Consider the following 56,262-nt stretch of genomic DNA (forward strand, 5'->3'; position numbering starts at 1 on the left):
CGAGGGCATCGAGAAACCGGCGAAAGTCGTGGTGCAGCATGGGTGTCCTCCGCGTAAAAGCCGAGTGATATAGGCCCTTCTGCGAAATAACGAAGCGCACCAACACGGTTTGCGGACACCCCCTAAAAAAATCGGAGACCCGTCCGCGTGGGGGTCAAGTAGAGATTTCGGCGCGCATGATTTTCCCCCCACCCCCCCCTGCCGAAGGCACCCCCCGGTACAGAAAGACGCCCCCCCCCCTTCGCAAAGGGGGCGCCTCGGTGGACTTGGCCTTTTCACGGTCAGTGCCGGGCGAACTTCGACATATCGAAGGGGCAATTGTTGCCAGTCGCCTTTGCGTCGACTACCCGGCCTTGGCTGATCGTTAGGGTTCTGGTGCAAGAGAAGGTGTGTTGCGCGGCGTCGCCGTAGGTTCCGACGGTCTGGAAGGACTTCACCCAATCGTATTGCTTCGCACCTGCCACGGATCGCTCAGCATCCGGGTAGCCCCATTGAGAGATTGCGTCCTCAAGCGTGGCGCCGTTCCAGGTCGCCAGTGCCGCCCCGTTGTCGCCGGCCGCGCAGGCAGATAGCAGGAGGCAGAATACTGCCAGTCGTTTCATCGTCTTTCCTTTCGGGGATGGAGAAAGGCCGGGCGCTGTGGCCCGGCCCGTGTCGCTCAGAGGGTGACAGCATCGGCGCCGAGGGCTTGCCTTGCCACTGTCGCCAGCAGATCGGCGTCCCATCCGTCGAAGGCGCCGTCCAAGTCTGCCATGTGGACCTTGATGTAGAGGTCGCGCACGGATGCGGGGGGCATGTCGAAGATCCGCCGTTGAAGGGCGGTCAGGGCCTCACAGCGCTCATCGAGCAAGGCATCGGGGCAGACTTCCGGCAGGGGTGTTGCCCGCAGCGCCTTCCACTCGTTGAACAGCGCCTCAATGGGCGACACCTGCGCCGCTTCCGAGATTGCGGCAGGGGAGATGCCCGAGACCGCCGCCTAGCCCGCCAGTGGAGCCAATGCGAGCATGTCGCGCCGTGTCGTGCTGAGTTCTTTCGTCATTTCGATTCCTTTTCAATGCGCCAGAAAGCGCGATGGCCGGCAGACCTTCGCCTTGCCGAAGGATGACGAGATGATCGGAAAGTTTTCGCCTTGTGGTGGGCTGGATGGTGGGACAGCGAAAATCGCCAGAGCGTTTTTCTTGTCTTTTCATCAACTTAGGATTGGAGATTTGGTGGAGCCAAGGGGAGTCGAACCCCTGACCTCTTGAATGCCATTCAAGCGCTCTCCCAACTGAGCTATGGCCCCACCGGAGGTCCGGGCGACTGGCGCCCGTGTGAGGGGCGTATAGGCAAGGGCGCGGGGCACTGCAAGCGAAAAATCATGCCGGTGCACCGAAAAGCAAGAGGGCGCCGGCTTTCGCCCGCGCCCCCTTGGTCTGGCGTCCGAAACGTGACGGGCCAGAAGCTCAGGCGTCGTCGTCCCCGCCGCCGACATCCGCGATGTCGTCGAGCGAGACGTTGTCATCATCGTCATCTTCCAGCAGATCGTCGTCCAGATCGACGTCGCCGCTGTCTTCATCCAGATCGTCCGAGTCGAGGACGTCGAGATCGGACTCGGTTTCCTTCATGCTGGTCTTTTCGGCAATCATCGTACGTCCGCGCCCAGAGGCGAGGCTTTCGGCAGTGAAGCTGTGGCCGCACTCCGGGCAGGTCATCGGGTCGCGCTTCAGGTCATAGAAGCGGCTGGCGCAATGCGGGCAAAGGCGCTTGACGCCCCATTCATCCTTCGGCATGGAAAACTCCGTCCAGTGCACTGATCTTCGCGAGTCGCAGCCAACTGCCACAAGTGCGCGAGGGTGTCAAAGGCTTTTGGCCTTGTGGGCGCACCGTCACCTTTCGGGCTTTCACATAGTTTCGGCAAAGCTATTCTGCGGGCAAAGATCTGATCGACATGACACGCCGAATCCTTCCCGGAACGCCTCCCTTGGAAATTACGCTGCGCCGTTCGCAGCGCGCGCGGCGCTATTCGATCCGGGTTTCGCGCGTTGATGGCCGCGTCACGCTTTCGCTGCCGGCACGCGCGCCCGAGGCGGATGCCCTGGCCTTTGCCCAGGAGAAGGCCGACTGGATCCGAGCGGCTCTGCGGTCGGCGTCCCCGCGCGAAAGCGTCGGGCCGGGGAGCGTGATTCCGATCGAGGGGCAGTCCGTCGTCGTCCGACCTGCGGCAGTGCGCGCGCCCAAGCTGGTTGCCGGCGACCTTCTGGTCCCCGAGGCAGCGCGCGCCCAAACGGGGCGGCGGGTCGAGGCATTCCTGAAGCTTCTTGCGCGCGACAGGCTTGCCCTGGCCTGCGACCAGTACGCCAAGCAGCTTGGCAGGGGTTATCGGGGGCTCGCGTTGCGGGACACGCGGTCTCGCTGGGGGTCCTGTTCATCGGCGGGAGGGCTCATGTTTTCATGGCGCCTGATCCTTGCCCCTCCGCAAGTGCTTGATTACGTGGCCGCGCATGAGGTTGCCCACCTGGCCGAGATGAACCATTCACCCGCGTTCTGGCGCGTTGTCGGCTCACTTTGTCCCGACTATGCGCATCATCGGACCTGGCTGCGCAAGAACGGGCAGTCGCTTCACGCCTTTGACTTCTCAGGACAGGATTGACCTGCCCCCGTTGTTTGTGATCACGTCCGGCACATGTTGCTGCAGAACCGTCCCCCCGATCCCGGAGCCGCCACGCATGACCGGATTTACCGGAGCTTGCGCCAGCAGATCATGCATGGCGAACTTCCGCCCGGGCAGGCCCTTACCGTGCGCGGTCTGGCCAAGGCGCATGGCGTTTCCATGACCCCCGCGCGCGAGGCGCTCAGGCGCCTGGCGGCCGAAGGCGCGCTGACACTGTCATCATCGGGCAGGGTGACCACGCCCGATCTGACCAACGAACGACTTGAGGAGTTGGCGACGCTGCGGGCCCTGATCGAAACGGAACTTGCCAGCCGCGCGCTGCCTCGGGCGCATTTCGCGCTGATCGAACGGTTGCAGACGATCAACATGGCCAATGCAGAAGCCGCTGTGAAGCGTGATGCGGTCGGCTACATCCGGACCAACCTGGAATTTCACCGCACGCTGTATCTGCGCGCTCAGGCGCCCGCCATGCTTGCTATCGCCGAAACCGTCTGGCTTCAGCTTGGCCCGACCATGCGCGCAGTCTATTCGCGAATCGTCAGGTCCGAACCGCCGCAGCATCACCGCATGATCATCGCCGCATTGAAGGCGGGTGACGAACCCGCGTTGCGCCTGGCGGTGCGGGCCGACGTGACGCAGGGGTTGCGCCACCTGATAACCTGACCCTTCCCGGCCAGTCACGGGCGACCCGAACTGTTCGGGCCGCCCGCGAATCGGGGATCAGGAGTGAATCGGGCCGTCGCCGCAGGCAAGCGCAGCCTCGCGCACCGCTTCCGAGAATGTCGGGTGGGCATGGCAAGTCAGTGCGATATCCTGGGCCGAGGCGCCGAATTCCATCGCGACGCAGATTTCATGGATCAGATCGCCAGCGGCGGGTCCGATGATGTGGGCGCCCAGCACGCGATCCGTTTCCGCATCGGCAAGGAGTTTGACGAAGCCATCGCCCTGGAACACGGCCTTCGCGCGGCCGTTGCCCATGAAGGAAAACTTGCCGACCTTGTAGCCGCGGCCTTCCTCTTTCAGCTGTTCCTCGGTCTTACCGACGCTGGCCACCTCTGGGGCGGTGTAGATCACGCCCGGGATCACCCCATAGTTCACATGGCCGTGCTTGCCCGCGATGACCTCGGCTACAGCCATGCCTTCGTCCTCGGCCTTGTGCGCAAGCATCGGGCCCGAGATGGCATCACCGATGGCGTAGATGCCGCTGACGCTGGTTTGCCAGTGCGTATCGGTCTTGATCTGTCCGCGCTTCTCGATTTCGACGCCAAGCGCTTCAAGCCCAAGGCCGTCCGTGTAGGGCTTGCGCCCCGTCGCAACCAGAACGCAGTCGGCCTCAAGCGTCGCCTCGCTGTCATCCTTGCGCAGCTTGTAGGTCACGCTGGCTTTGCCCTTCTTCACCTCCGCATTCTGAACGGCGGCGCCCATCACGAAATCAAGCCCCTGGCGCTTCAGCAGACGCTGGAAGGTCTTCTGAACCTCGCCGTCCATGCCGGGTGTGATCGCCTCAAGATACTCGACCACCGTCACCTTCGTGCCCAGCCGCGCATAGACCGATCCCAGTTCCAGCCCGATCACGCCAGCGCCGATCACCACCATGGTTTCCGGCACCTTCGGCAGCGCGAGCGCGCCCGTCGACGTCACGATGACCTTTTCGTCGACCTCGACGCCCGGAAGCGAAGAGGGTTCCGATCCCGAGGCGATGACGATGTTCTTGGCCTTGTGCACCTCGTCGCCGACCTTGACCTGGCCCTGCGCGGGGATTGAGCCCCAGCCCTTCAGCCAGGTGATCTTGTTCTTCTTGAACAGGAATTCGATGCCTTTGGTGTTCTGGCCGATGACGTCGTCCTTGTAGGCCAGCATCTTCGACCAGTCGACTTTCGGTGCGGCCCCAACGAGGCCCATCTTGGCGAAGTTGTGTTCCGCCTCGTGCAGTGAATGGCTCGCGTGCAAAAGTGCCTTGGACGGGATGCAGCCCACGTTCAGGCATGTGCCGCCCAGCGTGTCGCGGCCTTCCACGACCGCGGTCTTCAGACCCAGTTGGGCGCAGCGAATGGCGCAGACATAGCCGCCGGGACCGGCGCCGATGACGATGACGTCGAACTCAGCCATGAGTTCCTCCTTGGTGTTCAATGTGTAGGGCAAGCGCCGGCAATTCCTCCGCGACGCGCGAAACGGACTTGCCGGCGGGTGATAAAATGGCGCGGGTGGCGGGATCGGACGGCTTCATGCCAGCTCCTTCGCTTCGCGGGTCCACAGGGCACGGTTTTCCGGCGTCAGGATTGCCGCACGCCGATCAATAAACCATTCATGGCACCGCTTCTCCAGCGCGGCCGTGTCCGCGTCGGCGCGAAGTTCGGCCAGCCGTGTTGCGGTGTCCGGCCAGTGGCGCAGGATCGCGCGGTCTTCGACCTCGTTCCGGTTGGCAAGCGTGTGCCAGTTGCCGCCCAGCACATACTTGACGCCTGCGGGCTTGGCCTGGCCGCAGCCGCGATCGTTCTTCATCAGGAACAGGTCTTCGGACTTGATCGCGTAGTGGTTGATCCGGGCCGCACGGGCGCTGCAAGCGCGTTCATCGGGGCGAAAGCGCGAAGACCTGGCGTTGTAGAGCGTACGGTTCATCAAGGGCTTGCCGTCCGGCGTGACGACAAGCGGGTCATCGATCAGAGGATCAAGCGGATTGTGGTCGGTCGCGCGGGCGAAGCTGGCCAGGCGGAACAGGCACTTGAACCGGGTGACTCCGGGGATCGGGCCAAATTCGGCGTGTGTGTTGGCCTCAAGGACATTCGTGCCGGGCTGCCAGTCGGTCAGGCCGGCGTCGCCGAACATACGCCAGGGCAGGGCCACCACGTCCGCGCCGCGCGCATTCGGCATCAGGTCTGCGATCTTGCCCTCACCCACCTCGATCAGCAGAAACTCATCGCTGTCGATATGAAGAACCCATGTCACGCTCTGCTGGCGCAGATGCTCCATCGCAAGCGTCATGCCCTGATCCTGCGGTGGCGTTCCCGCGGGCACGGTCTGGCGGATGTGGGTAAGCAATCCCCGCGCCTGGAGCCGGTCCAGCAACAGGTCCGACCCGTCAGTGCAATCGTTGGTGACGACGACGATGTGATCGAGCCCCAGAGCCCGATGGTAGGCCAGCCACTCAAGCAGAAACAGTCCTTCGTTGCGCATGCAGGAAACGAGCGCGACCGTGTCGGACCGGTGGTGGGCGTCGTGGGACATTCGGGGTCAGACTGCCATCAGCACGATGATGTAAAGCACTATGGTTGCGGCGAAGCCGGCAAGCCAGATCGCCGTGCGGACCCCGGTTAGGCCAAGCGCATAGGCCGGGACGTAAAGGATGCGGGCGATCAGGAATATCTGGGCCGCGATGAGGGTCGAGGAGGAAAACGCGCCCACTTGGCCAAGGCTCAAGATCGCCGGCGCGAACAGCACCATGGCCGTTGTCGAGTTCGTCAGCGCCCGGTCAAGTCGCGCCGTGATGCCCTTGAGTTCGCGCTTTTCATCGCGCGCCGACATCAGGTAGCCGATGCCAAGCTGGCTGGTCGCGCCGGAAACCTTCAGAAACACGAGAAGGCAAACAAGAAGAGCGTAAAGGGCGAGGATGTTCAGTTCGCTGGACATGGCAGGGTCCTTTCAGGGGCGGTTGGTGCTACTGCACCACACGATAGCTCTTTCTGAGCCATGAGAAACACCCAACGCCTACCAGAACAACACATGCCCACGAAACCAGCCTACCTGAGGAGAGGAACAGGAAGCTCGTATCGCCAGCACGAGTGACGGCAGCGGTGGCTAGGACCCCGCGCAGCGTCGGCAGAAAGTCGACGATGGCCCAAAGGCTTGCAACGATCCCCAATGTCCAGATACCGGGGTGCCATTGCTTCTTCATGACAACCAGGCCGATGCAAAGAACGACGATCCAAGGCGCGAGGGTGCCTGCTGCATAGATCAAGAGCGTGTTTCCCGAACCTTCCTCAAGCGAAGGCAAAGACCAAATGGCTGCAGCACTTATCCATAGAACCATCAGCAGACGTTCTGCCAACAGGCCCCAAAGGCCGATTTTCGTCAACGTCATCAGATATCCATCAGCAGCCGCCGCGGGTCCTCCAGCGCCTCTTTCACCCGCACCAGGAACGTCACCGCGCCCTTGCCGTCGACGATCCGGTGGTCATAGGACAGCGCCAGGTACATCATCGGGCGGATCACGATCTGGCCGCCGACGACGACGGGGCGATCCTGGATCTTGTGCATGCCAAGAATGCCGGACTGCGGCGGGTTGAGGATCGGCGAGGACATCAGCGATCCATAGACGCCGCCGTTCGAAATGGTGAAGCTGCCGCCCTGCATCTCGGCCATCGACAGCTTGCCGTCGCGGGCGCGGAGGCCCAGTTCGCCGATCTTCTTCTCGATCGCAGCAAAGCTCATCTGATCGGCGTCGCGCACCACCGGGACGACAAGGCCGGTCGGCGTGCCGACCGCAACGCCCATATGGACGTAGTTCTTGTAGACGATGTCGCCGCCGTCGATTTCGGCGTTGACCTCGGGCACTTCCTTCAGCGCGTGGCAGCAGGCCTTTACGAAGAAGGACATGAAGCCCATCTTGACGCCGTGCTTCTTCTCGAACTGGTCCTTGTAGGCGTTGCGAAGCTCCATGATCGCGGACATGTCGACCTCATTGTAGGTCGTGAGCATCGCGGCGGTGTTCTGGGCGTCCTTCAGGCGGCGTGCGATAGTGGCGCGAAGGCGCGTCATCTTGACCCGTTCCTCGCGAGACGCATCTTCCGCCGGAACCGGCGCGCGGGGCGCCGCAGCGGGCGCGGGCACGGCAGAGGCGACGGCTGGGGCAGCTTCGGCCCTTCCAGCGACGGCGCGGGCCACGTCCTCCTTCATGATCCGGCCATCCTTGCCGGTGCCGGTCACGTCCGAGGGGGCAAGGCCAGCCTCGGCCATAGCCTTCTTCGCGGCGGGCGCATCCTCGACGTCGGCGCGACCGGCGGTCGCCGCAGAGGCGGCGGGCTTGGCGGCTTGCTCGGTGGCCGGGGCAGGGGCTGCGGAGCTCGCGCCTTCGCCAACCACGGCAAGGCGGGCCTTGGCATCAACCGTCGTGCCTTCGGGCGCGAGGATCTCGGTCAGGACGCCCGCGACGGGCGAGGGGACCTCGACCGAAACCTTGTCGGTCTCCAACTCGCAGAGCATCTCGTCCACCGCCACGGAATCGCCCACCTTCTTGAACCAGGTGGAAACGGTCGCCTCGGTCACGCTTTCGCCCAGCGTCGGCACCATCACGTCGGTCATATTGCCCTCTTCGGCTTTCGGCGCGGCCTTGGGCGCCGGTTGTTGGTTTGTTGCGGTCGGGGCAGCGTCGGCACCCGCGGTGATCTGTGCAAGCAGGGCGTTGACGCCCACCGTCGTGCCCTCGGGCGCGACGATTTCCTCCAGGCGGCCTGCGGCAGGGGCGGGAACCTCCACCGTGACCTTGTCGGTTTCAAGTTCGCAAAGCATCTCGTCGACGGCGACCTGGTCGCCCGGCTTCTTGAACCAGGTGGCAACCGTCGCTTCGGACACGCTTTCGCCCAAAGTGGGTACGCGTACTTCTATTGCCATGCTCAGGCCCCCATCGTCAGCGCTTCGTCGACAAGCGCGTCTTGTTCTGCCTTGTGGCGCGAAGCGAGGCCCGTCGCCGGCGAGGCAGAGGCCGTGCGGCCGACGTAACGGGCACGCTTGTGCTTGGCGCCGATCCGGTCAAGCACCCATTCAAGGTTTGGTTCCACGAAGGTCCAGCCGCCCTGGTTCTTGGGCTCTTCCTGACACCAGATGACCTCCGCCCCCTTGAAGCGCGTGAGTTCCTGCGTCAGCGACTGCGCCGGGAACGGATAGAACTGTTCCAGACGCATCAGATAGACGTCGTCAATGCCGCGCTTGTCGCGCTCTGCCAGCAGGTCGAAGTAGACCTTGCCCGAACAGATCACGACGCGGCGGATCTTCTTGTCGGCCACCAGCTTCGTCTCGGAATGGCCTTTCTGCGCGTCGTCCCAAAGGACACGGTGGAAGGTCGAACCGGTAACGAAATCCTCGGCGTCAGACACGCAGAGCGGATGGCGCAGAAGCGACTTGGGCGTCATCAGGATCAGCGGCTTGCGGAAGGTCCGGTGAATCTGGCGGCGCAGGATGTGGAAGTAGTTCGCCGGCGTCGAGCAGTTGGCGACGATCCAGTTGTCCTGCGCGCACTGCTGAAGGAAGCGTTCAACGCGGCCCGACGAATGTTCGGGACCCTGCCCCTCGAAACCGTGCGGCAGAAGGCAGACAAGGCCCGACATGCGCAGCCACTTGGATTCGCCCGACGAGATGAACTGGTCGAACATGATCTGCGCGCCGTTGGCGAAGTCACCGAACTGCGCTTCCCACATCACCAGCGCGTTCGGTTCGGCCAGCGAATAGCCGTACTCGAACCCGAGCACCGCGTATTCCGACAGCATCGAGTCGATGACTTCGTAGCGCGCCTGGCCCGACCTGATGTGGTTGAGCGGATAGTGCCGCTCTTCCGTCGTCTGGTCGACGAAGGCGGAATGCCGCTGGCTGAACGTCCCGCGGGTGCAGTCCTGTCCGGCAAGTCGGACCGGGTAGCCTTCGGTCATCAAGGAACCAAACGCGATGGCTTCGGCAGTTGCCCAGTCAAAGCCCTGTCCGGTCTTGAACATGTGCGCCTTGGCTTCAAGCTGGCGGGCGACCGTCTTGTGGATGTCGAAACCCTCGGGCACGCGCGTCAGCGCCGTCCCGATCTCGGCTAGCGTCTTCTTGGTGATCGCGGTCTTGCCGGGGCTGTACTCGGCCCCCTCGCGGTCAAGATGCGACCAGCGCCCGTCCAGCCAGTCAGCCTTGTTCGGCTTGAACGTCTTGCCGGTTTCGAATTCCTCGTTCAGCTGAGCCTGGAACGCGGCCTTCATGTCCTCGATCTCACCCTCGGGGATCAGGCCGTCCTTGACCAGGCGCTCGGTGTAGATCTGCAGCGTGGTTTTGTGGGTCTTGATCGTCTTGTACATCGCCGGGTTGGTGAACATCGGCTCGTCGCCTTCGTTGTGACCGAAGCGGCGATAGCAGAACATGTCGATGACCACGTCCTTGCCGAACTTCTGGCGGAACTCGATCGCGACCTTTGCTGCGTGGACAACGGCCTCCGGGTCGTCGCCGTTCACGTGGAAGATCGGCGCTTCCACCATGAGAGCGATATCGGTCGGGTAGGGCGACGAACGCGAGAAATGCGGCGCTGTGGTGAAGCCGATCTGGTTGTTTACGACGATGTGCATCGTGCCGCCGGTGCGATGTCCGCGCAGGCCGGACAGGCCGAAGCATTCCGCGACCACGCCCTGACCCGCGAAGGCCGCGTCGCCGTGCAGCAGGATCGGCAGAACCGCGCGCCGCTCGGTGTCGTTCAACTGGTCCTGCTTGGCGCGGACCTTGCCGAGCACCACGGGGTTCACGGCCTCCAGGTGGCTGGGGTTCGCGGTCAGCGACAGGTGCACCGTGTTGCCGTCAAAGGTCCGGTCCGACGATGCGCCAAGGTGGTATTTCACGTCGCCCGAACCATCGACGTCCTCGGGCTTGAAACTGCCGCCCTGGAACTCGTTGAAGATCGCGCGGTAGGGCTTGGCCATCACGTTGGCCAGAACCGACAGGCGGCCGCGGTGCGGCATGCCGATCACGATTTCCTTGAGGCCAAGGCTGCCGCCCCGCTTGATGATCTGCTCCATCGCGGGGATAAGCGCCTCGCCACCGTCAAGGCCGAAGCGCTTGGTGCCCATGTACTTGACGTGCAGGAACTTTTCGAAGCCCTCGGCCTCGACAAGCTTGTTCAGGATCGCGCGGCGCCCTTCACGTGTGAAGGTGATCTCCTTGCCGTAGCCCTCGATCCGCTCCTTCAGCCAAGCTGCCTGTTCCGGGTCGGAGATGTGCATGTACTGCAGCGCGAAGGTTCCGCAGTATGTGCGCTTCACGATGTCCAGGATCTGGCGCATCGACGCGTGTTCCAGGCCCAGGACCTTGTCGATGAAGATCGGCCGGTCCATGTCGGCCTCGGTGAAGCCGTAGGACTTGGGGTCAAGCTCCGGGTGCGGGGTTTCGGCGCGCATGCCCAGCGGGTCGAGATCGGCAACCAGGTGGCCTCGGATCCGGTAGGCGCGGATGATCATCAGCGCGCGGATGGAATCCAGGACGGCGCGCTTGATCTGGTCATCCGACAGCGCGACGCCGGCTTCCGCCGCCTTGGCGCGGATCTTGTCGCCGGCGCCCTTCATTTCCTTCGCCGCGATCGGCCATTCGCCGGTCAGTGCGGCGGTCAGGTCGTCGGCAGGCTGCGGCGGCCAGTCCGGCCTGTCCCACGACGCGCCGCGGGCTTCCTTCCGGACGTCGTTTTCCGCATCGCCGAGCGAGCGGAAGAACGCCGCCCAGGTCGAATCGACGGATCCCGGGTCATTGGCGAAGCGGGCGTAAAGCTGTTCGACGTATTCGGCATTCGCGCCTTGCAGGAAGGACGATGCGTGGAACTGGTCGTTCTGGGGATGATCGGTCATGTTGTTGCCTTTCAGGCGAAGATCGGCACTAGGGCGTTCAAGCAGTAGATTTCGAATGCCGGAATTATCACTGACTTCGCTCCTGGTTCACGATGGCCTCCAGCATTGCCTGGTCCGCAGCGGGCCACTCCAGGAGACGCTTTTGTAAGCCCTTTTGTGCCAAACGGAGGTGATTACGAGCAACTGCGGCACTGAGTAACTCGTACATATATCTGTCGCTTGACCGGCGTCGTCGGAAAGACCTGTAGAAATCCGAGCGATTGAGTTCACCCTTTAGTGCGCTGACCGCCGTCGGTCGCAGAAGTTGCATGGAAGCGAACATGGACATGAACGGGTGTGTGAGCCAAGGGCACCCGAGCAGTACGGCATTCTCGCCTTCCATTCGCAGTGCGTGGAGTTTGTCCTGCAACACCATCGGATCATAAAACACATAGACCTTCTGGGCGTTTGCGGCGCCTTGCTTCCCGTCTATGTAGGGGCCGCTCCAATCTCCCAGGCTGCGACCGGGCTCGAACCTGCGCTCAAACGGAACCACATCCGGCGAAAGTGAAGTTTGAGGGTTGAATGTGACCACTATGGGGTCTGGGAAAAGGCTGGCGAAGGTCAGTGCGCCGTAGCCCCCCATCGAGTTTCCGTAGAGGCTGAAATGATCATACTGATCAAGCAACGGGCCGCTGCAAAGGTCTTCCAGGGCAGCGAAAAGAGCGGGGCAGCGATACCAGTTCTGCTTGGTGGACATCACTCCCAGAAGCCCCCAGCCCTGCGAACGTATCAAGGCATCGCCCCACGGACGTCTGGGATTGCTGCCGTTGATCGAGGCTCGATTGTCAAACGCTACGACCAGTCTTTCTTTGCCGGGAACATGAACGATGACGTGCGAGGGCAGCACGATGTACTGCCCCCCGGCTTCCAAGACCTCCCTTCGTATATCGTCGAAACGAAGGAACATATCCGCGTTTGTCTGGTGCATGTCAGCGCTTGTCGACTGTGTTAACCATCAATGGCCTTAAGCACCGCTTCGCCCAGCGTGGCCGGGCTGTCGGCGACGATGATTCCGGCGGAGCGCATCGCTTCGATCTTCGATTCCGCGTCGCCCTTGCCGCCGGCGACGATCGCGCCGGCGTGGCCCATGCGGCGGCCCTTGGGCGCGGTGCGACCGGCGATGAAGCCCGCGACGGGCTTCTTGCGACCTCGCTTCGCCTCATCCTTCAGGAACTGCGCGGCCTCTTCCTCGGCGCTGCCGCCGATCTCGCCGATCATGATGATCGACTGGGTTTCGTCATCGGCAAGGAACCATTCCAGCACGTCGATATGCTCCGTGCCCTTGATCGGGTCGCCGCCGATGCCGACGCAGGTCGACTGGCCGAGGCCTACGTCGGTCGTCTGCTTGACGGCCTCGTAGGTCAGCGTGCCCGAACGCGACACGACGCCGACCGAACCGCGCTGGTGAATGTGGCCGGGCATGATGCCGATCTTGCAGGCGCCGGGCGTGATGACGCCGGGGCAGTTCGGGCCGATCAGGCGGGATTTCGACCCTTGCAGCGCGCGCTTCACCTTCATCATGTCAAGGACGGGGATGCCCTCGGTGATGCAGACGATCAGCTCCATCTCGGCGTCGATCGCCTCAAGGATCGAATCCGCCGCGAAGGGGGGCGGGACGTAGATCGCGGTGGCGTTGGCCTCGGTCGCGGCCTTGGCTTCGTGGACAGAGTTGAAGACCGGCAGGCCCAGGTGTTCGGTCCCGCCCTTGCCCGGCGTCACGCCGCCGACCATCTTGGTCCCGTAGGCGATGGCCTGTTCAGAGTGGAAGGTGCCCTGCGAGCCGGTGAAGCCCTGGCAGATGACCTTGGTGTTTTCGTTGACGAGTACGGCCATTGTATTACCCCTTCACCGCTTTCACGATCTTCTGCGCCGCGTCCGACAGGTTGTCGGCAGCGATCACGTTCAGGCCGCTTTCGTTGATGATCTTCTTGCCCAGGTCGACGTTCGTGCCCTCAAGCCGCACCACCAGCGGCACCTGCAGGCCGACTTCCTTCACGGCCGCGATCACGCCCTCGGCGATGATGTCGCAGCGCATGATGCCGCCGAAGATGTTGACCAGGATGCCTTTGACGTTCGGGTCAGAGGTGATGATCTTGAACGCCTCGGTCACCTTTTCCTTGGTCGCGCCGCCGCCCACGTCCAGGAAGTTGGCGGGCTCGGCGCCGTAAAGCTTGATGATGTCCATCGTCGCCATGGCAAGGCCCGCGCCGTTGACCATGCAGCCGATCTCGCCATCCAGCGCGATATAGTTCAGGTCGAACTTCGACGCGGCAAGTTCCTTCGGGTCCTCCTCGGTCTCGTCGCGCAGTGCGGCGATGTCGGGATGGCGGTAGATGGCGTTGCCGTCGAAGCCCATCTTGGCGTCCAGGCACTTGAGGTTGCCCTCGGTCGTGATGACCAGCGGGTTGATCTCAAGCATCTCCATGTCCTTGTCGACGAAGAGCTTGTAGAGCGTCTTGATCAGCGCGACGCACTGCTTGACCTGCGCGCCCTGAAGGCCAAGCGCGAAGGCGACGCGGCGGCCGTGGAAATCCGACAGGCCCGAGGCGGGATCGACCGAGAACGACAGGATCTTTTCCGGGGTCTTCGCGGCGACTTCCTCGATGTCCATGCCGCCCTCGGTCGAGCAGACGAAGGAAATGCGGCTGGTTTGGCGGTCGACGAGCAGCGCAAGGTAGAATTCCTTCGCGATGTCCGAACCGTCCTCGATGTAGATGCGGTTGACCTGCTTGCCGGAGGGTCCGGTCTGGTGGGTGACAAGCGTGCGGCCCAGCATCTTGCGGGCCTCGGTCGCGGCTTCCTCGACCGAGCGGGCAAGGCGGACGCCGCCCTTTTCGCCAGCCTCGGCTTCCTTGAAGTGGCCCTTGCCGCGGCCACCGGCGTGGATCTGCGCCTTCACGACCCAAAGCGGGCCGTCAAGTTCGCCCGCGGCCGTCTTTGCCTCTTCTGCGCGAAGGACGGCGCGGCCGTCGGACACCGGGGCGCCGTAGCTGCGAAGAAGGGCTTTGGCCTGGTATTCATGGATGTTCATGAGACTGTCCCGTGCTGGTGCGGTTTCGCAGGCTCATGACATAGGCGCGCGGTCCTTCAAAACGATAAATGCTTGGAAAGCGTCAAACTGGCGAAATAGGTGAAATTTGTGATCACACGTTGAAAGCGCGTGATCACAAATCACCATCGCCCTTGTTTGCCGAGGATTCACGGGATTCGCGGCGGTGCACGGCGACCCCGAACTGCGGGCGTTCGCGTTCCAGGGCGGAGGGTCAGCGCTGTGACCGGGTGGTGGCGCGGCGCTTGAAAAAGAAAACGCGCCACGAACGGTGGCGCGTTTCCAAAGGTGACGTATCGTCCCCTGCCGAAAAGCCTCAGGCGAGCGACGGGTCGATCGACTTGCACGCGTCCACGAGACCGTTCACCGCGGCGACGGACTTGTCGAACATCGCCTGTTCGTCCTTGTTCAGCTTGATGTCGACGACGCGTTCGATGCCGCCGGCGCCGATGATCGTGGGCACGCCGACATACATGCCCTTGAGCCCGAGAGCGCCGTCGACGTAGGCCGCGCAGGGCAGAAGGCGCTTCTGGTCCTTCAGGTAGGCCTCTGCCATCTCGATCGCCGAGGTGGCTGGCGCGTAGAAGGCCGAACCGGTCTTCAGCAGGCCGACGATCTCGGCCCCGCCGTCGCGGGTGCGCTGGACGATCGCGTCCATGCGTTCCTGCGTGGTCCAGCCCATGTCGATCAGGTCGGGCAGCGGGATGCCACCGACCGTCGAATAACGGACAAGCGGGACCATCGTGTCGCCATGCCCGCCCAGCACGAAGGCGGTGACGTCGCGCATCGAGACGTTGAACTCGAGGCTCAGGAAGTGGCGGAAGCGGGCCGAATCAAGCACACCGGCCATGCCGACGACCTTGTTGTGCGGCAGGCCCGAAAATTCGCGCAGAGCCCAGACCATCGCGTCAAGCGGGTTGGTGATGCAGATCACGAAGGCGTTCGGCGCATGGGCCTTGATGCCCTCGCCAACCGATTTCATGACCTTCAGGTTGATGCCCAGAAGGTCATCGCGGCTCATGCCCGGCTTGCGCGGTACGCCCGCGGTCACGATGCAAACGTCCGCACCGGCGATATCTTCGTAGGAATTCGTGCCCTTGAAGGAGCCGTCGAACCCCTCCGACGGCCCGCTTTCAGCGATGTCGAGCGCCTTGCCCTGAGGCGTGCCCTCGGCGATGTCGAAAAGGACAACGTCCCCAAGTTCCTTGATCGCGGCAAGATGGGCGAGTGTCCCGCCGATCTGTCCCGCGCCGATGAGCGCGATCTTCGGTCTGGCCATGATTGGTCTCCGGCTCCAGTGGAATGACGCGGCCTTGGGTAGCGGCAAGTTGCCCTTCGCGCAAGCCCGCTGCGGCGCGGCATGAATCTTCGGCTTTCTCGGGAGCGGCACGATTGGTAGGAAAACGGCATGGCCGCAGGAGAGAGGCGTGGAGGGAATCGGGTTCTGGGTTCTGGCGATCGCCGCATCCTGTTTCGTCGGCTTGTCCAAGGGCGGGTTGCCAGCGATCGGAATGCTGGGGGTGCCGGTCATGGCGCTGGCGATCTCTCCGATCACGGCGGCCGGCTTGCTGCTGCCGGTCTATGTCGTGTCCGACATGTTCGGCCTCTGGGCCTATAGAAGGAACGTCGACCGCAGGGTTCTGGCGATTCTGGCTCCATCGGCGACCCTTGGCATAGCCTTGGGCTGGGCTACTGCGGCTATTGTGCCGGAACGAGCCGTAACGGGGCTGGTCGGGGGGATCGGCGCCGCGTTCGCGCTGAACCTCATCCTGCGCGGGACGCCGGTCGGTGCCGCGCGTCCGGCGCGGGTGGCACCGGGGCTGTTCTGGGGAACGCTGACCGGTTTCACCAGTTTCGTCAGCCATGGCGGGGCGCCGCCCTACCAGGTCTACGTCCTGCCCCTGAAGCTTGAGAAGATGGTATTCGCGGGCACCTCAACGGTTCTGTTCGCCTACGTCAACGCAGCCAAGCTGATTCCCTACTGGGCGCTCGGGCAGCTCTCGCTGACCAACCTCAAGGTCGCTGCCTTCCTGATGCTGCCCGCGTCGCTGGCTGTGCTTGCAGGCGTCCGCCTGGTGCGGGTGCTTCCTGCGGACCTGTTCTTTCGCTTCGTGATCTGGGCGCTTCTGCTCATATCCACGAAACTCCTATGGGACGCCGTCGCCTGAAAAGCCCGGCTTCAAGGTCGCAATCCCGCGGTCCGGCCCCTGATCTTCCGAAAAATTTCTGCAATGCGGCATTTCTGGGGTTGAAGAATGTGCCGAAATCGGCATCCCTGACGCAAGATTCTTGCGAGGTGCTGCAATGGCTCGTACGAGCGATCCGCGTGGGCGTCCGATGCGCTCGGTGCTTTACATCCCCGGTTCAAGGGAGCGCGCCTTGCAAAAGTCGCGCGAACTGCCGGCCGACGCAATCATCTTCGACCTCGAAGATGCGGTCGCGGCTGACGAAAAGGACAATGCGAGGGACCTGCTGGCGCGCGTCCTGGCCGAGGGCGGTTTCGGCGCGCGCCTGCGGATCGTACGCATCAATGGCCTCGATACCCGCTGGGGCCGCGAAGACGCTGCCGCGTTCGCCAAGGCTGCGGCCGATGCGGTGCTGGTTCCCAAGGTGGGATCGCCCGCCGATCTGGACGCGGTCGCCGAACTCGTGCCGAACCTGCCGCTGTGGGCCATGATGGAGACACCGCAGGGCATCCTGAATGCGGCCGCCATCGCCGCGCATCCACGCCTGGAAGGCATGGTGATGGGCACGAACGATCTGGCCAAGGAGCTTTCGGCCCGCGTTCGCCCAGGGCGGGCAGAGCTTCTGACAGGATTGCAGATGTGCCTTCTGGCGGCCCGCGCGAACGGACTTGCGATCATCGACGGGGTGTTCAACGCATTCAAGGATGCCGAAGGCTTGGCGGCCGAGTGTGAACAGGGCCGGGACATGGGCTTTGACGGCAAGACGCTGATCCACCCGGCCCAGATAGACATCGCCAACAACGCTTTCGCGCCATCCAACGCCGAGATCGAGTTGGCTCGCCGCCAGATCGCGGCCTTCCAGGAGGCGTCAAGCGCCGGCCAGGGGGTCGCCGTGGTCGATGGCCGCATCGTCGAGAACCTGCACGTCGCCTCGGCGCGGGAGCTTCTGGCGCGTGCCGAGGCGATTGCGGCGGCGGAATAGACACAGGCATGCTTGGTCCAGCAGGAGGTTCGACGTGAATATTCTGATCCTCGGTCTCGTTCTCTGGATCCTGCCCCATCTTTTCAAGCGCATCGCGCCCGGCCTCCGTGCGAGGATGGGAAACGCGCCGGGCAAGATGCTGGTCACTGTCCTGTCGCTGGCCGCGATCGCGCTGATGGTCATTGGCTATCGCCGGGCTGAGTTCGTCCCCCTGTACATGCCCGCTGCCGGTATGGGGCACCTGAACAACCTGCTGATGCTGGTCGCCATCTTCCTGATGGGGGTCGGCCATTCGCGCGGCGTTCTTCGGGCTCGGATCCGCCACCCGATGCTGACTGGCGTTTTGATCTGGGCGGTCGCGCACCTCCTGGTCAACGGGGATATGGCTTCGGTCGTCCTGTTTGGCGGGTTGGGCGGCTGGGCGATCGCGGCAATGCTGCTGATCAACGCGCGGCAGACCTGGCAGCGCCCCGAGCCGGGCACGATCCGCGGCGACGCCATCAACCTTGCGGTTACGCTGGTCCTCTGCGCGATCATCGCGGGCATTCACATCTGGCTTGGGGTCAATCCCTTCGCGGGAACCTATGGCTGAGCATAGACAAGGGGACAGGGCGATGAAGACCAATCCGGGCCGGTTTTTCGAGGACTACACGCTGGGTGAGGTGATTTCGCATGCCGTTCCGCGCACCCTGTCGGGCGGTGAAAGGGCGGCCTACCACGCGCTTTATCCGGCTCGCCACGCGCTGCATTCGTCGGACGAATTCGCACGCGCCTGCGGATTGCCTGCAGCGCCCTTTGACGATCTGGTCGCCTTTCACACGGTTTTCGGCAAGACGGTTCCCGACATCTCGTTGAACGCGGTGGCCAATCTTGGCTACGCCGAAGGGCGCTGGCTGAAGCCGGTCTGGCCGGGTGACACGATCAGGTCCGAAAGCACCGTGATCGGTCTGAAGCAGAATTCCAACGGCCGGTCCGGTGTCGTCTACGTGCGCACGCGGGGCCTGAACCAGAGCGGGGAGCCCGTGCTGGAGTACGTTCGGTGGGTCATGGTACGCAAGCGCGACCTTGACGTCCCTGCGCCAGCGCCGGTTGTTCCGGAACTGAAAGATTTCGTACCCGCATCCTCGATTTCGGTGCCCGAAGGGTTGGATTTCTCCAATTACGATTTCACGCTTGCCGGGGAACCCCATCGCTGGGGCGACTACGCCGTGGGTGAGAGGATTGACCATGTCGATGGCGTGACGGTCGAAGAGGCAGAGCACATGCTGGCAACGCGCCTGTGGCAAAACACGGCCAAGGTGCACTTTGACCGGACGCAGCGCGAGGATGGCAAGCGTCTCATCTACGGCGGCCATGTGATCTCGCTCGCGCGGGCGCTCAGCTTCAACGGGCTCGCGAACGCGCAGATGATCGTCGCGCTGAACGCGGGCGCGCATGCCAATCCCTGTTTTGCGGGTGACACGGTCCGCGCCTGGTCGGAGGTGCTGGACAAGGCCGAAACCGGCGCGCCGGGTGTCGGTGCGCTCCGGCTCAGGCTGGTGGCGGTCAAGGACGGCGCTGCGCCCTTCACGCTGAAGGACGAGGCGGGAAAATACAGCCCCGAGGTTCTGCTGGACCTCGACTACTGGGCCCTGATGCCACTCTGAGGTGACGGCGCGCACCATGGCAGGGCAAGCCTGCCCCTGCCGCCGTGCCGGTGCGAGACTCGGTCGCCCCCGCGCCCGGCGCATGATCGGCCGGTGTGGTGGCAATGATGTGATCACACATTTTAATTGCGTGATCACAAAACGAAAAAACTGCGAGCGTTGGCGCTAAAGATTGGCATTTTCGGCGAAGTCCGGCGTGACTTGACGGATTTTTGCGGTATTCATGACGCAGCATTCGCGCGACGCAATCCGAAAGGACCGACCATGGCAGACGTGAACCGGGGCAATCGGCCGCTTTCCCCGCACCTTCAGATCTATCGCTGGCAGGTGCCGATGCTGACTTCGATCCTGACGCGGGTCACGGGCAATGCGCTGATCGTTGCCACCGCGCTGATCGTTTGGTGGCTTCTGGCCGCAGCCACGAGCGCGGAATACTTCGCAATTGCTGACGGGGTCGTGCGCTCTTGGTTCGGGAAGCTGATCTTCCTGGGGTCGATCTGGGCGATCTGGTACCATTTCCTGGCCGGGCTTCGTCACCTTTACTACGACAGCGGGCGCGGGCTCGACATTCCCACGGCGGAAAAGCTGGGCTGGGCCTGCATCATCGGTTCGGTCGTGCTGACCGTGATCACAGTCATCATTCTCTGAGGGGGCGGCGATGAGATATCTGACCGACCGCAAGCGCGCTGCGGGCCTTGGCTCCGCGAAAAGCGGCACGGAACACTTCTGGCACATGCAGGTCTCGTCCGTTGGGCTCGCGATCCTGGTGCCGCTGTTCATCTTCACCTTCGGCTGCATCCTGGGCGCGCCCTATGAAGAGGTCGTGGCCTACTACGGCCGCCCATTCCCGGCGATCGTCGCGGGGCTGACCCTGGTCGTCGGGCTGACCCACTTCAAGAATGGCGCGCAGGTCATGATCGAGGATTACGCCCACGGGTTCGCGCGCAAGGCGCTGGTCGCCGGTACGATCTGCCTTTCCTATGCGCTGATGGCCACCGGCCTTTTCGCGCTGATCCGGCTCGCGCTCTGAGGAATGACCATGACTGCTTATCCTTATGAAGTTCACGAATACGATGTCGTCGTCGTGGGGGCCGGCGGTGCGGGGCTGCGCGCGACGCTGGGCATGGCGGAACAGGGGCTCCGCACAGCCTGCGTGACCAAGGTCTTCCCCACGCGCTCGCACACGGTTGCGGCACAGGGCGGCATTGCCGCGAGCCTTGGCAATATGGGGCCGGACAGCTGGCAATGGCACATGTACGACACCGTCAAGGGGTCGGACTGGCTGGGTGACACGGACGCGATGGAATACCTCGCGCGTGAAGCTCCGAAGGCGGTTTATGAGTTGGAGCACTACGGCGTTCCGTTCAGCCGGACCGAACAGGGCAAGATCTATCAGCGTCCCTTCGGTGGCCACACCACCGAGTTCGGCGAAGGGCCCCCGGTGCAGCGCACCTGCGCGGCGGCCGACCGTACCGGCCACGCGATCCTGCACACGCTTTACGGCCAGTCGCTGAAGCAGAAGGCAGAGTTCTTCATCGAATACTTCGCCCTCGATCTGATCATCACCGACGGTGCCTGTACCGGCGTGGTGTGCTGGAAGCTCGATGACGGCACCATGCATGTCTTCAACGCCAAGATGGTCGTCCTGGCGACGGGTGGCTACGGCCGCGCGTATTTCTCGGCAACTTCGGCGCACACCTGCACCGGCGATGGCGGCGGCATGGTGGCGCGCGCGGGTCTGCCGCTTCAGGACATGGAGTTCGTGCAGTTCCACCCGACCGGCATCTATGGATCCGGCTGCCTGATCACCGAGGGTGCCCGGGGCGAGGGCGGGTATCTGACCAACTCGGAAGGCGAGCGGTTCATGGAACGCTATGCGCCGACCTACAAGGACCTTGCGTCGCGTGACGTGGTGTCGCGCTGCATGACGATCGAGATCCGCGAAGGCCGCGGCGTGGGCGAGGCCAAGGATCACATCCACCTGCACCTGAACCACCTGCCGCCCGAAACCCTGCACGAACGTCTGCCGGGGATCAGCGAGTCGGCCAAGATCTTTGCCGGCGTCGACGTCACCAAGGAGCCAATCCCGGTGCTCCCGACCGTCCACTACAATATGGGCGGCATCCCCACGAACTACTGGGGTGAGGTGCTGAACCCCACGGCGGACAATCCCGACAACGTCTTCCCCGGCCTCATGGCCGTGGGCGAGGCGGGCTGCGCTTCCGTCCACGGGGCGAACCGTCTGGGGTCGAACAGCCTGATCGATCTGGTCGTGTTCGGCCGCGCGGCGGCGATTCGCGCGGGCCAGATCGTGAACCCCGACGCCGCCAACGCCCCGGTGAACAAGGCCGAAGTGGATCGGGCGCTTTCGCGCTTTGATGGGCTGCGTCATGCCAAAGGTGGCGTGCCGACCGCCGAATTGCGCCTTGAGATGCAGAAGACGATGCAGGCCGACGCGGCCGTCTTCCGCACCGACAAGACCCTGGCCGAGGGCGTGGAAAAGATGGGCAAGGTCGCGGCCAAGCTGGACGACCTGAACGTCACCGACCGCAGCCTGATCTGGAACTCCGACCTGATGGAGACGCTTGAGCTGACCAACCTGATGCCGAACGCTCTGGCCACGATCGTGGCGGCGGAGGCGCGGAAGGAAAGCCGGGGCGCCCATGCGCACGAAGATTACCCGAACCGTGACGACGCGAACTGGCGCAAGCATTCGCTGGCGCGGGTCGATGGCGCTCAGGTCACGCTGGACTATCGCGCGGTGCACCTTGACCCCCTGACGACCGAGGACGAGGGGGGAATTGACCTGAAGAAGATCGCGCCGAAGGCGAGGGTGTATTGATGGCCGGACGGGCCATAGCAGCCGCTGCGCTGGCCTTGGCGCTGGTGGCCTGCGCCGAGGCGCCGATGCCTGGCGGGCCGATCGCGCTGTGCAGCGCGCAATCGGGTCTGACGCTGCGCGCGGCCAAAGCCCAGATGGCCGGCATGGACGGCCCCGTCGCCGCAACGGCCGAAGAGTCCCGCCAGATCAACGCCTGCCTGGTTGGCGCGGGCGCGCCCGCATTGCAGCGCGAGGTGACGGTATCCGTTCCGACACCCGAGCGTGAAGGCGCTTCGGTCCTGAGCGAGGGCGCGGGATACTACGGATCAAGCCTGGTCGAGGTGACGATCGCACCTGCCGACGCGGCACCGGCGTCCTACGTCAAGCCTGCTGCCGGGAAGCTGCCCTTGCCGGAAAGCTACCCGCTCTTGCCCGGCGACGCCGAATTGTGGGCGACATTGACGCGCGAGCAGCAGGAACGTGCGCTGCTGTTCCTTCAGGACGGGTCCACGATCCGCGCCAGCCTGAGGTCGGACTGATGAGGATCGCGCCGTTTCTTCTTGCGACGCCCATAGTGCTTGCGGCTTGTGGCCCGATGTCGGTCGAACGGGCGGAAGATGCCTGTTTCGAACGCGCCAGGCTGGCTGCGGGGCCGCGCGGGTTCGTCGCCGTCGGCGCGGGTTCGGGCGGGGCCGGTACGAAAGCCAGGTTGTCCATTTCCTCGGACTACGTGCTCGGCCGCGACCCGTCTGCGCTTTACGACGCATGTGTCTACCAGAAATCCGGCCAGCCACCGCGCCAGCCGCTTTACACCCGCCGAGATTGGAAGGGATAAGTCATGGTCCAGTTCACGCTACCGAAGAATTCGACGATCCGGGTCGGCAAGACCTGGCCGAAGCCCGAGGGCAAGAACATCCGCAAATTCCAGATCTACCGCTGGGACCCGGACACCGGCGAGAACCCGCGGGTGGACACCTATTTTCTTGATATGGACAAATGCGGCCCGATGGTTCTGGACGCGCTGATCAAGATCAAGAACGAGATCGATCCGACGCTGACCTTCCGCCGCTCCTGCCGCGAGGGCATCTGCGGATCCTGCGCGATGAACATCGACGGGCGCAACACGCTGGCCTGCATCTTCGGGCTGGATGAAGTGAAGGGAGACGTGAAGATCTATCCGCTGCCGCACATGCCGGTGGTGAAGGACCTGATCCCGGACCTGACGCATTTCTACGCCCAGCACGCTTCGATCATGCCTTGGCTTGAAACAAAGACGAACCGCCCCGCGAAGGAATGGCGCCAGTCGATAGAGGATCGCAAGAAACTGGACGGGCTCTATGAATGCGTCATGTGTGCGTCGTGTTCGACTGCGTGTCCAAGCTACTGGTGGAACGGCGACCGCTATCTTGGGCCGGCCGCATTGCTGCACGCCTATCGGTGGATCATCGATTCCCGCGACGAGGCGACAGGCGAGCGGCTGGATCAGCTTGAGGATCCCTTCAAGCTTTACCGCTGCCACACGATCATGAACTGCGCCAAGACCTGCCCCAAGGGGCTGAACCCCGCAAAGGCGATTGCCGAGATCAAGAAAATGATGGTCGAGCGGGTGGTGTGAGCGGCGGAGGATCGCCTCTGGCCTTGAACGGCCGCTAGGCCGTTTCCCGACGCCATGCTAGCCTGTCCCTGCGCAATCAGGGAGAGGCAGAAATGTCCGGGAGCATCACGCTTCTCGTCGGCACGACGAAGGGGCTTTTCCTCGTCGAGGGGGGCAACGACCGCACCGGCTGGTCGGTCTCAGGTCCCCATTGCGACGGCTGGCCGATCAACCACGCCGTGGGCGATGCCGACACCGGCACGATCTGGGCGGGCGGTGGCGGGGACTGGCACGGCGCAGGCGTCTGGCGGTCGGAGGATGGCGGGCAAAGCTGGGAGCTCAGCAAGCTGACCGCAGGCCAGATGGACGAATGGGCGGCCAACGACGCCGACTTCGCGGCGATGATCGGCTGGACCGACGCCGAACCGCCTTTTGCCAAGGACTTTGCGCAGGTCTGGTCCTTGGGGCGGGGGCACGGTACGCTTTATGCCGGAACCAAGCCCGCCAGCTTGATCGCAAGCACGGACGGCGGACAAAGCTGGGCGAAGGTCGAGGGGTTGTCGAACCACCCCTCGGCCGGAAGCTGGCAGCCGGGGGCGGCCGGGCTTGTCCTTCACACGATCGTCTTCGACCCCGACAAGGCCAGCAAGATCTGGATTGCAATATCGGCTGCGGGGGTGTTCGCGACCGAGGATGGCGGCGCGACTTGGGAACGTCGCAACCGGCTGTCGAACGCCGAGGCCTGCCTTCACCACGATCACCCCGCAGCCCCGCGGGACGGGGAGACCGGGCACTGCGTCCACAACATGATGCGCGCGCCCGGGGATGGCGATGTTCTCTATCAACAGAATCATCACGGGGTCTGGCGCAGTGCCGATGGCGGGCGCAGCTGGGACGATATCACCCCCGGCTTGCCCTCGACCTTCGGATTCCCGATCCGTGTCCATCCGCGCGACCCGGATACGATCTGGACGCTGCCTTTGAACGGCGACATGGCTGGGCGCTTCCCGCCCGATGCATCCTGTGCCGTCTGGCGGTCGCGCGATGCCGGAAAGACCTGGCAGGCGATGCGCGTTGGCCTGCCTCAGAAGGGTTGCTTCTTTACCGTGTTGAGGCAGGCGATGGCGGGGGATACGCGCGATCCGGCTGGCATCTACTTCGGCACGAACAGCGGATCTGTCTTCGCCAGCTTTGACGAAGGCGACAGCTGGGCCGAGATCGCCCGGCATCTTCCCACCATTCTGTCGGTTGAGACATTGGAACATGCGTGATCCAGATGTCCATCCGCATCCCGAGGATCCAAGGCAGACCGCGTAGTGTCGATTGCAGGTTCGATCCGCGATAGCTGGAGGCGCAGCAAACCGCACTTCAAGCGGCTGCTGGTCCGGGCGAACCGGCTGATTCCGCCTGGACTCCGGCTCCTTCTTGGGGTTGTCCTGATCATTGGCGGCATCTTCGGATTTCTGCCGATCCTGGGCTTCTGGATGATCCCGCTCGGTGCAGGGCTTGTATGGCTGGACATACGGGCGCTACGGCGGATTGGGCGATCCAAGGGGCGCGACAATCGGCGCTAGGTCGATTGCCGGCCAAGCGTCGTGATTCCGGACGCTGGCCGCCCGCGTCCGGGGCCTCAGGCGAAGGCGGCTTCTAGCGCGATTTCGATCATGTCCCCGAAGCTCCGCTCGCGATCCGCGGCCGGAAGCGCCTCGTGCGTGATCAGGTGGTCCGAAATCGTCAGAACCGCCAACGCCCGCGCGCCGAGGCGTGCGGCCACGGTATATAGCTCTGCCGCTTCCATCTCGACACAGAGTGTGCCGTGACGCGCCAGCATCTCGTTCAGGTCAGGCCGCTCGTCATAGAAGACATCAGCGGAATAGATCCCGCCCACGTGCGTCGGCGCACCCTTTGCCCGCGCGGCAGCCACCGCCTTTTCCAGCAGTCCGTAATCCGCGCAGGGTGCGAACTGCATCTCTCTGAAATAGCCGCGAGAGGGCGTTGAAAGGGTCGAGGCGGTCATCGCAATCACGATGTCGCGGATCCGCACACGTTCAAGCATAGCGCCAGCAGATCCGATGCGGATCAGGGTCCTTGCGCCGTATTCTCGGATCAGCTCGTTTGCGTAGATCGAAAGCGATGGCATCCCCATGCCCGATCCATGGATCGTCACGCGGTTGCCCTTCCATGTGCCGGTGTAACCCAGCATGCCGCGAACCTCGTTCACGCAGATCGGGTTTTCCAGGAAAGTCTCTGCCGCCCATTTGGCGCGACGGGGATCGCCAGGCATCAGGACCGTTTCCGCGATGTCGCCGGGCTTCGCGCCGATATGAGGGGTCATGGCTCGCCTTCCGCTTGAGTATCAAGCCATCCTAGCGCCGGGTGCTTGTGCGACAAGACCGATCTTGCCCGCGAAGGCGCCGGATCTATTCGGCGGCCTCGGCTTTCGGTTCTGCCAGCAGCACGATATCGCCCATGATCCGGTTCAGCTCGAAATCCTTCGGCGTGTAGACCCGTGCGACGCCCATCCTGCGCATGGCCTCGGCGTCGTCGTCGGGGATGATGCCGCCGACGACGACCGGAACATGGGACAGCCCTGCGGCCTGCATTCGCTCCATCACCTCGGCAACCAGAGGAAGGTGGCTGCCCGACAGGATCGAAAGGCCAACGACATGCGCGGATTCGCTTTCGGCCGCCGCCACGATTTGCGCGGGCGTCAGTCGGATGCCCTCATAATGGATGTCCATGCCGCAGTCGCGCGCGCGCGCAGCGATCTGTTCGGCCCCGTTCGAGTGGCCGTCAAGACCGGGTTTGCCGACGACGAACTTCAACCTGCGGCCAAGCCGTGTCGACACCGCATCGACGGCGGCGCGCAGGTCGTCAAGGCCCTCAGTCCTGTTCGATGGCGATTTCGACACGCCTGTCGGGCCGCGGTATTCGCCGTACACTGCGCGCATCACGCCTGCCCATTCACCGGTCGTGACGCCCGCTTTCGCACAGGCAACCGAGGCCGGCATGATGTTCTGTCCGTTTTCCGCTGCAAGGCGCAGCGCGGCCAAGGCCGCTTCGACGGCCCTTTGGTCGCGGGCCGCGCGCCAGGCGTCAAGCCGTGCAACCTGATCGGCCTCGACGGCGGGATCGACGGTCAGGATCGATCCGTCGCCCGCGGTCAGGGGGGACGCCTCGCCTGCTTGCCAACGGTTCACACCCACTACGACGGTTTCCCCCGCCTCGATCCGGTTCAGCCGGTCGGCGTTCGCCTCGACCAGGCGCCCCTTCATGTACTCGATCGCGGCGATCGCGCCGCCCATGCCGTCCAGGACCTTCAGCTCGTCGCGCGCGCCGGCTTTCAGCGCCTCGACCTTGGCGGCAATCACGGGGCTGCCTTCGAAAAGGTCGCCATATTCAAGAAGGTCGGTTTCATAGGCCAGGATCTGCTGCATCCTCAGCGACCATTGCTGGTCCCAGGGACGGGGAAGCCCGAGGGCCTCGTTCCATGCCGGAAGCTGAACCGCGCGGGCGCGCGCATTCTTCGACAGCGTCACGGCCAATGTCTCAAGCAGGATGCGGTAGACGTTGTTTTCGGGCTGCTGTTCGGTCAGGCCGAGCGAGTTCACCTGCACCCCGTAGCGGAATCGGCGGTATTTTTCTTCCTCGATGCCATAGCGGTCGCGACAGATTTCATCCCAAAGCTCGGTGAAGGCGCGCATCTTGCAAAGCTCGGTCACGAACCGGATGCCCGCGTTCACGAAGAAAGAGATGCGCCCGACCATCGCGGGGAAGGCGGCCGGATCGACCTTGCCCTTCAGGTCGTCCAGAACCGCGATCCCTGTCGCCAGCGCGAAGGCAAGCTCCTGCTCGGGCGTGGCGCCTGCTTCCTGCAGGTGGTACGAACAGACGTTCATTGGGTTCCATTTGGGCAGGTTCTCTGCCGTGTAGGCCGCCACATCGGTGATCATCCGAAGCGAGGGCTTGGGCGGGCAAATATACGTTCCGCGACTTAGATATTCCTTGATGATGTCGTTCTGCACCGTTCCTTGCAGATTTCGAACATCGGCACCCTGTTCCTCGGCGACCGCGACATACAATGCCAGCAGCCAGGGCGCGGTCGCGTTGATGGTCATGGAGGTGTTCATCTCTTCGAGCGGGATCGCGTCGAAAAGGGCCCGCATGTCGCCCAGATGGCAAACCGGTACGCCGACCTTGCCAACCTCGCCGCGCGCAAGGTCATGATCGCTGTCATACCCGGTCTGGGTTGGCAGGTCGAAGGCGACCGAAAGACCCGTCTGGCCCTTGGCAAGGTTCGCACGATAAAGTGCGTTCGACTTCGCGGCCGTCGAATGGCCCGCATAGGTGCGGAAAAGCCAGGGCTTGTCGCGGGTCGCCTGGGTCATGGCGGTCTCCTTGATCTTGTGCGTAAGATTATTTCGCAAATGCAGAGATAGGCGACACTTCGTGACCTTGTCAATTCGCTGCGTTGCGGCATCTGGGGATTTACGTCGACGACGCGACCTGTCACGGTCCCGGTCATGCTTCAGCCGGTGACGCTGCCTCTTTGGCTATTCGCGATGATCCTCGTCTTCGCCGGGGTCACTTTCGCGTCGCACTTTCTGTTTCCGTCCGTCCGATGGTTCCTGCGCCGCAGGGTCGAGCGGGCGGTTGCGCGGCTGAATGCGCGGCTGGAGCGCCCGATCGAGCCGTTCAAGCTTATGGCGCGCTCGGACATGATTGTCCGGCTGACGCATGACCCAAAAGTGGCGGAAGCCATCGCCGCCGAAGCGCAAGAGACCGGCATTCCCGAGACGGTGTTGCTGGAGCGCGCGCGTCGGTATGCGCGCGAAATCGTTCCGGGGTTTTCGGCGCTCGTCTATTTCGGCTTTGCCGCGCGGGCGGCCAAGTGGCTTGCCAGGTTGATCTACCGTGTCCGCATCGGCCAGTTCGATACCGACGCGTTCCGCGACATCGACAAGAAGGCCACGGTGGTCTTCGTCATGAACCACCGCTCGAACATGGACTATGTTCTTGTCACCTACCTGGCGGCAAGCCGGTCCGCGCTGTCCTACGCGGTGGGGGAGTGGGCGCGCGTCTGGCCGCTTTCCTGGCTGATCCGGGCGTCGGGCGCGTACTTCATCCGCCGTCGATCGGGCAATACGCTCTATCGCCGCGTCCTTGCGCGCTATGTGCAGATGGCGACCGCCGAGGGCGTGACCCAGGCGATCTTTCCCGAAGGCGGGCTGAGCCTTGATGGAAGGGTCGGCAGGCCCAAGCTTGGCATCCTGTCCTACATACTCGATGCCTATCGCCCCGGCGGGCGGGACGTGGTCTTCGTTCCGGTGTCCCTGGCCTATGACCGCATCATCGAGGACCGGGTCCTGACGGCGGCCCATGCCGCCGGAGTGCGCCGCTTTCGCGCCCCGCTTGGCTCGATCCTTCTCTTTCTCGGGCGCCAGGTGCGGCGCATGCTGACAGGGCGCTTTGAAAAGTTCGGCGTCGCCTCGGTCAGCTTCGGGACGCCGCTGTCCCTGGCCTCTTTTCTGTCCAAGTCCCAGGACAACGTGACCGCGGAACTGGCGGACGAACTGATGCGGCGCATCGCGCAGAATGTCTCGGTACTGCCTGTTCCGCTGTTCTGCGCGGCCCTGGGCCAGGACATCGACCTGACCTTGGACCGGATATCGGAGCGGGCAGAGGACCTGGTGCAACGTCTGGCTGCGGCTGGTGCGCATCTGGATCTTCCCGACGGGTCGTCGCGAGCTGCCATGATCAGTGCGATCGACATCCTGTCGCTGCGCAAGGTCGTTCGGCGTCAGGGTGATCGCATCGTCGTGCCACTGAAGGACAGGGCACTGATCGGTTTCTATGCCGCTCCCGTGTGGCAGCATCTTTGTGCAGGCGCGGCATTGTCGCAGGGAAATATGAGCGTCAAAAGCGCAAGTCGGAAGCAACCGGGACATAAAATTACAAAATAGCCGCCAAAACCTATTGCAATATTACCGCGCCGATCCTATTCCATGCCTTGAGACTGCATTGATTCTGCGATGCGGCAAGAACATCAGGAGAGGTAGATGGCTTTGGATACGCAGACCGAAATCGCGCCCTACGACGCGCCGGAAAAGGATCTGTACGAGATCGGCGAAATGCCGCCCCTCGGCCATGTGCCGAAGCAGATGTATGCCTGGGCGATCCGGCGCGAGCGCCACGGCGAACCTGAAACCGCGATGCAGGTCGAAGTGGTTGATACCTGGAAGCTGGACAGCAACGAGGTGCTGGTTCTGGTGATGGCGGCGGGCGTCAACTACAACGGCGTCTGGGCCAGCCGGGGCGAGCCGATCAGCCCCTTCGACGTGCACAAGCAGGCTTATCACATCGCCGGATCGGATGCCTCGGGCATCGTCTGGGCGGTGGGCGAGAAGGTCAAGCGCTGGAAGGTCGGCGACGAGGTCGTGATCCACTGCAATCAGGACGACGGCGACGACGAACATTGCAACGGCGGCGATCCGATGTTCTCGCCCAGTCAGCGGATCTGGGGCTATGAGACCGGCGACGGATCGTTTTCGCAGTTCACCCGGGTGCAGGCACAGCAGCTGATGCCGCGTCCGAAGCATCTGACCTGGGAAGAGGCCGCCTGCTACACGCTGACGCTGGCCACGGCCTACCGGATGCTGTTCGGCCATGCGCCGCACGATCTTCAGCCAGGCCAGAACGTGCTGGTCTGGGGCGCCTCGGGTGGTCTGGGCTCCTATGCGATCCAGCTCATCAATACGGCGGGCGGCAACGCGATCGGGGTGATCAGCGACGAATCCAAGCGCGACTTCGTGATGGGTCTGGGCGCCAAGGGCGTGATCAACCGCAACGATTTCAAGTGCTGGGGCCAGCTGCCCAAGGTCAACAGCCCCGAATACAATGAATGGCTGAAAGAGGCGCGCAAGTTCGGCAAGGCGATCTGGGACATCACCGGCAAGGGCGTCAATGTCGATATGGTCTTTGAACATCCGGGCGAGGCGACCTTCCCGGTCTCGGCGCTGGTGTGCAAGAAGGGCGGCATGGTGGTGATCTGCGCCGGAACCTCGGGCTTCAACTGCACCTTCGACGTGCGGTACATGTGGATGCATCAGAAGCGGCTGCAGGGCTCGCATTTCGCGCATCTGGCGCAGGCCTCGGCGGCGAACAAGCTGATGCTTGAACGCCGGCTTGATCCCTGCATGTCCGAGGTCTTCCCCTGGGCTGAGATCCCGGCCGCCCACATGAAGATGCGCCGGAACGAGCATAAGCCTGGCAACATGGCAGTTCTCGTCCAGTCGCCCAGGACGGGATTGCGGACCTTCGAGGACGCCTTGGAGGCCGCGCGGCGCGACTGAACCGAGTCGAAATGGGAGGGAACACTGGAAAGGTGCGCAACGGTTCGTGGCGCACCTTTTTCGTTCCAGTAATTTCAATGGCTTAGATGGTAAGTTATCCCCATATTCGGCGAGTTGCATTGAGGCCGCGCTCATCCAATTCTCGGTGAATGAGACGCGAGCGAAAAATGCAATCTACTTCACGCTGGGGGTGAAATGCAGTACGAATGGATCTTGGACGTGCTGAGTGATCTCAAGTCTTTCGCCCAGGGAAACGGTCTGCCCGCGCTTGCCGAGCAACTGGGTGACACAGCCATAGTGGCGGCTGGCGAGATCTCCCGTCTGTCCGAGGATTGGATCGGAGGCCAGGCGCCGGATGCGGGCAAGGTTGCGACGGTTCGTTGGGGAACTTCAGGCGTCGAGAACGCGTGAAGACCTTCAGCGCAATGTGATTTGGTTTCGCGACCAACTAGGGGTCGACCATCTCGTCTATCATTCGGTAAGCGGGGCGGGTCAACAGTACGGCATCCTGACCTATCCTGACGACTGGGTTCAGCGATACGTCGCCGAGGGTTACGCCAGGATCGATCCGGTGGTCCAGGGATGCCTGCGCCGCTTCCAGCCAACCGACTGGAAGGATCTTGACTGGTCGGGCAGGCAGTCACGCAATTTTCTTGGCGAAGCAGTGTCGGCAGGGGTCGGAAGCCAAGGCTACTCGGTTCCAGTTCGCGGACCCGGTGGACAATTCGCGCTATTCACCGTTTCAGGGCGTGCTACCGACGCGCAATGGGAAAGGTTCGTGACCGGCAGCGCGACGGATGTTCTGCTTGCCGCGCATTTCCTGAACCAGCGGGCGCAGGAAATCATCCAGGGCGATGCGTCGGAGGAAGCCCAACAGCTGAGTGGACGGGAGATTGACGTGCTGACCCTTCTGGCCCTTGGGATGAACCGGGCGCAGGCGGCCGACACGCTCGAGATATCCGAGCACACCTTTCGCTCCTACGTGGAAAGCGCCCGTATCAAGTTGGGTGCCACCAATACGACCCACGCGGTCGCGCGCGCCGTTTCCGGCGGCTTCGTCCTGCTGTGACCTGGCCCCGCTAGGCTCCTGTTAACCAGTTTTCATTAAGCCCTCCTTACCTAACAGGAGGGATGTGATGCTTAGATATCTGACAGGGGAAGAACTCTCCGCCACTCCGATTTTGCGTGACACGATGTTCGAGGACCGCGCGCGGCAGTTCCGTGACCGGCTCAACTGGGAGGTGCGGGTCGACGAAAAGGGGTGGGAGCGGGATGAGTACGACAGGTTGAACCCGCTTTACGTCATCTGGCAGCGGGCGGATGGCCGACACGGCGGATCGATGCGTTTCATGCCCACCGAAGGTCCGACGATGGTCAATGATCACTTCCGCCACCTTGCCGGAGGGCGGCGCATTTCCCATCCGAAGGTCTGGGAATGCACCCGCTTCTGCCTGGCCTCCGACACCGATGCGAACGTCGCGGCGGCACTGATGCTGGGCGGGGCGGAGCTTGGGATGGGGCTTGGCCTGACGCGGGCCATCGGGGTGTTCGACGCGCGCATGGTGCGGATCTATCGCCACCTTGGCTGGGAGCCGGACATCCTGGGCAGCGCGGGTTCCGGGCGCGACGCGATCAGCCTTGGCTTCTGGCGCTTCTCTGAGGACGTGCGCCAGAAAATGGCGCTGAAGGCGGGGATCCCGGCCGCGCTATCGCGGGACTGGTTCCGCTTCGACAAGGTCGAATCGCTGCCGGTGCGCGCGGCAGGATAATCGTCTGGCGCTTGCGACAAGGGGCGGGTAGGGTCGCTGCCATGACCTTGCCCGCACTCCAGTTCTCCGACGATCAGGCCGAAGCCTGGGACCACGTGGCCGAGGTTCTTCGAGGGGCGGGCATCGACATTTTGGACGGCAGCACGTCGCCCGCCAGTACTGGAAAGTCTAGCGTTCTTGCGGTGATAGGCAAGGCGGGATCGGGCAAGACGATGCTCTTGGCCGAACTGACGAAGGCTCTGGCGGCTGCCGGGGTCGACACGATTTCAGGCGACTACGAGGGCCGGCGGCGCAAGGATCGGCGGACGCTTGCCATCCTTGCCCCGACCAACAAGGCGGCGAGTGTTCTGCGGGGGCGCGGCGTTCCCGCGACCACGATCCACCGCATCCTTTACACGCCCGTCTACGACCCAGAGTACGAAAAAATCGCGGAATGGTTGTCGGGTAATGGCGAGCGTCCCGAAATCGAGGGGCTGACCGATACCGCGCTGGACCGCGCCAAGGCCTTCTACGACCAGGTGAAGTCGATCCCCGGCGCCCTGGCTGCCGCGGGGTTGCGCGGTTCGGACTTCATCCTTGGCTGGAAGCGGCGGGAGGATCCGCTGGACATCGGCTTCATCGACGAATCCTCGATGTTGGACGAGCGCCAGTTCGAGGATCTGCGCGAAATCTTCCCCACGCTGATCCTTTTCGGCGACCCTGCCCAGCTGGCTCCGGTCGGGCAATCCGGCGAGATGGTCTTTGACCGGCTGTCCGAGGGGCGCAAGCTCACGCTCAGTCGCATCCATCGCCAGGAAACCGACAGCCCGATCCTGGATCTGGCCCATGCGCTTGCCGACCCCACACTTGAGTTCGAGGGATTTGAGCGCATGGTCGCGGATGCCGCGCGGCGCGATGACCGGGTGCAGTGGTCCGAAAGGGTCGATGCGGGGCTGATGGCCCGTTCACCCGTCCTGGTCTGGCGCAACCAGACACGCGTGCGGCTGATCCAGGCGTTCCGGTCCGCCTATGGCGCGCCCGCGGACGAACTGCTTCCCGGAGAGCCGCTGATCTGCGACGGGATCGAGCTACCGCTCAAGCATCGCAAGAAGCGGATCGACCTTGAGGCGCGGGGCCTGATCAAGGGGGCGCAGGTCATCTACCTTGGTGCGGGCAAGAAGCCGGGTTTTTCGCGTCTGCATGTCGTGGGGTCCGAGGATCCGCTGGTTTCGGCGGCATCCATCATCAAGATAGAACAGCCTGACACCGAGGAACCCTTCATCCCCTACGCCGCGCGAATGGGGGCGGCCTTTCTGCATGGCGCCGCCGTCACGATCCACAAGGCCCAGGGGTCGCAGTGGGAAGACGTGCAGGTCTTTGCGCCCGACCTTTTCGTCGCCGCGCGCATGGGGCGGATGGAGGCCGGACTGCCGCTGTGGAAGCGACTGGCCTATGTGGCGATCACGCGGGCGGAGAAGCGCTTGCACTGGGTCGTGCGCAACCGCCTCGCCCGTCCGACGGCGCCCCTTGGGACGGCCGACCTGCCGAAGACCACTTCGGTCCTCTCGCTCGACCCTGCCGAGGCGGGATGACGCGGCGGCCTCTGATGGCTTTTCGATCCGGTTCCGCGCCGCTACTGTCCTGACCAAACAAGGGAGTCGCCAATGCGCTGCGTTTTCGTCCAGTTCCGCTGTCAGCCCGGCAAGACCTACGAGGTCGCCAATCAGATCTACGATCGCGAGGTGGTTTCCGAGCTTTACTCGACCTCGGGCGAATACGACCTGATCGCCAAGGTCTACATTCCCGAGGACGAGGATGTCGGCCATTGGCTGGCCGAAAAGCTTTTCGATATCCCGGGCATCAACCGGACGCTCACGACGATGACGTTCAGGGCTTTCTGACATGGCCGACACGATCGTCGTGACAGGCGCATCCGCGGGAATTGGCCGTGGCGTCGCGGAACGTTTCCTGGCAGAGGGTTGGAATGTCGCGATGATCGCGCGGCGATCGGCGCTTCTGGAAGAGGTCGCCGGCGGGGCGCACAACGCGTTGCCCCTGTCATGCGACGTGGCTGACGCCCAGGCCGTCGACCGCGCCTTTGCGGAAACGGCCGCCCAGTTCGGGAGGATCGACGTTCTGTTCAACAACGCGGGCATCTTCCGGCCCGCCAGCCTGATCGACGAAATGCCGCTGGAGGATTGGAACGACACCCTGGCTGTCAATCTTACGGGTATGTTCCTGTGCGCGCGTGCCGCGTTTCGTCACATGCGCACACAGTCGCCGCAGGGCGGACGGATCATCAACAACGGGTCGATCTCGGCCCATGCGCCGCGGCCGGGATCGGTCGGCTACACGACGACCAAGCACGCGATCACCGGTCTGACGAAGTCGTTGGCGCTTGATGGCCGGCCCTTCGGGATCGCCTGCGGGCAGATCGACATCGGAAACGCGCGTACGGAGTTGGCGGCAAAGATCGAACAGGGCGTGACGCAGGCCGATGGCTCGGTCCGGCCGGAGCCGATGATGGCCGTCGAAGACGTGGTCGAGGCCGTGCTGACGATGGCGCGGATGCCGGCTTCGGCCAATGTGCTTTCACTGACGGTCATGGCCACCAACATGCCCTTTGTCGGGCGCGGGTGATCTAGCGGCGGAGCCTCCGGAAGGCTTCCGACGCGGCCCAGCCGGCAAGTGCTGCCAGGAAAAGGGCAAGGGCGCCATATGCGGCCGGCTGGTCCTGCGCGAGCGTGTAGAGCCAGCGCTCGATCCCGACCTTGCGGACGTAGATCGTGGATTGGTTCGATGCGATCACCTGCCGGTTCCGAAGCAGATAGATGCGGGCGATGTAGTTCCCCTCGACCAGGTTCGCGGGAAGATCGAAGCTGGTGTTGAAGAGCGTCTGATCCTTCAGGTACGTGCCGCTTTCGGCGGCCCCGTAAAGGCCCTCGGTCTGGCGTATGCGGATCAGCGCGTCGGTGAAGGCCAGGGAGTCGAGGATATCCTGCGGCGCACCGACCGATCTGATCTTCTGCACGACCGAAATCTTGTGTCTCAGATCCTCGGTCTGTGAGAGGATGTACTCCAGCGGAGCCGTTGCCGCCACGGCGTAGAAACTGGGGGCGTTGTCGACCTCGACCGAGGCAGTGTTAACCCAAATGCCAAGCTCGCGCGATTTGCGGCGCACGATGATCGGCCCGGACGGCCCCTCAAGCGTGATGATCACCTGCAAGACGCCGGTTTCCGGGATCGGCGCCTCGCGCTTCACGGCGCCGTAGACCAGAAGGTCGGACCCTTCGAAATTCGCCGTGATGGATATCCGGTCCTGGCTGAGCCCTGATATCACCTCTTCCTGAGCGGCGGCCGGCCAGGCGAGGAGAACGCCAACCACCAGCGCAAGCCATTTCATTGCTTCACCTTGGCCAGCGAATAGAGTTCGCTGGGTTCCAGAAGCAGGTCAGCCGCGATTCTTGCACTGACGACAAGCACCAGGAGCGCCAGCAGAACCCTGAGCTGCTCGGCATTCAGGCGCGCGCCGATCCGCGTTCCGACCTGCGCCCCCACGACCCCCCCCAGGATCAGAAGCAACGCCAGCATCAGGTCTACGGACTGGTTCGTCAGGGCGTGCATGAAGGTCGTGAAGCCGGTCACGAAGATGATCTGGAACAAAGAGGTTCCGATCACCACCTTGGTCGGCATCCCCAGAAGATAGATCATCGCCGGCACCATGATGAAGCCGCCGCCAACCCCCATGATCGCCGCCAGCACCCCGACCGCCGCACCGACGATCAGTGGCGGGATGACCGAGATGAACAGACCCGAAGTGCGAAACTTCATCTTGAGTGGAAGATTGTGCACCCAAATGTGGTGGTGCCGCTTCACCCTGGGTGCGGTGCCCGAACGCGCGCGGCGCATCGCCCTCAGGCTTTCCTGAAGCATCAGAAGGCCGATCAGCCCCAAGAAGACAACATAGGTCAGCTGGACCACCAGGTCGATCTGTCCAAGGCGCGACAGCAGGTTGAAGACCCAGACACCGGCGGCCGATCCCGCCAGGCCGCCAATCAGCAGGACGATACCCATCCGGATGTCGACCGAGCGCCTTTTGAGGTGGGCAAGAACACCCGAGATCGAGGATGCCACGACCTGATTCGCGCCTGTGGCGACGGCCACGGTTGGCGGCACGCCGATGAAGAACAGCAACGGCGTGATCAGAAAGCCGCCTCCAACGCCAAAAAGCCCGGACAGCACGCCGACAAGGCCGCCTATCCCGAAAAGTAGAATGGCGCTTACGGACACTTCGGCGATGGGCAGATAGATCTGCATTGGCAGTCAGTTGCCTGTGAATGTTGTCTGCGCAACGGTTGCGCCCGCCAAGGGCGATGTCAAATCCACATGCGCACGAAGTTCGAAAATTGAAAGGGGAAATTCGTGCAAGGGCGCGAACGCCAAGGCGGCCGTGCGGCGGTTTGCGGTGTCCATGATGCGCTGCGGGTCGCGCGAAAATGGCCGATCTGTGGCGACAGATTTCAGTATAAATATATGATATCGTTCAAAAAAGTTGGAAAATCAGGGATTCCGGGCATGACGCTGGCCGCCGTGGCACCAGTCCACATGATTCCAAGGCTTCCACGATCCCATCGTAACTGGACATAACTATTCGTTTTTTTTGGACCTATCGCGCCCGCGGTCCGCATGGTGATCTTTGCGACATGTCGCCGAAACCCCCCGAAGTGATCAAGCCGATCCCGGCAGCCATGGCCGGAGTCGGCTCTTGACGCACGTGTCGCTTCGTCGGGGCATGTCAAAGAGGGCTTTGAAACTGCGGGTTTGCGTAGGAGTATCGGAACACAAGCAAACAGAAATCGAGAAAGTCGATCAAAAGGCGAACCAAAGACCAAAGGGAGTAGATTGAATGACTCAAGACAAAAAACTGTCTCGCCGCACGGTGCTCAAGGGCGCTGGTGCCGCGACCTTGGCGGCGCCGCTATACTCGAAAAGCGCGCTGGCATCGTCCGGCGAAATCAACATCATGATGTGGTCGGACTACCTGCCGCCGGACTTCATCAGCGCGTTCGAAAGCGAAACCGGGATCAAGATCAACTATACCGGGATCGGGTCGAACGAAGAGATCATCAACAAGATGAAGGCGACCAAGGGGCAGGGCTTCGACCTTATCAGCCCCACGAACAACCGGTCGCTTCAGTGGGAACCGCTGGAACTGATCCAGCCCTTCGACATGGCCCGCGTCAAGATCGACGCCGTGAACCCGGCCATGGCCAAGATCGGCACCGACGCCTGGAACTTCGGCGGCAACGGGTCGCACTGGTTGCCGCACATCTGGGGAACCGAGGGGATCGCCTATCGCACCGACCTCTGGCTCCCGGCGGGTGACGCGCCCTCTTACGGCGACGTCTGGTCGGAGGAAAACGCGGGCAAGACCATGGGCCGTGCGCATTCGATGATGCTTGGCGCTGGCCTCTTCATGGAGCGTTCGGGCGAGATGGAGCCGGGGTCGATCTGGTCCGCCTACAACGACGAAGAAACCATGCGGAAGGTCTGGGGTCAGGTGACCGACTGGTGCGTCGCACGCAAGGATCGGATCAAGCTGATCTGGAACGACGCCGATACTCAGAAGAACGGCCTGATGAACGAGGGTGTCGTCGTCGGTCAGACCTGGGACGGTCCCCCGCTTGCGCTCAAGGCGGCGGGCGAGCCTGTGCACTACCAGGCCCCGGTGGAGGGCGCGATGGCGTGGGTCGACGGCATGTCCATGCCCGTCGGTGCGGCGAACATCGACCAAGTCTACGCCTTCATCGAGTTCGCGTACCGTCCGGAGCAGGCGGGACACGCGATCGACAGCCATGGCTACAACTCTCCTGTGCTGGGCGCGGACGCCTTTGCGGGCGACGTCTACAAGAAGAACTTCCAGGAGGCATACCCGGGCGAAAGCCTCGGCAACCTGAACCCCTGGCCGGCCGAGGCGCCTTGGTACGCCGACGTCAGGACCGAGTTCGTCAACAAGTTCACGAGCGCCTGATCGCGTTCGTGACGGGCCTCCCGCCGGATGCGGGGGGCCCTTTGCATCTGCGGGGACGGACCCACCGCACGTGTTCCAAAGAAAATGCGGCCCGGCGAACGAGCGCCGCATCACGGGGAGAGACCAGAACATGGTTGCAGGCGTCGGCGTCGATCTGGAGAACCTCTGGATCCGCTTTGGAGATTTCGTCGCGGTGCGCGACGCGAACGTGAACATCAAGGGTGGGGATTTCTTTTCCTTTCTGGGCCCTTCCGGCTGCGGCAAGACCACGATCCTGCGCGCGGTCTCCGGGTTCCTTGAGCCGTCTGAAGGCAACGTGCTGATCGGCGGAAAGAACATGAAGGGGGTTGGTCCGAACAAGCGGCCGACCGCACTGATCTTCCAGAACCTCGCGCTTTTTCCCCTGATGAAGGTCTGGGAAAACATCGCGTTCTCGATGGAGATCAAGGGCGCCAGCGCGGCAGAGCGGCGCAAGCGTGCGGACGAACTGCTGGAAATGATCGCGCTTGAAGGCCAGGGCGACAAGCTGCCGTCCGAACTATCGGGCGGTCAGCGTCAGCGCGTGGCGATCGCGCGCGCCCTGTGCGCCGAACCGCATGTGCTTTTGCTGGACGAACCCCTGTCGGCGCTGGACCTGAAGCTGCGTCAGCACATGCGCACGGAACTGCGCGAAATCCAGCAGCGCGTCGGCATCACCTTCATCTACATCACGCATGACCAGGGCGAGGCGCTGACGATGTCGGACAACATCGCCGTGATGCGCGCCGGCGTGATCGACCAGATCGGTGAGGGCAAGACCATCTACAATGACCCGGCGACCCCCTTCGCAGCCTCCTTCGTCGGCGAAAACAACGTGTTTCGCGGCAAGGTGAAGCGCGTGAGCGGCGACCGCGTGCTTGTCCAGTCAAACCGCTCGGGCGAGCTGCTGGCACGAATTTCCACCGCCAACCTCGGAAGGCTGAAGGAGGGCGACAACGCGATGATCTTCATCCGTCCCGAAGCCTTCGAACTGGCAAAGACGGGAACCGAGGGCGATCACTACGTCTCGGCCCGAGTGATCAACGAGGAATTCGAAGGCAATGTCTTCAACATCTTCATGGAAGGTGACGGCGGTAAGGAGATAAAGGTCTCGCTTCCCAACCTCGGTCAGTCGTTCGACAGTCACAAGGGGCAGACGATGACCCTGAAGTACGACGTCAAGAACGCGGTCGCCATGCCTGCGGGCGTGTTGGCGACGGAATGACGGGAGGAGCGAGATGCCGCGCATCCTGAAGGACTTCCTGAGCCGAAACGGCACCGGCCCCGGTCTGGTCATGCTGGGCCTCGTCCTTTTCTGGACGGTAGGGCTGATCATCCTGCCGCAGTTGTCGATGCTGGATTTCTCGTTCCGTCCGAACCTGCCCCCGCCCGAGATGGGAGGGCCGAAGGATGTCTATACACTTGAGAACTACAAGTACCTGATTTACGGCCCCGAGGGCGGCAGCCAGGCCTACAATACCGTCGACCTGATGGTCTTCTTCCGTACGCTGGTCGCTGCGGCCTGCGTGACGGTGTTCAACCTGATCATCTGCTATCCGATCGCCTACTATCTGGGCCAGACCAAGGGAAACCACATCCGGGTCTTCGCCCTGATGCTGATCATCCCCTACTGGATCAACGAAATCCTGCGCGCCTTTGCGCTTCGCATCATCTTTGGTGAAACGGGGGTTCTGAACACGATCTTTACCGGGATCGGGCTCTTTGACACCCCGTTCGACTTCATCCGCAACGATTACGCTCTCTACGCCGGCCTTGGCTACGCCTACATTCTGTTGATGATCTTCCCGATCTATAACGTGATCGAGAGCCTGGACCACAACCAGATCGAGGCCGCGCGCGACCTTGGCGCGCCCTGGTGGCGCATCCACTGGCGCGTCGTCATCCCCTATGCGAAGCCCGGTATCAGTTCGGGCTGCACGATGGTGTTCATGCTGTCGGCCGGCGCGCTGGCGGCGCCGCAGATCCTGGGGGGACCGTCCAGCCTCTGGTTCACCCAGCTCATCTACCAGCAGTTCAACGACAGCAGCGACTGGCCTCAGGGCGCCGCCTACGCCGTCGTTCTGCTTGTAACCTGTGTCCTTCTGGTGCTGGCCGTGATGCGGCTCTTCAAGGTGAACATGGGGGACATCGGCAAATGAACCTGTCCTTCCTGCGCCTGAGCATCTGGCTCTACCTCGCCATCTTCTTCGCCTACCTGCTTGGTCCTCTCGTGATCATGTCGGTTACGGCCTTCAACTCGCCCAGCTTTCCCAGTGCGACCCCTTGGGAGTGTCTTACGTTCGAGTGGTTCTCGGCGCTCTTTCAGGACACGCGCATCCTGAACGGGATCAAGAATTCGCTGCTGATCGGTGCGGGCACGGTCGTCCTGTCGGTCACCATGGGGCTAGCCGGGGCGTTGATGCTGACGCAGATCTGGCCGAAGCTGCGGGCCACCTATTACACGGTGATCATCGCGCCGATCCTGATCCCGGGCGTCGTTCTGGGGATTTCAACCCTCGTGTTCTGGGACCGCATCAACCGGATGCTTGGCTTCGGTCCCGACAGCCTGTTGTCCAGCGGCCTTTTCCTGACAATCGTCGGCCAGTCCACCTTCATCGCCTCCTACTGCATGCTGGTGCTGGTGGCGCGGCTTCAGCGCTACGACATCGCGCTGACTGAGGCGGCACTGGATCTGGGCGCCACGCATGCCCAAGCCTTCCGCAAGGTGCTGCTGCCGTTCATGCGGCCTGCCATCGCCTCGGCCGCGGTGCTGGCCTTTCTTGCCAGCTTCGAGAACTACAACACCACCACCTTCACCTTCGGCGAATACCCGACGCTGACGATCGAGCTGGCGCAGAAGGTTCGCTATGGCATCTCGCCCGCGATCTCGGCGCTGGCATTCATCATCGTCGTGCTGACGGTCTTTGCGGCCCTCGCGAACGAAGCGACGATCCGCAGGCGCGAACTGGTTGCTGCAGCACGCCGGAATGCGACCGTGGCTGAACTTTCAGGCGGCAGAGTCACGCTGCCGGGCTTCCTGAGCGGCAACACAGCGGCGGTTCTGCTTGTGGTCGTGTCGATCGCGACGATCGTTGTCGTCGGCACGGCGACTGTCTACAGCCCTGATCAGTGCATTGCAGATGTGCGTGAGCAGAAGCGGCTCGAAGCCGAGAAGCGCGCCGAAGAGCTTCGCCGGAAGCGTGACGAAGAACGCAAGCTGAAAGCTGAGCAGGCGCCCGTGACAACCGCGCCTTCCGGCAGTACGGGCAGCAGCAGCTTCGGCGGGGTCTTCGATCCCAACGCGCTTCAGGGGGTGCCCTCGGAGCCTGAAGAGGAGGGCGGTGCGGACAGCGGATTTGGCGGCGCCTTCGATCCCAACACATTGCAGGGGTCCGGAAACTGATCGCCGAGACTTGAGGGAAAGGGGCGCCCGGCAGGGCGCCCCTTTTCGCATGTCGACATCTAGGGTCGGCTGCCTGTCAGCGTTCCTTCACGTAGGGCTCACCACCCGCGCGGGGTGGGATCGCCCTGCCAACGAAGCCCGCCAGAACGATAACGGTCAGGATGTAGGGCAGGGCGTCGAGTGCAGGAACCGGCACGTCGAAGCCGACCGTATTCTTGATCACGTCGGGCCGCAGCGCCAGAGCCTGGAAAAAGCCGAAAAGCAGCGTTGCCATCAGCGCGTACCAAGGGCGCCACTTCGCGAATATCAGCGCGGCAAGCGCGATGTAGCCACGTCCTGCCGTCATTTCCTTGCCGAAGCCCGCCTGAAGGCCAGCGGCCATGTAGGCGCCCGCAAGGCCGCACAGGATGCCAGTGATCACCACGGCTCCGTAGCGCAGCCGTATGACGGAAATGCCCGCGGTGTCGACCGAGGCCGGGTTTTCCCCGACCGCGCGCAATCGCAGCCCGAAGCGCGTCCGAAACAATACCCACCATGTGACCGGGACCGCGAGCAGGGCGATATAGACCAGCGCGCCATGGCCGGAAAGGACCTCGGAGTAAAGCGGCCCAAGGATCGGTACACCGGACAGCGCTTCGGCAAACGGCAGGGTGATCGGGTTGAACCGCGCCTCTCCGCTAAGCGGCGGCGTGCGCCCGCCCTGCCGGAAAAGCGATTGCGCGATCAGGACCGTGATGCCCGACGCCACGAAGTTGAGCGCCACCCCGGAAATCAGCTGGTTGCCGCGAAAGGTGATAGATGCCACGCCGTGGACAAGGGCGAAAAGGACCGCCCCCGAGATCCCGGCAAGAAGGCCGATCCAGACCGAACCCGTCAGCGCCGCAACGGCGCCCGTGGACATCGCCGCCATCAGCATCTTGCCCTCAAGCCCGATGTCGAAGATGCCCGAGCGTTCCGAATAAAGCCCTGCAAGGCAGGCCAGAAGCAGCGGCGTCGCAAGCCGGATCGTGCTGTCGAGAATCTGGAGAAGCGTCGCGTAATCCATCACGCCACCTCTATCCGCCGCGGCCGGAAGAAGACGCCCAGCATCATCCTTACCATGTGATCAAGGGCGCCCGTGAACAGGATCACCAGGCCCTGCACCACGGTTCGAAGCTCGATCGGAATCGAAGTCCAAAGGCCGATCTCGGCGCCGCCTTGATAGAGGATTCCGAACAGTATCGCCGCCAGGAACACGCCGATCGGGTGGTTCCGGCCCATCAGCGCCACGGCGATGCCGATGAAGCCCGCTCCTTCGGACGAGTTCTGCAGAAGTCTCCCGCTTTCCCCCATCACGTTGTTGATCGACATGAGCCCCGCCAGGGCGCCCGAGATCAGCATGGCCAGCATGGTGACGCGGAACGGCGATATGCCGGCATATCGCGCGGCAGGTTCTGACCGGCCAAACGCGCGTATCTCGTAGCCCAGCCGGGTGCGCCAGAGCAGCAGCCAAACCAGCCAGCAAGCGATGAGCGCGACGAAAAGCGTGACGTTCGCGGGTATCTTCTTGTCGAAGATCAGGCCCAGAAGCGGCAGGTCGTGCAGCGTTGGCAGTGCCGCGCCCGAGGGGAAGCGTGCAGTTGCCGGGTCCATCTGACCCGGTGGCCGCAACACGTTCACCAGCAGGTACACGATAAGCGCTGCACCGATGTAGTTGAACATGATCGTGGTAATCACGATATGGCTGCCGCGCCTTGCCTGAAGATAGGCCGGTATTGCCGCCCATGCCGCACCGAAAAGCGCGCCCGCGATCATCGCCATCGGCAAGGCAAGCGTCCAGTGCGGCCATGGAACGGCAAGGCAGACAAGCGCCACGCCCAGACCCCCGAGCTGCGCCTGCCCTTCACCGCCGATGTTGAAAAGGCTGCCGTGGAACGCGACTGTGACCGCCAGCCCCGTGAACATGAAGCTGGTGGCGTAGTAGAGCGTATAACCCCACGCATAGGACGAACCCACGGCCCCCGTTACCATCGTCGTCAGCGCCTCCTTCGGGCTTTGACCGATCGCAAGGATGACAAGCGCCGAAATGATCCCGGCCAGAAGAAGGCTGATGAGGGGGACCAGCACAAGGTCGGCCCAGCGAGGAATCCTTGCCATGTCCTATCCCCTTGTTCCGGTAGAGAGCCGTTGCTCATCCGCGGCCGCCGAAATGTCCCAGCCCGACATCGCGCGCGTATCGGCGCCACCAAGGCCGGCCATGAGGCAGCCCAAGCCCACCTGGGTCGCGGATTCGGCGGGACCGATGCCCATCAGGTGCCCGTCGAACATTACGGCGATCCTGTCCGACAGGCTCATGATCTCGTCCAGTTCCACACTGACCAGAAGCACTGCCTTGCCGGAGTCGCGCAGTGCAACAATTCGTTTGTGGATGAATTCGATCGCACCGATGTCGACGCCGCGCGTGGGCTGCCCGACAAGCAGAAGGTCGGGGTTTCTTTCGATTTCGCGCGCAAGAATGATCTTCTGCTGATTCCCGCCGGAAAAGCTCTTGGCTTGAAGCGTAGGAATGGGCGGACGGACGTCGAAGCGCTCCATCTTGCCCTTCGTGTCCTCAAGGATCGCGCCGTTGTCCATGAGCCAGCGATTCTTCTGATAGGCCGGGTCATTGTGATAGCCGAAAGCCACGTTTTCCCAGGCGGTAAAGTCCATGATCATGCCAAGATGCTGGCGATCCTCGGGAACATGGCTGATGCCGTCGCGCCGCCGCGACTGCCCGTCCGATGACTTCCCGGTCAGATCAAGGCTCTTGTCGTTCAGAATGACAGTGCCGGTGCCTTGGGTGATGCCGCCCAGAACCTGAAGCAATTCCGTCTGGCCGTTGCCGGCCACGCCGGCGATGCCAAGGATCTCGCCTGCGCGGATCGAAAGATCGATGCCCTTCAGGCGCTCGACCCCGTCTACATCGCGCACGCGCAGGTCCTTGATCTCAAGCACCCTGCGGCCCGGTTTCGCCGTGCCCTTGGGGACATGCAGCAGCACCTTGCGCCCGACCATCAGTTCCGCAAGCTGTTCGGGGCTGGTTTCCGCTGTCCGAACCGTTGCTGTCATCTCCCCCCTGCGCATGACACTGACGGTGTCGGTGATTTCCATGATTTCGCGCAGCTTGTGGGTGATCAGGACGACCGTCTTGCCCTGTTCCTTGAGGTTTCTGAGTATGCGGAACAGGTGGTCGGCCTCGGCTGGGGTCAGGACGCCTGTGGGTTCGTCCAGGATCAGGATGTCGGCGTGGCGGTAAAGCGCCTTCAGGATCTCGACCCGTTGCTGATGGCCGACGGAAAGCTCCTCGATCACCGCGTCCGGGTGCACCTCTAGCTCGTATTCCCTGGCAAGGTCGGCCAGAACCTTGCGTGCCTTGGCGAGAGAAGGGCGCAGAAGCGCGCCGTCTTCGGCGCCGAGGATCACGTTTTCCAGCACCGAGAAATTCTGAACCAGCTTGAAATGCTGGAACACCATCCCGATGCCCGCGCGGATCGCGGCCTGGCTGTCGGGAATGGTTGTCGGCGTACCGTTGATCAGGATATCGCCGGAATCAGCCTTGTAGAAGCCGTAGAGGATCGACATCAGCGTGGACTTGCCCGCGCCGTTCTCGCCGATGATGCCGTGGATCGTCCCCTTGGCAACCTGGATCGAAATATCCTTGTTGGCCTGAACCGTCCCGAATGCCTTGGAGATGCCGCGGAGTTCGATAGCAAGGGGGGCGGCAGTTTCCTGCCGCCCCGCCGCGATCCCGCCCTTCATCAGAAGGACGCGGCCGGGCAGGTGTTGTCTGCCATGTAGTCGTGAACCTCCAGCTCGCCCGACTTGATCTTGGCGGCGGCTTCATCGACGGTAGCGGCCATTTCCGGCGTCACGAGCGAGGCGTTGTTTTCGTCCATGGCGTAGCCCACGCCCTCGTTGGCAAGGCCCATGACGTTGATGCCGGGCTGAAGGTCGGCGCCTTCCGTGAAGGCCTCGTAAACGGCGTTGTCCACGCGCTTGAGCATCGAGGTCAGAACCTGGCCCGGGTGCAGGTGGTTCTGGTTGCTGTCCACGCCGATCGACAGGATTCCCTCATCCGCCGCGGCCTGAAGGACGCCGATTCCGGTCCCGCCTGCGGCGGCATAGATCACGTCGGCGCCTTGCGCCTTCTGAGCCTTGGCCAGTTCGGCGCCCTTCACCGGGTCGTTCCAGGCCGAAGGCGTGGTGCCGGTCATGTTCATGACCACCGTCGCGTCCGGGTTCACCGCCTTCACGCCCTGCGCATAGCCGCAGCCGAACTTGCGGATCAAGGGGATGTCCATGCCCCCGATGAAGCCTACGGTGCCGGTCTTCGACGCAAGCGCGGCCATCATGCCGACAAGGTAGGATCCCTCATGTTCGTTGAACACGACCGACTTCACGTTCGGCGCGTCGACGACCATGTCGATGATCGCGAACTTGGTGTCGGGGAAATCCGGCGCGACCTTGGCCAACACGTCGCCGAAGGCGAAGCCGGTCATGACGACCGGGTTCGAACCGGCCTCGGCCAGGCGGCGCAGTGCCTGTTCGCGCTGGGCCTCGGACTGCATTTCCAGTTCCTTGTAGGACCCGCCGGTTTCCGCCTTCCAGCGCTCGGCGCCGTTGAACGCGGCTTCGTTGAAGGATTTGTCGAACTTGCCGCCAAGATCGTAGATGATGGCCGGATCGGCCAGCGCCACGCCCGAGGTCAGCGCCAGCGTCGCGGCCGCGCCGAGGAATTTGGTCATCAGGGTCATCGGTTTCTCCCGGTTCTATTGTTCGGTCACCCGTGTGTCGGGGCCGCCCGCCTATCGCGGGTCGATCGCTTGCGGATCAATCAGGATTAGGGAGGAGTCGCGATACCGGGTCAATAGCAATCTGAGCCGCGGCGGCGATGCTTTTGACCTTTTGGTCAACGGCATATGGCCATATCAGCCGATCGCGCGAAACATGACGAGGGCGTCGGTCCGGCCACCGGCGGAGCAGGAGTAGTAGCCCTTGCGAATGCCGGATTCGCCAAAGCCCGTGGACCGGTAAAGCGCGATTGCGGCCTCGTTGTCCGCCGCGACCTCAAGAAACGCTGTGGCCGCTCCGCGCCGGGCCGCTTCGGCCAGGAAGGCCGCTACAAGTCGGCCGCCTGCGCCGTTGCGCCGCGCGTCTGTCCTGACCGCGATCGTCAGAAGCTCGGCCTCATCCAACACCACGCGTCCCAGCACGAAGCCCGTATCCTCGCTGATCAGAAACGTGTCGGCGCGGGCGATCTGCTCGGCGAATTCGGCCTCGCTCCAGGGTCTCGGCTTCGAGAAGGCCGCGGCATGCAGGCGGGCAAGGTCCGCTGGGGTCATGGCAGGATGCGTGGTGGTGCGTCGCGCGACGGGGCCGCGTCGGCCGGGCGCAGGTAAAGTGGCGCGGGGCGTGTCGAGGCCGACAGGCGGTGGGCCGTTGCGAGATGCGCGATTGCAACCGGCAGGGAATGGCGCGGTGCAGCCACGACGCCCTTGCACAGCGCCGCGATTTCGTCCGACCGGTGACCCATGCACGATGGCGCCGCCTTCCTCGGGATCTGCGGCAGGGTGTCCATGTCGCAGGCGATCGGGCCTCCGGCTTCCATGTCGCCGAAGACCTGCACGTAGAGACGACCCTGGCGGGCGTCCAGGCTGGCGAGGCAAACGCCCTCGGTTCCGAACGCCATCGCTTCAAGCGCGGACACGCCGATCGCAGGCACGTCAAGCGCGAGGGCCAGACCGCGTGCCGCGGCAACGGCGATGCGGACGCCCGTGAAATTGCCGGGGCCTATGCCGACGCCGATCGCTGACAGGTCCGACCATTCGACATCGGCGGACGCAAGAAGTTCCGTCAGCATCGGCAGCAGACGCTCTGCCTGCCCCTTGTCCATGGGTTCGACGACTTCGGCCAGCAGATGGTCGCCAGCAAGCAATGCGGCCGCGCAATGCGCGGCCGATGTGTCGAACGCCAGGATCAGGGGATCAGGCCGCAACAGGCCGAACCTCAAGCACTTCGGGAATATAGTGGCGCAGCAGGTTCTCGATCCCCATCTTCAAGGTCAGCGTCGAAGAGGGGCAACCGGCGCAGGCGCCCTGCATGTGAAGATAGACGATACCGCGGTCAAAGCCGTGGAACGTGATGTCTCCGCCATCCTGTGCGACCGCGGGACGCACGCGGGTATCCAGCAGTTCCTTGATCTGCTTCACGATATCCTCGTCCGGTCCTTCATGCGCCGCGTGCGCGCTTTCGCGGCGCTCGCCCTCGATCGCGGGTTGGCCGGACTGGTAGTGCTCCATAATCGCACCAAGGATCGCGGGCTTGATGTGATCCCACAGCACCCCATCCGCCTTGGTGACGGTGATGAAATCCATGCCAAGGAACACGCCCGTCACACCTTCGACCGCGAAGATGCGGGATGCCAGCGGTGATTTTGCCGCCGTGTCAGACGAGGGGAAGTCCGCCGTTCCGGTGTCAAGAACGGCCTGACCCGGCAGGAACTTCAGCGTGGCGGGATTCGGCGTGGATTCGGTCTGGATGAACATTTCTAGTCTCCGACTGTTCCAGTCGGATATGCGCCTCGCACCGGGCCGAGTCAAGGTGAGCCGCTGACATGCGTCAGACCGCCCCGCTTGCGCAAATGCCCGAACGCCTCAGGTGATGGCCTCGAGCCGGTCCTTGGAAATCTCGCCCGGAACGATCGTGATCGGGACCGGCAGATTGCCAGAGGACCGCGACATCTGTGTCACAAGGGGGCCGGGGCCGGATTTTTCGGTCCCCGCGCCAAGAACCAGAACGCCGATCTCGGGATCCTCCCGGATAAGGTCCAAGATTTCGTTCACCGGCTCACCCTCTCGGATGACCAACTCAGGATTGACTCCCTGCCGGTCGCGCATCCACTTCGCGAAGACTTCGAAATGCGCCTCGATGCGTTCACGCGCCTCGGCCCGCATGATGTCGGACACGCCGATCCAGTGCTGAAACTCGTCTGGCGGGATGACCGATAGGATGGTCACGCCGCCACCTGTATGGGCTGCACGGAGTGCGGCAAAGCGCATCGCGTTCAGGCACTCGCGGCTGTCGTCCAGAACGACGAGGAACTTGCGCATGATGTCTCCTTCTTGCGCGGGGATCATGGCGTCTTGCCGAAGCTCTGGCAACTGGATCGTGACAGGCGCCATTAAGGGCCCGGTAAGGCAGAGCATGGTGAACTTCGGCCGCATCGGCAGGGAGGCAATCCATGACACCCGGCAAGCGTCTGTTCGATCTGGTCCTTGCTCTTGTTCTCTTGCCACTCCTGTTGCCGGCCATCGCGGTGGTCGCGGTGCTGGTGCTGATCGTTGATGGCAGGCCCGTGTTTTACCTTGGTGAAAGGATGCGCGACACGCGCCGCGCATTCCGCCTGGTCAAGTTCCGCACGATGCGGGGCACGGCCGAGGGCGAAGTGGCGACCGGGGGCCACACGCAGGCAAGGGTCACGTGTCTCGGTCGGGCCTTGCGGCGCTATCGCTTGGATGAATTGCCGCAGATCCTCCATGTTTTCAGCGGGAAGATGAGCTTTGTCGGCCCGCGCCCTCCGCTGCGTCGGTACGTTGAGCTGCACCCGGACCTCTACGAAAAGGCCCTTCGGTGCCGCCCGGGCGTGACCGGCTTGGCCACTCTGCGATTTCATCGGAAGGAAACGCGGGTCATGGCTGCCTGCCGCTCCGCCGGGGAAAGCGACGCCGTCTATCGGCGCCTTTGCCTGCCGCGGAAGGCGCGGCTTGACGCGTTTTACGCGCGCAAGCGCAGCCTTGGACTTGATCTCGCGATCATCGCAGGCACGCTCGCAGCGGTTTTTCTGAACCGTGATCGGAGCGTTTAACCGGTCGGTAAGCACAATGCGCCAAGAAAGCCGTGAAGCGGCAAGAGGGTGCAGAATGCAGCGGGCCGACCGGCAGAACGTCAGCAATAGCCTTGGCAGGGTCCGTCTTGTGGAAGCCGCCGGGCTTGTGTCTTCGATCGGCATCTGCCTTGCCCCGGACCCTGGGGGCGCCTCGCAGGTCCTGGTGGGATCGCTTGTCGGGTCCGCATTCATAATTCTGTGCGGCATTTTCCTGGCGCGGCGTGAAGCTGCCTGCGCCTCGTGCCGGCGCCGGATCGGAGGAGCGGTGCTGCTATGGGCGTCGGGACCGCTTGCAAGCACGGTGACGCCGGCGGCCGAGCATGACACAACAACCGCGGCACTGGTTTACGCGATTTTCTGCATCCTCTTGCAACTTTCCGCGCCGGCGCGCCGCGCAGCGCCGGATGTCGATGCCGAGGCGATCATTCGCCGGCCGCCTCATGCGTCGGCCGGGCCTTGGGCCGAGATGTTCAGGGGGCGCAGCATTCTGGTTACCGGGGCGGGCGGTTCGATCGGCAGCGAAATCTGCCGCCAACTGATAAGCCATGGACCCGCAAGGCTCGTGCTTCTGGATCTGAGCGAGCCGGCCCTGTTCGAAATCGACCGCAAGCTGCGCGGGATGCCGGGCGCCTCGGCGGTTCAGATCGTGCCGATCCTTGGCTCGGTGACAGAGGAGGCGACGGCGCTGCGCTCGCTGCTGGATCAGGAAGTCGGCATCGTTCTGCATGCCGCCGCCTACAAGCACGTGCCGATGGTCGAAGCGAACCCGCGCGCAGGTCTTGCCACGAACACGCTTGGAACCTTGGTCATGGCGCGCGCGGCGCAACAGGCGGGTGTCGAGCGTTTCGTTCTGATCTCCACCGACAAGGCGGTTAGGCCACGGGGGGTGCTTGGCATATCCAAGTTGCTGGCAGAACAGGTGGTTCTTGACCTGGCGTCCCGCCCGGGTCCCACGATCTTTTCGGCCGTCCGTTTCGGCAATGTCTTTGGATCGTCCGGCTCCGTCGTTCCGTTGTTCCTTGAGCAGATCGCGGACGGCGGGCCGGTCACGGTGACGGATCCATCGGCGACGCGGTATTTCATGACTGTACGCGAAGCCGTGGGCCTGGTTCTTTCCGCCGCCGCAATCGCCTGCGGGGGCGAGGTCTTCGTGCTGGACATGGGCGAGCCGATTGCCATCGGAGATCTGGCGCGCCGACTGATCGCGGCGGCCGCGCCAAGGGGCGCGGCAATATCCATCCGGACAACCGGATTGCGACCGGGAGAGAAGCAGCACGAAGACCTGTCGTCATCGGGTGCGTTGGCCCCGACGTCTGTTCCTGGCGTGTTGCTGGCCTCGACCCCCGTGCAAAGCCAGATCGAGGTTGCGGCGACGATGCGATCACTGCGGCGGGCCGTCGCAGGCGATGACACCGCGGCGCGTGCCTTCATCGCCGGGTGGCTGTCCGGTCAAACACAGCCTGGCGAAATGCTGCATGAGGCCACACCATGAAGGAGGCTGTGGTCGTTCTGGGAATGCATCGCAGCGGCACTTCCTTTCTCGCGAGAAGCCTTTCGACGCTTGGATATGATCCGCCCTGCGACGCGCAGCCGGGCGCCAACGACAACCGTCATGGCCACTTCGAACCGAGGGCCGTCGTGGCGCTGAATGACCGGATTCTCGCATCGATTGGCGGACGCTGGGATCAGGTTGCGCCATTCCTGCCCGCGACCGTTCGCGCTGCCATTCCCGACCTGCCCGAACAGATGCGGATTGCGCTGGGCAGAAGCTTCGCAGCGTCTTCGCGCGCGGTCCTGAAGGATCCGCGCCTAAGTCTGACATTCGGACTTTGGCGGCCTGTGCTCGAGTCGCTTCGCGTCGAGTTGCGCATTCTGATCTCGCTGCGCCATCCGGTCGCGGTCGCGCAGTCTCTGGCCATGCGCAACGCCTGCCCGCCAGAGGTTTCAGCCCTTTCCTGGATCGACCATGTCGCGAGCGCCATTGACGCCAGCGAAGGCCTGCCACGCGCGATCCTGACATTTCCCGATTGGGTCACCGACCCGGCCTCGGGCTTCGCTTCTGTCGGTTCGCTCTTGGCGCTGTCTCCCGAAGATCAAGGCCGCTGGGCCGCGCAGAGCCGCCGGATATTTTGCAGCCAGGACCTGCATTGCAAGGCTTCCAGTATGGAGCGGGGCTGGATGTCCGCCGCGACGCGGATGTTCGAGGCTCTGCGCAGGGGCGATGACCCGGCCATGGTTTCGTCCCGGGCGCGGGAGCAGCTTGAGCGCGCCCAGCAGATTCTCGCGCCACTCGACCGCTACCGCCTGCGCGAAATGGCCGTGCTTTCGGGTGGCGGAAGGCCCGAGGTTGCGTCCGAACTGGAGCGTCAGGGCGCGCTTCTCCCGTTCGCCCAGGCGCGCATCGCGGCGCTGGAGCGGATGCTCCAGGTCGCGGAACGATCGGCGGTCGAGACCGCGCGGGGATACGAACGGGACAGGGCGTCGCTTGCGCGCCGGATTGCAACACTCCGTCGGGCCGCCTGTCATCGCGAAGAGCGGATGGCGGCGCAGCGCCACAGTGCCACGGTGCAACGGCAGTCGATACAAAGACAACTTCGGACCGCTATGAGCCAACTCGCGACACATGCCGCAGGCGCCGAAACGGCGCGCGGCATCGTCGCGGATCTTGACCATCGTTTGACGACCGCGCTGGTCGAAGGCGCGTCGCTGCGCCAGGAGCGCGACGCGCTGCGCCAGCGCTGTGCCGATCTTGCACGATCTTGCCAGAAGGAGATGCTGACCGTGTTCCAGCCGATCTACAGACGACTTTACCGAGGCGGTGGCTCGGTGCTGCGCAGCCTTCTGCCCGCGGCGGAGATTGAGCGCATCAAGCGCGTCCTGCCGCATCCCGAGGGCATCCCCCGCGCGCTTGCGATTCCGGCACAAGTGTCGCGCAAGCCGACCGAAACCGAGGTTCCGCCTTGGACGCCTGCGGACGACAAGCCGGATATCTTCGTCTTTTCCATCATCAACTGGGATTTCCGCACCCAACGCCCCCAGCACCTCTCAACGGAATTCGCGCGGCGTGGCCATCGCGTCTTCTACCTCGAGATGGAATGCGAACCAGGGCCGGGCAGTCTTCGGGCCGTCGCACAGGGCGTGTGGTCGGCGCGCCTGTCCGATCGCGGTGTCGGCTTTGTCCGGCCCTACTCGGGGCAGCCTTCGGGCAAACAGATTGAAGCCTGGCTCGAAAATTTCCATGCGCTGTGCAACCGGGTGGGGGCATCGCCCTGGCGCCATATCGTGGTCGAGCACCCCTATTGGTGGGCCTTCGCACGGCACCTTCCGGCCGAAAACCGGATCACCTTCGACTGCATGGACGAAATCGCGGGCTTCTCCAACACCGAGGCCCACACCCTTGCCGCCGAAGAGGAGATGGTGGCGCAGTGCGATCGAATGGTCGTCAGTTCGGAATACCTGATGCAGCGTCGCGGCGCCCTGCGCGGAGCAGCCCTGGTCAGAAACGGGGCCGACATCGGCCATTTCACCGGAACGCCCAACGTCCCCCTTCCCGAAAGGATAGCCGCGAACCTTCGTCCCGATCGCTTGCAGGTGGGCTATGTCGGCGCGATCGCCGATTGGTTCGACGATGATCTTGTCGCAGAAGTCGCGCGCCTTGCGCCGGATATGGACATCCACCTTTGCGGCGCCGTCACGGCTCCCGGGCCGATGAGGCTGGCCGACCTGCCCAACGTTAGCCTCTACGGAGAAATCGCCTATTCCGAGGTGCCTGCATTTCTTGCGGCGATGGATGTGATGATCATTCCCTTCCGGCTCTTGCCGATCATTGCCGCCTGCGATCCGGTCAAGTTCTACGAGTATTCAGCAGCCATGCGGCCGACCGTGGCGACCCCGATGCCAGAACTGGGGCGGGCGGGCCAACTGGTGCGAACCGCTCTGGCGCCCGAAGCGTTCGCGCAAGCGATCCGCGACGCTGCGGGGCAGTCGGGCGATCTGGAGCGGGAACGGCTCAGGAACTATGCGCTGTCCAACACTTGGTCCAACCGGGCGACGGCGATGCTGGCGGAAATGGAGCGTGCGCCGCTTGTGTCCGTGGTGATCCTGGCGTGGGGGGACGCGGCAGTAACAATGACGGCTGTCCATGCGTTGCTGGGCGAGGGAAAGGTCTATCCCGCGCTGGAGGTGATCGTGGTCGACAACGGCTCACCCGCCGAGGAATGCGCGCGGCTTGCCGACTATCTGTCGCGCTTTCCCGAGGCGCGTTTGATCGAGAACGGCGCGAACCTCGGCTTTGCCGCCGGCAACAACGTGGGCATCGCCGCCGCTCGCGGCGAATTCGTGCTGCTCTTGAACAACGATACCTTCGTCGCTCCGGGGGCGATCTGGGCCATGGTCCGACACCTGGAACGCACGCCCGAAATCGGCGTGGTCGGCCCGCTGACCAACAATATCGGGAATGAGGCGCGGGTGCCCGTCGACTATGCGGACATGGACGCGATGCGCGTCGCTGCCCGCAGGCTGACACAGGGCTTTCGCGGGCGCTGGACGCCTCTGCCTGTCGTCGCCTACTTCTGCGCGATGTTCCGCCGCGACGATCTCGCGCGCTTCGGGCTTCTTGATCCGGTCTACGGGCGCGGCATGTTCGAGGATGACGATCACTGCGCGGTGATCCGCGCCCAGGGCTTCGAATGCGCCTTGGCCGAGGATGCCTTCGTTCATCATCATCTTTCGGCCAGCTTCTCGAAGGTGGAGCCCACCGAACGAAAGGAGCGCTTCGAGGCGAACCGTCAGACCTATGAGGGCCGCTGGGGCCCTTGGACGCCGCACCGATACCGCGACGCACGCCCCGCCCCGGCGTGGGAGGCCGCCTGATGCGCACGGTCATCTGCCACTACCACATCTACAAGAACTCGGGCACGAGCTTCGACGATGCGCTTGCCCGCAATTTCGGGGCGGGCCACCTCAGCTTCGATGGGCCTTTCCCCTACTTTTCCATCGACAGGGCCCAGCTGGACCGGATCATCTGCCGCAATCCGGACAGGCAGGCCTTTTCCTCCCATCAGATCCGCCTGCCGGTGCCGGCATCGCTGGACTACCGTGTTCTGGCGGCAACCTTCGTTCGCAATCCCTTCTTGCGTGTGGCGTCCATCTGGCGCTTCAAGCGCGCCCATGCCGATGGCACACGCACCTCGGAGCTTGCCAGGCGCATGGCGTTCGCGGAGTGGCTGGATCACGCCCTGTCCGATCCGCAGGAGATCACGCATGTGTCGAACGCTCAGACCCGCATCCTGGGGGAGGACGGTACGGGGCGCCTGCTCATGCGGCGAGGACCGTCGCGAATGGAATACGACCTTGAGCAGGCGCGCGCGAACCTCAGGAACGTGGCGCTGCTGGGGCGAACGGACCATTACGAGGCAGATCTGCTGCGGTTCTCGCGGCGACTGGACGCCGAGGGGATCAGCTTGGATTCGCCCGTGACGCAGCGTCTCAACGTGACCGATGCCAGCACGGGATCGGTCGCGCAACGTGTCGCCGCGCTGTTCGAGGAACTGCCGGAATCCTTGGTCGCGCGCTTCGTCATGGCGAATGATCAGGATGTCGCCCTTTGTGACCACGCTACCCGGCTGATCGAGGATCGGGACAGCCCTTGACCTAGCCTGACGCTCTCCCGGCAACCGCGTTGGGATACGGCGATCCTGCCGCGCCACGGTGTCCAGCCTGCCTGAACGCTCCTGCCCCTGTTAGCGCTTTGCTAACCCACCGCATCCATTCGCTCGAGAATTTACCACTTCGCAAGGGTCAGCCCCACCTAATCATCGCGGGTGAATTCGGGTGAATAGCGATGATCGGGGTCCAGCACTTGGCCACGCTCGGCGGCGCAGTCGTGCCGACCGGGGTTCGGGTGACCGACTTTGTCGTGCAGAATACGGCGGCGGGGGGCGTCTTGTACGCCGCGACCGCGTCAAATGGGGTGTTCGGCTTCAGCTTGGTCGCCGGGGCAAGCCCGACGCTGATCGGCCAGATCAGCTACGGTCCGGGTGCCGACGTATTCGGGCCGCCGCGGCTTGATATCCTTGATCACGACGGCAGGACGTGGCTCTTGCCGGGCGGGCGCTTTCCAGCGGAACTGACGGGTTTCAGCCTGGCCGCGAATGGCGCGTTGGGCGAGACAAACACGTTTTCCGACGGGCCGGGCGGCGATTTCAAGGCCAGCGATCTTGCCGTTCTGGACCTTGGCGGGACCGCATGGATTTTTGGAGCCGA

56 protein-coding genes and 1 tRNA gene (1 of these 57 only partly in view) are annotated in these 56,262 nt (G+C 63.4%); 30 read left to right on the forward strand and 27 right to left on the reverse strand.

Annotation, left to right across the window (positions count from 1 at the left end; translation table 11 throughout):
- Positions 1-281: 281 nt before the first annotated feature.
- From OEW28_RS15835 to OEW28_RS15850, 4 genes are all read right to left on the reverse strand, one after another.
- Positions 282-602 carry a hypothetical protein gene (locus OEW28_RS15835; RefSeq protein WP_263735778.1) on the reverse strand — a complete coding sequence of 107 codons (321 nt, stop codon included), beginning with the start codon at positions 600-602 and terminating at the stop codon, positions 282-284.
- Between the two features lie 56 nt (positions 603-658).
- On the reverse strand, positions 659-928 hold the full coding sequence (locus OEW28_RS15840; protein WP_263735779.1) for a hypothetical protein: 270 nt from the start codon (positions 926-928) through the stop codon (positions 659-661).
- A 281-nt stretch (positions 929-1,209) separates the two neighbouring features.
- Positions 1,210-1,285, reverse strand: a tRNA-Ala gene (locus tag OEW28_RS15845).
- A 160-nt stretch (positions 1,286-1,445) separates the two neighbouring features.
- Positions 1,446-1,772 (reverse strand): TIGR02300 family protein, encoded by a 327-nt coding sequence (locus OEW28_RS15850; protein ID WP_263735780.1) that lies wholly within the window; start codon positions 1,770-1,772, stop codon positions 1,446-1,448.
- 158 nt (positions 1,773-1,930) lie between these two features.
- On the opposite strand from OEW28_RS15850, the gene OEW28_RS15855 reads away from it, so the two are divergent.
- Positions 1,931-2,632, forward strand: a complete 702-nt coding sequence (locus OEW28_RS15855; protein ID WP_263735781.1) for a M48 family metallopeptidase — start codon at positions 1,931-1,933, stop codon at positions 2,630-2,632.
- Between the two features lie 33 nt (positions 2,633-2,665).
- Positions 2,666-3,316, forward strand: a complete 651-nt coding sequence (locus OEW28_RS15860) for a GntR family transcriptional regulator (protein WP_318527563.1) — start codon at positions 2,666-2,668, stop codon at positions 3,314-3,316.
- A 57-nt stretch (positions 3,317-3,373) separates the two neighbouring features.
- Here OEW28_RS15860 and lpdA read toward each other — a convergent pair whose 3' ends face one another.
- From lpdA to mdh, 11 genes are all read right to left on the reverse strand, one after another.
- On the reverse strand, positions 3,374-4,762 hold the full coding sequence (gene lpdA, locus OEW28_RS15865; RefSeq protein WP_263735782.1) for a dihydrolipoyl dehydrogenase: 1,389 nt from the start codon (positions 4,760-4,762) through the stop codon (positions 3,374-3,376).
- Positions 4,755-4,880, reverse strand: a complete 126-nt coding sequence (locus OEW28_RS15870; protein ID WP_263735783.1) for a hypothetical protein — start codon at positions 4,878-4,880, stop codon at positions 4,755-4,757. Before OEW28_RS15870 ends, lpdA begins: the two co-directional genes overlap by 8 nt.
- Complete coding sequence (locus tag OEW28_RS15875) at positions 4,877-5,878, reverse strand: glycosyltransferase family 2 protein (protein WP_263735784.1); 1,002 nt, start codon at positions 5,876-5,878, stop codon at positions 4,877-4,879. The genes OEW28_RS15870 and OEW28_RS15875 overlap by 4 nt, the downstream gene beginning before the upstream one ends.
- 6 nt (positions 5,879-5,884) lie before the next feature.
- The gene (locus OEW28_RS15880; protein WP_263735785.1) at positions 5,885-6,280 is read right to left on the reverse strand and encodes an MAPEG family protein; all 396 of its coding nucleotides are present in this window, start codon (positions 6,278-6,280) and stop codon (positions 5,885-5,887) included.
- Between the two features lie 28 nt (positions 6,281-6,308).
- Positions 6,309-6,731, reverse strand: a complete 423-nt coding sequence (locus tag OEW28_RS15885; protein WP_263735786.1) for a hypothetical protein — start codon at positions 6,729-6,731, stop codon at positions 6,309-6,311.
- Complete coding sequence (gene odhB, locus OEW28_RS15890) at positions 6,731-8,260, reverse strand: 2-oxoglutarate dehydrogenase complex dihydrolipoyllysine-residue succinyltransferase (RefSeq protein ID WP_263735787.1); 1,530 nt, start codon at positions 8,258-8,260, stop codon at positions 6,731-6,733. The genes OEW28_RS15885 and odhB overlap by 1 nt, the downstream gene beginning before the upstream one ends.
- Before the next feature lie 2 nt (positions 8,261-8,262).
- Positions 8,263-11,223 (reverse strand): 2-oxoglutarate dehydrogenase E1 component, encoded by a 2,961-nt coding sequence (locus OEW28_RS15895; protein ID WP_263735788.1) that lies wholly within the window; start codon positions 11,221-11,223, stop codon positions 8,263-8,265.
- Between the two features lie 67 nt (positions 11,224-11,290).
- Positions 11,291-12,193: a hypothetical protein gene (locus tag OEW28_RS15900; RefSeq protein WP_263735789.1), complete on the reverse strand. Its 903-nt coding sequence runs from the start codon at positions 12,191-12,193 to the stop codon at positions 11,291-11,293.
- 20 nt (positions 12,194-12,213) lie between these two features.
- Positions 12,214-13,098 (reverse strand): succinate--CoA ligase subunit alpha, encoded by an 885-nt coding sequence (gene sucD, locus OEW28_RS15905; RefSeq protein WP_263735790.1) that lies wholly within the window; start codon positions 13,096-13,098, stop codon positions 12,214-12,216.
- A gap of 4 nt (positions 13,099-13,102) precedes the next feature.
- A complete protein-coding gene (gene sucC / locus OEW28_RS15910; RefSeq protein ID WP_263735791.1) occupies positions 13,103-14,296 on the reverse strand; it encodes an ADP-forming succinate--CoA ligase subunit beta in 1,194 nt (397 codons plus the stop codon).
- 334 nt (positions 14,297-14,630) lie between these two features.
- The gene (mdh, locus tag OEW28_RS15915) at positions 14,631-15,593 is read right to left on the reverse strand and encodes a malate dehydrogenase (RefSeq protein WP_263735792.1); all 963 of its coding nucleotides are present in this window, start codon (positions 15,591-15,593) and stop codon (positions 14,631-14,633) included.
- Between the two features lie 148 nt (positions 15,594-15,741).
- Here mdh and OEW28_RS15920 point away from each other — a divergent pair, with 148 nt between their 5' ends.
- The 11 genes from OEW28_RS15920 (at position 15,742) to OEW28_RS15970 (ending at position 24,814) form a co-directional block, all read left to right on the forward strand.
- Positions 15,742-16,482, forward strand: coding sequence for a sulfite exporter TauE/SafE family protein (locus OEW28_RS15920; RefSeq protein ID WP_263735793.1), 741 nt, complete (start codon positions 15,742-15,744; stop codon positions 16,480-16,482).
- Positions 16,483-16,618: 136 nt separating this feature from the next.
- Positions 16,619-17,482, forward strand: coding sequence for an HpcH/HpaI aldolase/citrate lyase family protein (locus tag OEW28_RS15925; RefSeq protein ID WP_263735794.1), 864 nt, complete (start codon positions 16,619-16,621; stop codon positions 17,480-17,482).
- Positions 17,483-17,516: 34 nt separating this feature from the next.
- Positions 17,517-18,074, forward strand: coding sequence for an NnrU family protein (locus OEW28_RS15930; RefSeq protein WP_263735795.1), 558 nt, complete (start codon positions 17,517-17,519; stop codon positions 18,072-18,074).
- A gap of 22 nt (positions 18,075-18,096) precedes the next feature.
- The gene (locus OEW28_RS15935; protein ID WP_263735796.1) at positions 18,097-19,128 is read left to right on the forward strand and encodes a MaoC family dehydratase; all 1,032 of its coding nucleotides are present in this window, start codon (positions 18,097-18,099) and stop codon (positions 19,126-19,128) included.
- Between the two features lie 264 nt (positions 19,129-19,392).
- On the forward strand, positions 19,393-19,776 hold the full coding sequence (sdhC, locus tag OEW28_RS15940) for a succinate dehydrogenase, cytochrome b556 subunit (RefSeq protein WP_263735797.1): 384 nt from the start codon (positions 19,393-19,395) through the stop codon (positions 19,774-19,776).
- A gap of 10 nt (positions 19,777-19,786) precedes the next feature.
- Positions 19,787-20,158: a succinate dehydrogenase, hydrophobic membrane anchor protein gene (sdhD, locus tag OEW28_RS15945; protein WP_263735798.1), complete on the forward strand. Its 372-nt coding sequence runs from the start codon at positions 19,787-19,789 to the stop codon at positions 20,156-20,158.
- A 9-nt stretch (positions 20,159-20,167) separates the two neighbouring features.
- Positions 20,168-21,970 (forward strand): succinate dehydrogenase flavoprotein subunit, encoded by a 1,803-nt coding sequence (gene sdhA, locus OEW28_RS15950; protein WP_263735799.1) that lies wholly within the window; start codon positions 20,168-20,170, stop codon positions 21,968-21,970.
- A complete protein-coding gene (locus tag OEW28_RS15955) occupies positions 21,970-22,488 on the forward strand; it encodes a hypothetical protein (RefSeq protein WP_263735800.1) in 519 nt (172 codons plus the stop codon). The genes sdhA and OEW28_RS15955 overlap by 1 nt, the downstream gene beginning before the upstream one ends.
- A 56-nt stretch (positions 22,489-22,544) precedes the next feature.
- Positions 22,545-22,784 (forward strand): hypothetical protein, encoded by a 240-nt coding sequence (locus OEW28_RS15960; protein WP_263735801.1) that lies wholly within the window; start codon positions 22,545-22,547, stop codon positions 22,782-22,784.
- A 3-nt stretch (positions 22,785-22,787) separates the two neighbouring features.
- Positions 22,788-23,564, forward strand: coding sequence for a succinate dehydrogenase iron-sulfur subunit (locus tag OEW28_RS15965; RefSeq protein ID WP_263735802.1), 777 nt, complete (start codon positions 22,788-22,790; stop codon positions 23,562-23,564).
- A gap of 92 nt (positions 23,565-23,656) precedes the next feature.
- On the forward strand, positions 23,657-24,814 hold the full coding sequence (locus OEW28_RS15970; protein ID WP_263735803.1) for a WD40/YVTN/BNR-like repeat-containing protein: 1,158 nt from the start codon (positions 23,657-23,659) through the stop codon (positions 24,812-24,814).
- Positions 24,815-25,173: 359 nt separating this feature from the next.
- Here OEW28_RS15970 and deoD read toward each other — a convergent pair whose 3' ends face one another.
- Both deoD and OEW28_RS15980 read right to left on the reverse strand, forming a co-directional pair.
- Positions 25,174-25,878 carry a purine-nucleoside phosphorylase gene (deoD, locus tag OEW28_RS15975; protein WP_263735804.1) on the reverse strand — a complete coding sequence of 235 codons (705 nt, stop codon included), beginning with the start codon at positions 25,876-25,878 and terminating at the stop codon, positions 25,174-25,176.
- Positions 25,879-25,963: 85 nt separating this feature from the next.
- Positions 25,964-27,931, reverse strand: a complete 1,968-nt coding sequence (locus OEW28_RS15980; RefSeq protein ID WP_263735805.1) for a protein meaA — start codon at positions 27,929-27,931, stop codon at positions 25,964-25,966.
- A 135-nt stretch (positions 27,932-28,066) separates the two neighbouring features.
- Here OEW28_RS15980 and OEW28_RS15985 point away from each other — a divergent pair, with 135 nt between their 5' ends.
- The 8 genes from OEW28_RS15985 (at position 28,067) to OEW28_RS16020 (ending at position 35,283) form a co-directional block, all read left to right on the forward strand.
- Positions 28,067-29,506 carry a 1-acyl-sn-glycerol-3-phosphate acyltransferase gene (locus OEW28_RS15985; protein WP_263735806.1) on the forward strand — a complete coding sequence of 480 codons (1,440 nt, stop codon included), beginning with the start codon at positions 28,067-28,069 and terminating at the stop codon, positions 29,504-29,506.
- 96 nt (positions 29,507-29,602) lie between these two features.
- Positions 29,603-30,895 (forward strand): crotonyl-CoA carboxylase/reductase, encoded by a 1,293-nt coding sequence (ccrA, locus tag OEW28_RS15990; protein WP_263735807.1) that lies wholly within the window; start codon positions 29,603-29,605, stop codon positions 30,893-30,895.
- 195 nt (positions 30,896-31,090) lie between these two features.
- On the forward strand, positions 31,091-31,306 hold the full coding sequence (locus OEW28_RS15995; protein WP_263735808.1) for a hypothetical protein: 216 nt from the start codon (positions 31,091-31,093) through the stop codon (positions 31,304-31,306).
- Between the two features lie 16 nt (positions 31,307-31,322).
- Positions 31,323-31,964, forward strand: a complete 642-nt coding sequence (locus OEW28_RS16000) for a helix-turn-helix transcriptional regulator (RefSeq protein WP_263735809.1) — start codon at positions 31,323-31,325, stop codon at positions 31,962-31,964.
- 67 nt (positions 31,965-32,031) lie between these two features.
- On the forward strand, positions 32,032-32,664 hold the full coding sequence (locus tag OEW28_RS16005; protein ID WP_263735810.1) for an acyl-homoserine-lactone synthase: 633 nt from the start codon (positions 32,032-32,034) through the stop codon (positions 32,662-32,664).
- 41 nt (positions 32,665-32,705) lie between these two features.
- Complete coding sequence (locus OEW28_RS16010) at positions 32,706-34,235, forward strand: ATP-dependent DNA helicase (RefSeq protein ID WP_263735811.1); 1,530 nt, start codon at positions 32,706-32,708, stop codon at positions 34,233-34,235.
- Positions 34,236-34,307: 72 nt separating this feature from the next.
- Positions 34,308-34,544: an Lrp/AsnC family transcriptional regulator gene (locus tag OEW28_RS16015; protein WP_263735812.1), complete on the forward strand. Its 237-nt coding sequence runs from the start codon at positions 34,308-34,310 to the stop codon at positions 34,542-34,544.
- A gap of 1 nt (position 34,545) precedes the next feature.
- Positions 34,546-35,283, forward strand: coding sequence for an SDR family oxidoreductase (locus tag OEW28_RS16020; protein ID WP_263735813.1), 738 nt, complete (start codon positions 34,546-34,548; stop codon positions 35,281-35,283).
- 1 nt (position 35,284) lies between these two features.
- Here OEW28_RS16020 and OEW28_RS16025 read toward each other — a convergent pair whose 3' ends face one another.
- Positions 35,285-36,046 (reverse strand): TIGR02186 family protein, encoded by a 762-nt coding sequence (locus OEW28_RS16025; RefSeq protein ID WP_263735814.1) that lies wholly within the window; start codon positions 36,044-36,046, stop codon positions 35,285-35,287.
- A complete protein-coding gene (locus OEW28_RS16030) occupies positions 36,043-36,960 on the reverse strand; it encodes a sulfite exporter TauE/SafE family protein (RefSeq protein ID WP_263735815.1) in 918 nt (305 codons plus the stop codon). The genes OEW28_RS16025 and OEW28_RS16030 overlap by 4 nt, the downstream gene beginning before the upstream one ends.
- Positions 36,961-37,549: 589 nt before the next feature.
- Between OEW28_RS16030 and OEW28_RS16035 the strand changes: the two genes are divergently transcribed.
- From OEW28_RS16035 to OEW28_RS16050, 4 genes are all read left to right on the forward strand, one after another.
- Entirely contained in the window at positions 37,550-38,674 is a 1,125-nt protein-coding gene (locus OEW28_RS16035) for a substrate-binding domain-containing protein (protein ID WP_263735816.1), read from the forward strand.
- Positions 38,675-38,804: 130 nt separating this feature from the next.
- Positions 38,805-39,917, forward strand: coding sequence for an ABC transporter ATP-binding protein (locus OEW28_RS16040; protein ID WP_263736029.1), 1,113 nt, complete (start codon positions 38,805-38,807; stop codon positions 39,915-39,917).
- Positions 39,918-39,930: 13 nt separating this feature from the next.
- Positions 39,931-40,851, forward strand: a complete 921-nt coding sequence (locus OEW28_RS16045) for an ABC transporter permease (RefSeq protein ID WP_263735817.1) — start codon at positions 39,931-39,933, stop codon at positions 40,849-40,851.
- Entirely contained in the window at positions 40,848-42,095 is a 1,248-nt protein-coding gene (locus OEW28_RS16050) for an ABC transporter permease (protein WP_263735818.1), read from the forward strand. The genes OEW28_RS16045 and OEW28_RS16050 overlap by 4 nt, the downstream gene beginning before the upstream one ends.
- A 76-nt stretch (positions 42,096-42,171) precedes the next feature.
- Here OEW28_RS16050 and OEW28_RS16055 read toward each other — a convergent pair whose 3' ends face one another.
- The 8 genes from OEW28_RS16055 to OEW28_RS16090 form a co-directional block, all read right to left on the reverse strand.
- Entirely contained in the window at positions 42,172-43,140 is a 969-nt protein-coding gene (locus OEW28_RS16055) for an ABC transporter permease (RefSeq protein ID WP_263735819.1), read from the reverse strand.
- Entirely contained in the window at positions 43,140-44,231 is a 1,092-nt protein-coding gene (locus OEW28_RS16060) for an ABC transporter permease (RefSeq protein WP_263735820.1), read from the reverse strand. The genes OEW28_RS16055 and OEW28_RS16060 overlap by 1 nt, the downstream gene beginning before the upstream one ends.
- A 3-nt stretch (positions 44,232-44,234) precedes the next feature.
- A complete protein-coding gene (locus tag OEW28_RS16065) occupies positions 44,235-45,872 on the reverse strand; it encodes an ABC transporter ATP-binding protein (RefSeq protein WP_263735821.1) in 1,638 nt (545 codons plus the stop codon).
- Entirely contained in the window at positions 45,872-46,867 is a 996-nt protein-coding gene (locus tag OEW28_RS16070) for a BMP family lipoprotein (RefSeq protein WP_263735822.1), read from the reverse strand. The genes OEW28_RS16065 and OEW28_RS16070 overlap by 1 nt, the downstream gene beginning before the upstream one ends.
- A gap of 174 nt (positions 46,868-47,041) precedes the next feature.
- Positions 47,042-47,455, reverse strand: coding sequence for a ribosomal protein S18-alanine N-acetyltransferase (gene rimI, locus OEW28_RS16075; RefSeq protein ID WP_263735823.1), 414 nt, complete (start codon positions 47,453-47,455; stop codon positions 47,042-47,044).
- Entirely contained in the window at positions 47,452-48,108 is a 657-nt protein-coding gene (tsaB, locus tag OEW28_RS16080; RefSeq protein ID WP_263735824.1) for a tRNA (adenosine(37)-N6)-threonylcarbamoyltransferase complex dimerization subunit type 1 TsaB, read from the reverse strand. Before tsaB ends, rimI begins: the two co-directional genes overlap by 4 nt.
- Positions 48,098-48,658 (reverse strand): NifU family protein, encoded by a 561-nt coding sequence (locus tag OEW28_RS16085; protein ID WP_263735825.1) that lies wholly within the window; start codon positions 48,656-48,658, stop codon positions 48,098-48,100. The genes tsaB and OEW28_RS16085 overlap by 11 nt, the downstream gene beginning before the upstream one ends.
- A gap of 108 nt (positions 48,659-48,766) precedes the next feature.
- A complete protein-coding gene (locus OEW28_RS16090) occupies positions 48,767-49,222 on the reverse strand; it encodes a universal stress protein (protein WP_263735826.1) in 456 nt (151 codons plus the stop codon).
- 131 nt (positions 49,223-49,353) lie between these two features.
- Here OEW28_RS16090 and OEW28_RS16095 point away from each other — a divergent pair, with 131 nt between their 5' ends.
- The 5 genes from OEW28_RS16095 to OEW28_RS16115 form a co-directional block, all read left to right on the forward strand.
- Complete coding sequence (locus OEW28_RS16095) at positions 49,354-49,977, forward strand: sugar transferase (RefSeq protein WP_263735827.1); 624 nt, start codon at positions 49,354-49,356, stop codon at positions 49,975-49,977.
- A gap of 55 nt (positions 49,978-50,032) precedes the next feature.
- Complete coding sequence (locus OEW28_RS16100; RefSeq protein WP_263735828.1) at positions 50,033-51,490, forward strand: polysaccharide biosynthesis protein; 1,458 nt, start codon at positions 50,033-50,035, stop codon at positions 51,488-51,490.
- Positions 51,487-54,870 carry a glycosyltransferase gene (locus OEW28_RS16105; RefSeq protein ID WP_263735829.1) on the forward strand — a complete coding sequence of 1,128 codons (3,384 nt, stop codon included), beginning with the start codon at positions 51,487-51,489 and terminating at the stop codon, positions 54,868-54,870. Before OEW28_RS16100 ends, OEW28_RS16105 begins: the two co-directional genes overlap by 4 nt.
- The gene (locus OEW28_RS16110) at positions 54,870-55,649 is read left to right on the forward strand and encodes a sulfotransferase family 2 domain-containing protein (RefSeq protein ID WP_263735830.1); all 780 of its coding nucleotides are present in this window, start codon (positions 54,870-54,872) and stop codon (positions 55,647-55,649) included. The genes OEW28_RS16105 and OEW28_RS16110 overlap by 1 nt, the downstream gene beginning before the upstream one ends.
- Positions 55,650-55,840: 191 nt before the next feature.
- Positions 55,841-56,262 carry the start of a calcium-binding protein gene (locus OEW28_RS16115; RefSeq protein WP_263735831.1) on the forward strand. 2,407 nt of this gene lie beyond the right edge of the window, so only the first 422 of its 2,829 coding nucleotides appear in the window; it begins with the start codon at positions 55,841-55,843; its stop codon lies beyond the right edge, outside the window.

The organism is Albidovulum marisflavi (assembly GCF_025751435.1).
Lineage (GTDB): Bacteria > Pseudomonadota > Alphaproteobacteria > Rhodobacterales > Rhodobacteraceae > Albidovulum > Albidovulum marisflavi.

Coding starts and splice junctions, on each gene's coding strand:
- mdh (WP_263735792.1), bottom strand. CDS start 15,593: ATGGCCAGACCGAAGATCGCGCTCATCGGCGCGGGACAGATCGGCGGG.
- lpdA (WP_263735782.1), bottom strand. CDS start 4,762: ATGGCTGAGTTCGACGTCATCGTCATCGGCGCCGGTCCCGGCGGCTAT.
- OEW28_RS15955 (WP_263735800.1), top strand. CDS start 21,970: ATGGCCGGACGGGCCATAGCAGCCGCTGCGCTGGCCTTGGCGCTGGTG.
- OEW28_RS15860 (WP_318527563.1), top strand. CDS start 2,666: ATGTTGCTGCAGAACCGTCCCCCCGATCCCGGAGCCGCCACGCATGAC.
- sdhC (WP_263735797.1), top strand. CDS start 19,393: ATGGCAGACGTGAACCGGGGCAATCGGCCGCTTTCCCCGCACCTTCAG.
- OEW28_RS15960 (WP_263735801.1), top strand. CDS start 22,545: ATGTCGGTCGAACGGGCGGAAGATGCCTGTTTCGAACGCGCCAGGCTG.
- OEW28_RS15900 (WP_263735789.1), bottom strand. CDS start 12,193: ATGCACCAGACAAACGCGGATATGTTCCTTCGTTTCGACGATATACGA.
- OEW28_RS15870 (WP_263735783.1), bottom strand. CDS start 4,880: ATGAAGCCGTCCGATCCCGCCACCCGCGCCATTTTATCACCCGCCGGC.
- OEW28_RS15880 (WP_263735785.1), bottom strand. CDS start 6,280: ATGTCCAGCGAACTGAACATCCTCGCCCTTTACGCTCTTCTTGTTTGC.
- OEW28_RS16040 (WP_263736029.1), top strand. CDS start 38,805: ATGGTTGCAGGCGTCGGCGTCGATCTGGAGAACCTCTGGATCCGCTTT.
- OEW28_RS15925 (WP_263735794.1), top strand. CDS start 16,619: ATGGCTCGTACGAGCGATCCGCGTGGGCGTCCGATGCGCTCGGTGCTT.
- OEW28_RS15875 (WP_263735784.1), bottom strand. CDS start 5,878: ATGTCCCACGACGCCCACCACCGGTCCGACACGGTCGCGCTCGTTTCC.
- sucC (WP_263735791.1), bottom strand. CDS start 14,296: ATGAACATCCATGAATACCAGGCCAAAGCCCTTCTTCGCAGCTACGGC.
- OEW28_RS15995 (WP_263735808.1), top strand. CDS start 31,091: ATGCAGTACGAATGGATCTTGGACGTGCTGAGTGATCTCAAGTCTTTC.
- OEW28_RS15850 (WP_263735780.1), bottom strand. CDS start 1,772: ATGCCGAAGGATGAATGGGGCGTCAAGCGCCTTTGCCCGCATTGCGCC.
- OEW28_RS16005 (WP_263735810.1), top strand. CDS start 32,032: ATGCTTAGATATCTGACAGGGGAAGAACTCTCCGCCACTCCGATTTTG.
- OEW28_RS16045 (WP_263735817.1), top strand. CDS start 39,931: ATGCCGCGCATCCTGAAGGACTTCCTGAGCCGAAACGGCACCGGCCCC.
- OEW28_RS16035 (WP_263735816.1), top strand. CDS start 37,550: ATGACTCAAGACAAAAAACTGTCTCGCCGCACGGTGCTCAAGGGCGCT.
- OEW28_RS16100 (WP_263735828.1), top strand. CDS start 50,033: ATGCAGCGGGCCGACCGGCAGAACGTCAGCAATAGCCTTGGCAGGGTC.
- OEW28_RS16105 (WP_263735829.1), top strand. CDS start 51,487: ATGAAGGAGGCTGTGGTCGTTCTGGGAATGCATCGCAGCGGCACTTCC.
- OEW28_RS16090 (WP_263735826.1), bottom strand. CDS start 49,222: ATGCGCAAGTTCCTCGTCGTTCTGGACGACAGCCGCGAGTGCCTGAAC.
- OEW28_RS16065 (WP_263735821.1), bottom strand. CDS start 45,872: ATGAAGGGCGGGATCGCGGCGGGGCGGCAGGAAACTGCCGCCCCCCTT.
- sucD (WP_263735790.1), bottom strand. CDS start 13,098: ATGGCCGTACTCGTCAACGAAAACACCAAGGTCATCTGCCAGGGCTTC.
- OEW28_RS15985 (WP_263735806.1), top strand. CDS start 28,067: ATGCTTCAGCCGGTGACGCTGCCTCTTTGGCTATTCGCGATGATCCTC.
- sdhD (WP_263735798.1), top strand. CDS start 19,787: ATGAGATATCTGACCGACCGCAAGCGCGCTGCGGGCCTTGGCTCCGCG.
- rimI (WP_263735823.1), bottom strand. CDS start 47,455: ATGACCCCAGCGGACCTTGCCCGCCTGCATGCCGCGGCCTTCTCGAAG.
- OEW28_RS16010 (WP_263735811.1), top strand. CDS start 32,706: ATGACCTTGCCCGCACTCCAGTTCTCCGACGATCAGGCCGAAGCCTGG.
- OEW28_RS16015 (WP_263735812.1), top strand. CDS start 34,308: ATGCGCTGCGTTTTCGTCCAGTTCCGCTGTCAGCCCGGCAAGACCTAC.
- OEW28_RS16085 (WP_263735825.1), bottom strand. CDS start 48,658: ATGTTCATCCAGACCGAATCCACGCCGAATCCCGCCACGCTGAAGTTC.
- OEW28_RS16095 (WP_263735827.1), top strand. CDS start 49,354: ATGACACCCGGCAAGCGTCTGTTCGATCTGGTCCTTGCTCTTGTTCTC.
- OEW28_RS15835 (WP_263735778.1), bottom strand. CDS start 602: ATGAAACGACTGGCAGTATTCTGCCTCCTGCTATCTGCCTGCGCGGCC.
- OEW28_RS16055 (WP_263735819.1), bottom strand. CDS start 43,140: ATGGATTACGCGACGCTTCTCCAGATTCTCGACAGCACGATCCGGCTT.
- OEW28_RS16110 (WP_263735830.1), top strand. CDS start 54,870: ATGCGCACGGTCATCTGCCACTACCACATCTACAAGAACTCGGGCACG.
- OEW28_RS15855 (WP_263735781.1), top strand. CDS start 1,931: ATGACACGCCGAATCCTTCCCGGAACGCCTCCCTTGGAAATTACGCTG.
- OEW28_RS16050 (WP_263735818.1), top strand. CDS start 40,848: ATGAACCTGTCCTTCCTGCGCCTGAGCATCTGGCTCTACCTCGCCATC.
- OEW28_RS16020 (WP_263735813.1), top strand. CDS start 34,546: ATGGCCGACACGATCGTCGTGACAGGCGCATCCGCGGGAATTGGCCGT.
- OEW28_RS16030 (WP_263735815.1), bottom strand. CDS start 36,960: ATGCAGATCTATCTGCCCATCGCCGAAGTGTCCGTAAGCGCCATTCTA.
- OEW28_RS16060 (WP_263735820.1), bottom strand. CDS start 44,231: ATGGCAAGGATTCCTCGCTGGGCCGACCTTGTGCTGGTCCCCCTCATC.
- OEW28_RS15895 (WP_263735788.1), bottom strand. CDS start 11,223: ATGACCGATCATCCCCAGAACGACCAGTTCCACGCATCGTCCTTCCTG.
- OEW28_RS16070 (WP_263735822.1), bottom strand. CDS start 46,867: ATGACCCTGATGACCAAATTCCTCGGCGCGGCCGCGACGCTGGCGCTG.
- OEW28_RS15970 (WP_263735803.1), top strand. CDS start 23,657: ATGTCCGGGAGCATCACGCTTCTCGTCGGCACGACGAAGGGGCTTTTC.
- ccrA (WP_263735807.1), top strand. CDS start 29,603: ATGGCTTTGGATACGCAGACCGAAATCGCGCCCTACGACGCGCCGGAA.
- OEW28_RS16025 (WP_263735814.1), bottom strand. CDS start 36,046: ATGAAATGGCTTGCGCTGGTGGTTGGCGTTCTCCTCGCCTGGCCGGCC.
- deoD (WP_263735804.1), bottom strand. CDS start 25,878: ATGACCCCTCATATCGGCGCGAAGCCCGGCGACATCGCGGAAACGGTC.
- sdhA (WP_263735799.1), top strand. CDS start 20,168: ATGACTGCTTATCCTTATGAAGTTCACGAATACGATGTCGTCGTCGTG.
- OEW28_RS15965 (WP_263735802.1), top strand. CDS start 22,788: ATGGTCCAGTTCACGCTACCGAAGAATTCGACGATCCGGGTCGGCAAG.
- OEW28_RS15935 (WP_263735796.1), top strand. CDS start 18,097: ATGAAGACCAATCCGGGCCGGTTTTTCGAGGACTACACGCTGGGTGAG.
- OEW28_RS15885 (WP_263735786.1), bottom strand. CDS start 6,731: ATGACGTTGACGAAAATCGGCCTTTGGGGCCTGTTGGCAGAACGTCTG.
- odhB (WP_263735787.1), bottom strand. CDS start 8,260: ATGGCAATAGAAGTACGCGTACCCACTTTGGGCGAAAGCGTGTCCGAA.
- OEW28_RS15980 (WP_263735805.1), bottom strand. CDS start 27,931: ATGACCCAGGCGACCCGCGACAAGCCCTGGCTTTTCCGCACCTATGCG.